At 62.8% G+C, this 57,671-nt stretch carries 46 protein-coding genes (1 of these 46 running past the window's edge); 27 read left to right on the top strand and 19 right to left on the bottom strand.

All coding sequences use genetic code 11. The features are described from left to right. On the bottom strand, nt 1-417 hold the start of the coding sequence (gene recG / locus NKH57_RS16330) for an ATP-dependent DNA helicase RecG (protein WP_352945450.1). It extends 1,692 nt beyond the left edge of the window; 417 of the gene's 2,109 nt are visible here — the first part of the coding sequence; the start codon lies at nt 415-417; its stop codon lies beyond the left edge, outside the window. Nucleotides 418-509: 92 nt separating this feature from the next. Between recG and NKH57_RS16325 the strand changes: the two genes are divergently transcribed. The 3 genes from NKH57_RS16325 to NKH57_RS16315 all read left to right on the top strand — a co-directional run bounded on the left by NKH57_RS16325 (nt 510) and on the right by NKH57_RS16315 (nt 5,956). Further along, nucleotides 510-797 carry a succinate dehydrogenase assembly factor 2 gene (locus tag NKH57_RS16325; protein WP_023757492.1) on the top strand — a complete coding sequence of 96 codons (288 nt, stop codon included), beginning with the start codon at nt 510-512 and terminating at the stop codon, nt 795-797. Nucleotides 798-868: 71 nt separating this feature from the next. Beyond that, nucleotides 869-4,369 carry a transcription-repair coupling factor gene (gene mfd / locus NKH57_RS16320; protein ID WP_352945448.1) on the top strand — a complete coding sequence of 1,167 codons (3,501 nt, stop codon included), beginning with the start codon at nt 869-871 and terminating at the stop codon, nt 4,367-4,369. Between the two features lie 213 nt (nt 4,370-4,582). Further along, nucleotides 4,583-5,956, top strand: a complete 1,374-nt coding sequence (locus NKH57_RS16315; protein ID WP_352605358.1) for a class II 3-deoxy-7-phosphoheptulonate synthase — start codon at nt 4,583-4,585, stop codon at nt 5,954-5,956. A gap of 112 nt (nt 5,957-6,068) precedes the next feature. Here NKH57_RS16315 and NKH57_RS16310 read toward each other — a convergent pair whose 3' ends face one another. Beyond that, nucleotides 6,069-7,139 (bottom strand): GGDEF domain-containing protein, encoded by a 1,071-nt coding sequence (locus NKH57_RS16310; RefSeq protein ID WP_352945446.1) that lies wholly within the window; start codon nt 7,137-7,139, stop codon nt 6,069-6,071. 343 nt (nt 7,140-7,482) lie between these two features. On the opposite strand from NKH57_RS16310, the gene NKH57_RS16305 reads away from it, so the two are divergent. Further along, nucleotides 7,483-7,899, top strand: coding sequence for a GFA family protein (locus NKH57_RS16305; RefSeq protein ID WP_352945444.1), 417 nt, complete (start codon nt 7,483-7,485; stop codon nt 7,897-7,899). Nucleotides 7,900-7,980: 81 nt separating this feature from the next. Continuing rightward, nucleotides 7,981-8,340: a diacylglycerol kinase gene (locus NKH57_RS16300; protein WP_352945442.1), complete on the top strand. Its 360-nt coding sequence runs from the start codon at nt 7,981-7,983 to the stop codon at nt 8,338-8,340. A gap of 60 nt (nt 8,341-8,400) precedes the next feature. On the opposite strand, the gene NKH57_RS16295 is transcribed toward NKH57_RS16300, so the two are convergent. Then, entirely contained in the window at nt 8,401-8,988 is a 588-nt protein-coding gene (locus NKH57_RS16295; protein WP_352945440.1) for a DedA family protein, read from the bottom strand. Further along, nucleotides 8,985-9,548, bottom strand: coding sequence for a DUF1003 domain-containing protein (locus NKH57_RS16290; protein WP_352945438.1), 564 nt, complete (start codon nt 9,546-9,548; stop codon nt 8,985-8,987). The genes NKH57_RS16295 and NKH57_RS16290 overlap by 4 nt, the downstream gene beginning before the upstream one ends. A 92-nt stretch (nt 9,549-9,640) precedes the next feature. On the opposite strand from NKH57_RS16290, the gene NKH57_RS16285 reads away from it, so the two are divergent. From NKH57_RS16285 to gltX, 5 genes are all read left to right on the top strand, one after another. Then, nucleotides 9,641-10,357 carry a DNA-3-methyladenine glycosylase I gene (locus NKH57_RS16285; RefSeq protein WP_352945436.1) on the top strand — a complete coding sequence of 239 codons (717 nt, stop codon included), beginning with the start codon at nt 9,641-9,643 and terminating at the stop codon, nt 10,355-10,357. 86 nt (nt 10,358-10,443) lie between these two features. Beyond that, nucleotides 10,444-12,120, top strand: coding sequence for an NAD+ synthase (locus NKH57_RS16280; protein WP_352945434.1), 1,677 nt, complete (start codon nt 10,444-10,446; stop codon nt 12,118-12,120). A gap of 398 nt (nt 12,121-12,518) precedes the next feature. Continuing rightward, nucleotides 12,519-14,324, top strand: coding sequence for an ABC transporter ATP-binding protein (locus NKH57_RS16275; RefSeq protein WP_352945432.1), 1,806 nt, complete (start codon nt 12,519-12,521; stop codon nt 14,322-14,324). A 234-nt stretch (nt 14,325-14,558) separates the two neighbouring features. Then, nucleotides 14,559-15,740 carry a hypothetical protein gene (locus tag NKH57_RS16270; protein WP_352945430.1) on the top strand — a complete coding sequence of 394 codons (1,182 nt, stop codon included), beginning with the start codon at nt 14,559-14,561 and terminating at the stop codon, nt 15,738-15,740. Nucleotides 15,741-15,923: 183 nt separating this feature from the next. Beyond that, nucleotides 15,924-17,297 carry a glutamate--tRNA ligase gene (gltX, locus tag NKH57_RS16265; protein WP_352945429.1) on the top strand — a complete coding sequence of 458 codons (1,374 nt, stop codon included), beginning with the start codon at nt 15,924-15,926 and terminating at the stop codon, nt 17,295-17,297. Here the strand turns inward: gltX and NKH57_RS16260 are convergent. The 3 genes from NKH57_RS16260 to NKH57_RS16250 all read right to left on the bottom strand — a co-directional run bounded on the left by NKH57_RS16260 (nt 17,215) and on the right by NKH57_RS16250 (nt 21,797). Then, the gene (locus NKH57_RS16260; RefSeq protein ID WP_352945427.1) at nt 17,215-18,426 is read right to left on the bottom strand and encodes a DUF2865 domain-containing protein; all 1,212 of its coding nucleotides are present in this window, start codon (nt 18,424-18,426) and stop codon (nt 17,215-17,217) included. The two genes, gltX and NKH57_RS16260, sit on opposite strands and share 83 nt — an antisense overlap. A 90-nt stretch (nt 18,427-18,516) precedes the next feature. Next, nucleotides 18,517-20,841 (bottom strand): NADP-dependent malic enzyme, encoded by a 2,325-nt coding sequence (locus NKH57_RS16255; protein ID WP_352945425.1) that lies wholly within the window; start codon nt 20,839-20,841, stop codon nt 18,517-18,519. Between the two features lie 176 nt (nt 20,842-21,017). Further along, nucleotides 21,018-21,797, bottom strand: a complete 780-nt coding sequence (locus NKH57_RS16250; protein WP_352726939.1) for an SDR family oxidoreductase — start codon at nt 21,795-21,797, stop codon at nt 21,018-21,020. A gap of 120 nt (nt 21,798-21,917) precedes the next feature. Here NKH57_RS16250 and NKH57_RS16245 point away from each other — a divergent pair, with 120 nt between their 5' ends. After that, nucleotides 21,918-22,733, top strand: a complete 816-nt coding sequence (locus NKH57_RS16245) for a UDP-2,3-diacylglucosamine diphosphatase (RefSeq protein ID WP_352945423.1) — start codon at nt 21,918-21,920, stop codon at nt 22,731-22,733. A gap of 125 nt (nt 22,734-22,858) precedes the next feature. Beyond that, nucleotides 22,859-24,073, top strand: coding sequence for an MFS transporter (locus NKH57_RS16240; RefSeq protein ID WP_352945421.1), 1,215 nt, complete (start codon nt 22,859-22,861; stop codon nt 24,071-24,073). On the opposite strand, the gene dgcA is transcribed toward NKH57_RS16240, so the two are convergent. Further along, nucleotides 24,044-25,027, bottom strand: a complete 984-nt coding sequence (dgcA, locus tag NKH57_RS16235) for an N-acetyl-D-Glu racemase DgcA (RefSeq protein WP_352945419.1) — start codon at nt 25,025-25,027, stop codon at nt 24,044-24,046. The genes NKH57_RS16240 and dgcA overlap by 30 nt on opposite strands. A 76-nt stretch (nt 25,028-25,103) precedes the next feature. Here dgcA and NKH57_RS16230 point away from each other — a divergent pair, with 76 nt between their 5' ends. The 4 genes from NKH57_RS16230 to NKH57_RS16215 all read left to right on the top strand — a co-directional run bounded on the left by NKH57_RS16230 (nt 25,104) and on the right by NKH57_RS16215 (nt 29,190). Further along, entirely contained in the window at nt 25,104-26,291 is a 1,188-nt protein-coding gene (locus NKH57_RS16230; RefSeq protein WP_352833497.1) for an ABC transporter permease, read from the top strand. A gap of 1 nt (nt 26,292) precedes the next feature. Beyond that, nucleotides 26,293-27,114 carry an ABC transporter ATP-binding protein gene (locus NKH57_RS16225; protein ID WP_352945417.1) on the top strand — a complete coding sequence of 274 codons (822 nt, stop codon included), beginning with the start codon at nt 26,293-26,295 and terminating at the stop codon, nt 27,112-27,114. A 14-nt stretch (nt 27,115-27,128) separates the two neighbouring features. Continuing rightward, complete coding sequence (locus tag NKH57_RS16220; protein WP_352945415.1) at nt 27,129-28,502, top strand: MlaD family protein; 1,374 nt, start codon at nt 27,129-27,131, stop codon at nt 28,500-28,502. Between the two features lie 79 nt (nt 28,503-28,581). Then, on the top strand, nt 28,582-29,190 hold the full coding sequence (locus NKH57_RS16215) for an ABC-type transport auxiliary lipoprotein family protein (protein ID WP_050589476.1): 609 nt from the start codon (nt 28,582-28,584) through the stop codon (nt 29,188-29,190). Between the two features lie 152 nt (nt 29,191-29,342). On the opposite strand, the gene NKH57_RS16210 is transcribed toward NKH57_RS16215, so the two are convergent. After that, nucleotides 29,343-35,741: a kinesin gene (locus NKH57_RS16210; RefSeq protein ID WP_352945413.1), complete on the bottom strand. Its 6,399-nt coding sequence runs from the start codon at nt 35,739-35,741 to the stop codon at nt 29,343-29,345. A gap of 273 nt (nt 35,742-36,014) precedes the next feature. Between NKH57_RS16210 and NKH57_RS16205 the strand changes: the two genes are divergently transcribed. The 3 genes from NKH57_RS16205 (at nt 36,015) to NKH57_RS16195 (ending at nt 37,934) form a co-directional block, all read left to right on the top strand. Beyond that, nucleotides 36,015-36,383 carry an Hpt domain-containing protein gene (locus tag NKH57_RS16205; protein WP_031261376.1) on the top strand — a complete coding sequence of 123 codons (369 nt, stop codon included), beginning with the start codon at nt 36,015-36,017 and terminating at the stop codon, nt 36,381-36,383. A 112-nt stretch (nt 36,384-36,495) separates the two neighbouring features. Continuing rightward, nucleotides 36,496-36,816, top strand: coding sequence for a 2Fe-2S iron-sulfur cluster-binding protein (locus NKH57_RS16200; RefSeq protein ID WP_023762917.1), 321 nt, complete (start codon nt 36,496-36,498; stop codon nt 36,814-36,816). A gap of 83 nt (nt 36,817-36,899) precedes the next feature. Next, complete coding sequence (locus NKH57_RS16195; protein ID WP_352945410.1) at nt 36,900-37,934, top strand: NAD(P)/FAD-dependent oxidoreductase; 1,035 nt, start codon at nt 36,900-36,902, stop codon at nt 37,932-37,934. A gap of 47 nt (nt 37,935-37,981) precedes the next feature. Here NKH57_RS16195 and NKH57_RS16190 read toward each other — a convergent pair whose 3' ends face one another. Both NKH57_RS16190 and NKH57_RS16185 read right to left on the bottom strand, forming a co-directional pair. Then, nucleotides 37,982-39,457, bottom strand: coding sequence for an MDR family MFS transporter (locus NKH57_RS16190; protein ID WP_352945408.1), 1,476 nt, complete (start codon nt 39,455-39,457; stop codon nt 37,982-37,984). A 214-nt stretch (nt 39,458-39,671) separates the two neighbouring features. Next, nucleotides 39,672-40,310, bottom strand: coding sequence for a DUF922 domain-containing Zn-dependent protease (locus NKH57_RS16185; protein WP_352945406.1), 639 nt, complete (start codon nt 40,308-40,310; stop codon nt 39,672-39,674). Between the two features lie 103 nt (nt 40,311-40,413). On the opposite strand from NKH57_RS16185, the gene folP reads away from it, so the two are divergent. The 3 genes from folP to folK are packed head-to-tail and all read left to right on the top strand — an operon-like array spanning nt 40,414 to nt 42,124. After that, entirely contained in the window at nt 40,414-41,265 is an 852-nt protein-coding gene (gene folP, locus NKH57_RS16180; protein ID WP_352605430.1) for a dihydropteroate synthase, read from the top strand. Nucleotides 41,266-41,268: 3 nt separating this feature from the next. Continuing rightward, nucleotides 41,269-41,628: a dihydroneopterin aldolase gene (gene folB, locus NKH57_RS16175; protein ID WP_023762922.1), complete on the top strand. Its 360-nt coding sequence runs from the start codon at nt 41,269-41,271 to the stop codon at nt 41,626-41,628. Further along, the gene (gene folK / locus NKH57_RS16170) at nt 41,612-42,124 is read left to right on the top strand and encodes a 2-amino-4-hydroxy-6-hydroxymethyldihydropteridine diphosphokinase (RefSeq protein WP_352945404.1); all 513 of its coding nucleotides are present in this window, start codon (nt 41,612-41,614) and stop codon (nt 42,122-42,124) included. The genes folB and folK overlap by 17 nt, the downstream gene beginning before the upstream one ends. Nucleotides 42,125-42,151: 27 nt before the next feature. On the opposite strand, the gene NKH57_RS16165 is transcribed toward folK, so the two are convergent. Together NKH57_RS16165 and NKH57_RS16160 are read right to left on the bottom strand one after the other, a co-directional pair. Then, nucleotides 42,152-42,697, bottom strand: a complete 546-nt coding sequence (locus NKH57_RS16165) for a DUF924 family protein (RefSeq protein WP_352945402.1) — start codon at nt 42,695-42,697, stop codon at nt 42,152-42,154. A gap of 13 nt (nt 42,698-42,710) precedes the next feature. After that, nucleotides 42,711-44,546, bottom strand: coding sequence for a monovalent cation:proton antiporter-2 (CPA2) family protein (locus NKH57_RS16160; RefSeq protein ID WP_352945400.1), 1,836 nt, complete (start codon nt 44,544-44,546; stop codon nt 42,711-42,713). Between the two features lie 161 nt (nt 44,547-44,707). On the opposite strand from NKH57_RS16160, the gene NKH57_RS16155 reads away from it, so the two are divergent. Then, the gene (locus tag NKH57_RS16155) at nt 44,708-45,694 is read left to right on the top strand and encodes an AraC family transcriptional regulator (RefSeq protein ID WP_352945476.1); all 987 of its coding nucleotides are present in this window, start codon (nt 44,708-44,710) and stop codon (nt 45,692-45,694) included. A 59-nt stretch (nt 45,695-45,753) separates the two neighbouring features. Then, a complete protein-coding gene (locus NKH57_RS16150; protein ID WP_352945398.1) occupies nt 45,754-46,962 on the top strand; it encodes an MFS transporter in 1,209 nt (402 codons plus the stop codon). 90 nt (nt 46,963-47,052) lie between these two features. Here NKH57_RS16150 and NKH57_RS16145 read toward each other — a convergent pair whose 3' ends face one another. The 4 genes from NKH57_RS16145 to NKH57_RS16130 form a co-directional block, all read right to left on the bottom strand. Next, nucleotides 47,053-47,607 (bottom strand): hypothetical protein, encoded by a 555-nt coding sequence (locus tag NKH57_RS16145; protein ID WP_352605437.1) that lies wholly within the window; start codon nt 47,605-47,607, stop codon nt 47,053-47,055. A gap of 135 nt (nt 47,608-47,742) precedes the next feature. Next, a complete protein-coding gene (locus NKH57_RS16140; protein WP_352945396.1) occupies nt 47,743-48,852 on the bottom strand; it encodes a YcjF family protein in 1,110 nt (369 codons plus the stop codon). After that, nucleotides 48,849-50,327: a YcjX family GTP-binding protein gene (locus NKH57_RS16135; RefSeq protein WP_352945394.1), complete on the bottom strand. Its 1,479-nt coding sequence runs from the start codon at nt 50,325-50,327 to the stop codon at nt 48,849-48,851. The genes NKH57_RS16140 and NKH57_RS16135 overlap by 4 nt, the downstream gene beginning before the upstream one ends. Before the next feature lie 62 nt (nt 50,328-50,389). Next, nucleotides 50,390-50,893: a SixA phosphatase family protein gene (locus tag NKH57_RS16130; protein WP_352945392.1), complete on the bottom strand. Its 504-nt coding sequence runs from the start codon at nt 50,891-50,893 to the stop codon at nt 50,390-50,392. 331 nt (nt 50,894-51,224) lie between these two features. Between NKH57_RS16130 and dksA the strand changes: the two genes are divergently transcribed. Continuing rightward, nucleotides 51,225-51,641: an RNA polymerase-binding protein DksA gene (gene dksA, locus NKH57_RS16125; protein WP_352605444.1), complete on the top strand. Its 417-nt coding sequence runs from the start codon at nt 51,225-51,227 to the stop codon at nt 51,639-51,641. Between the two features lie 202 nt (nt 51,642-51,843). Here dksA and NKH57_RS16120 read toward each other — a convergent pair whose 3' ends face one another. Further along, the gene (locus tag NKH57_RS16120; RefSeq protein WP_352945390.1) at nt 51,844-52,593 is read right to left on the bottom strand and encodes a hypothetical protein; all 750 of its coding nucleotides are present in this window, start codon (nt 52,591-52,593) and stop codon (nt 51,844-51,846) included. Nucleotides 52,594-52,816: 223 nt separating this feature from the next. On the opposite strand from NKH57_RS16120, the gene cckA reads away from it, so the two are divergent. Further along, on the top strand, nt 52,817-55,390 hold the full coding sequence (gene cckA, locus NKH57_RS16115) for a cell cycle histidine kinase CckA (RefSeq protein WP_352945388.1): 2,574 nt from the start codon (nt 52,817-52,819) through the stop codon (nt 55,388-55,390). A 65-nt stretch (nt 55,391-55,455) separates the two neighbouring features. Here the strand turns inward: cckA and NKH57_RS16110 are convergent, their stop codons facing one another. Beyond that, the gene (locus NKH57_RS16110) at nt 55,456-55,869 is read right to left on the bottom strand and encodes a hypothetical protein (protein ID WP_352945386.1); all 414 of its coding nucleotides are present in this window, start codon (nt 55,867-55,869) and stop codon (nt 55,456-55,458) included. Nucleotides 55,870-56,210: 341 nt separating this feature from the next. Here NKH57_RS16110 and urtA point away from each other — a divergent pair, with 341 nt between their 5' ends. Continuing rightward, on the top strand, nt 56,211-57,491 hold the full coding sequence (gene urtA / locus NKH57_RS16105; RefSeq protein ID WP_245266607.1) for an urea ABC transporter substrate-binding protein: 1,281 nt from the start codon (nt 56,211-56,213) through the stop codon (nt 57,489-57,491). Nucleotides 57,492-57,671: the final 180 nt, after the last annotated feature.

Below are 57,671 nucleotides of genomic sequence, written 5' to 3'. Positions count from 1 at the left end.
GGTCGGGCGGCCGTTGAACCATTCCATGCGGCCGGAGACCACCACATGCTCGCCCTCGGGCATCGCCTTTTCGAGATAGGAAGCATGCGCATGAAAGAAGGTCAGCGCGATCTCACCGGTGTCGTCATGGGCATAGACCCGGTAGGGTACCGACCTGTTGCCGCGCGGCGGCGGCTGGTGGCGGTCGATGCGCACGTCGAGCGTTACGATCTGGCCTTCAGCGGATCCTGCGATACCCGGACGGCTGCGGCGGTCGATGACGGTGTGCGGCAGCACGAACAGAAGGTCGGCGGCGCGGGCGGCGCGATCACCGAGATCGGCGGTGACGACTTTCTCGATCAGGGCGCCAACCTTCGGCCCGACGCCGGCAAGCGAAGTGATCGGGACAAACAAGGGGTCGAGGATGGTGGGGCGCATGATGTCAGCTTATGTTGCGACGGCTACAGCGCAAGGCTGACAGCACCTTCTATCCACGCTATATGCGCCGCAGCAAGCGAGGATGCGGCACAATGACCGGAACGACGAGATCAAGCGAGGGGCTGGACGCCCACCGCCGTAAGCTTCTGTTTCGCTCCTGGCATCGCGGCATGCGCGAGATGGACCTGATCCTCGGCACTTTCGCCGACGCTGAGATCGGCGCCTTGACCGACGAGGAAATCGACCAATATGAGAAGCTCCTCGACATTCCCGACACTGAATTCCTGCCCATGGTCACCGGCGAACGCCCGGTCCCGGCAGATATCGATTGTGCCGTCCTGCGAAAGATCCTGGCGTTCCGCCACTCCATGACATTCTGAACACAAGCAATTCCAGGAAAAGTGCGAAGCGGTTTTCCGTCCGGAATTGCGACAAGCAAGACAGTGATTTCATGAGCCTCATTCCCACCATCGGTCTGCCGAAAGGCCGCGCCGGCCAGTTCATCGTCGACGGCGTCGCCGACGGCTACGAAGCCTTCGCGCTGGTGCAGGCGGCACTTGAGATCGCGCCCGACAAGCCGTTGCTGTTCGTGGCGCGCGACGGTCAGCGCCTGCCGGCGATCATCGAGGCGCTGTCCTTCGCGGCGCCGGGTCTGCCGATCCTCGAACTACCGGCCTGGGATTGCCTGCCCTACGACCGCGTGTCGCCTGGTTCGGACGCCGCCGCCAAGCGCCTCGATGCGCTGACCGCCATGATCGCGCTGGCGAAAAAGCCCCACCGCGCCGTCATCCTCACCACCGCCAATGCACTGTTGCAGCGCATTCCGCCGGCTGAACTGGTCGAGGCACAGACTTTCCACGCCAGGCCCGGCAACCAGATCGACATGAACGCACTGGTGTCGCGGTTGGAAACATCCGGCTTCGAGCGGGTGCCGACGGTGCGCGGCATCGGCGAATTCGCGGTGCGCGGCGGCATTCTCGACCTGTTTGCCCCAGGCTGGACGGAGGCGCTCAGGCTCGACTTCTTCGGCGACACGCTGGAATCGATTCGTGTCTTCGATGCGGCCACCCAGCGCACCACCGGCCAACGCAAGTCGATGGCGCTGCAAGCGATGAGCGAAGTGGCGCTGACGCCGGAAACGATCAGCCGCTTCCGCCGCTCCTATATCGAAGCCTTTGGCGCGCCGCAGCGCGACGACGGGCTCTATGCGGCGGTCAGCGAAGGCAGGCGCTTCGCCGGCATGGAGCACTGGCTGCCGTTCTTCTACGAGCGGTTGGAGACGGTGTTCGACTATCTCACCGATACACCTGTCGTCTTCGACCATCTGGCGCATGAGGCGCTGGCCGAACGCCACACGCTGATCCTTGATCACTACGAGGCGCGCAAGAAGCAGGCTGACAGTGCGCTGAAGGATGCCGTGCCCTACAAGCCGGTGCCGCCGGACCTGCTCTATCTCTCGCCGGAAAACCTGATCGCCTCGCTCGGGCCGCGCGAAGCGATCGATTTCACGCCGTTCGATGCGCCCGATGCCGGCGCGAAGAAAGTCTATCACGCCGGTTCGCGGCACGGCCGCAGCTTCGTCGAGGAACGCGCCGACCCCAGCATCAATGTGTTCGACGTCGTCGTCAAACACATCGCCGACGAGCGCGCGACGCGCCGCCGCGTCGTCGTCGCCGGCTGGACCGAAGGTTCACTCGACCGGCTTGGGCAGATCCTTGGCGAGCACCACCTCGGCAACCTCAAGCAGGTCGCGACCCTGGCGGAAGCCGAAAAGCTCGAGCCGGGGCAGGCGGCGCTCGCCGTGCTGCCGCTCGAATCCGGCTTCGAGACCGAAAGACTGGTCGTCGTCGCCGAACAGGATATTCTCGGCGACCGGCTGATCCGGCGCTCGAAGCGCAAGAAGCGTCCCTCGGATTTCATTGCCGAAGCCTCGGCGCTGTCGGCGGGCGACATCGTCGTCCATGCAGACCATGGCATCGGCCGTTTCGTCGGTCTGCGTACCATCGAGGTAGTCGGCGCGCCGCATGATTGCCTGGAAATCCACTATGCCGGCGACGACCGGCTGTTCCTGCCAGTCGAAAACATCGAGCTTTTGTCGCGCTACGGTTCTGACACGACCGAGGCGACGCTGGACAAGCTCGGGGGCGGCGCCTGGCAGTCGCGCAAGGCGCGGCTGAAGAAGCGCCTGCTCGACATGGCCGGGCAATTGATCCGCATCGCCGCCGAACGGCAGATGCGCGCCGCACCGGCGCTGGTGCCGGCCGAAGGCCTCTACGGCGAGTTCTCCGCCCGCTTCCCCTACGAGGAGACCGACGACCAGCAGACGGCGATCGACTCGGTGCGCGACGACCTTGGCGCCGGCAAGCCGATGGACCGGCTGATCTGCGGCGATGTCGGCTTCGGCAAAACCGAGGTAGCGTTGCGGGCCGCCTTCATCGCGGCGATGGAAGGATTTCAGGTGGCGGTGGTGGTGCCGACGACACTGTTGTCGCGCCAGCATTTCAAGACGTTTTCGCAGCGTTTCTCAGGCCTGCCGATCCGCGTTTCCCAAGCCTCGCGTCTGGTCGGTGCCAAGGAACTGGCGGAAACGAAGAAGGGCATTGCCGAGGGCCAGGTCGACATCGTCATCGGCACCCATGCGCTGCTTGGGTCCGCGATCTCGTTCAAGAATCTTGGCCTGCTGATCATCGACGAGGAGCAGCACTTTGGCGTCAAGCACAAGGAACGGCTGAAGGACCTGAAGACCGATGTGCACGTGCTGACGCTGTCGGCGACGCCGATCCCGCGTACGCTGCAACTGGCGCTGACCGGGGTGCGCGAGCTGTCGCTGATCGCCACGCCGCCGGTCGACCGCTTGGCGGTGCGCACCTTCATCTCGCCCTTCGATCCGCTGGTGATCCGTGAGACGCTGCTGCGCGAACGCTATCGCGGCGGGCATTCCTTCTATGTCGTTCCGCGCATCAGCGATCTCTCAGAAATCCATGACTTCCTGAGAGAATCCGTACCCGAACTGAAAGTTGCGGTGGCCCATGGCCAAATGCCACCGGGCGAACTCGACGACATCATGAATGCATTCTACGACGGCCAGTACGACGTGTTGCTGTCGACCACCATCGTCGAATCCGGCCTCGACATCCCAACGGCCAACACGCTGATCATCCATCGAGCCGACATGTTCGGACTGTCGCAACTCTACCAATTGCGCGGCCGCGTCGGGCGTTCGAAGGTGCGCGCCTATGCGCTGTTCACGCTGCCGGCCAACCGCAAGCTGACCGACACCGCCGAGCGCCGGCTGAAGGTGCTGCAATCGCTCGACACGTTGGGCGCCGGCTTCCAGCTGGCCAGCCACGACCTCGACATCAGGGGCGCGGGCAATCTTCTGGGCGAAGAGCAGTCCGGCCACATCAAGGAGGTCGGCTTCGAACTCTACCAGCAGATGCTGGAAGAGGCCGTCGCCGAGGTGAAGGATTCCGGCGAGGTGCAGGATGGCGGCTGGTCGCCGCAGATTGCCGTCGGCACGGCGGTGATGATCCCGGAAGGCTATGTGCCGGACCTGCAGCTCAGGCTGGCGCTTTATCGGCGTCTCGGCGATCTCGAAAACACCGAGGAAATCGATGCTTTCGGCGCCGAACTGATCGACCGCTTCGGCCCGCTGCCCGAGGAGGTCAAGCATCTCTTGAAGATCGTCTTCATCAAGGCGCTCTGCCGCAAGGCCAATGTCGAGAAGCTCGACGCCGGACCGAAGGGCGTCGTCATCCATTTCCGCAAGCGTGAATTCTCCAACCCGGTCGGATTGGTCCGGTTCATCGGCGAGCAGGGGTCGCTGGCCAAGATCCGGCCGGACCACAGCGTCGTGTTCGTGCGCGATTGGCCAACGGCCGAGAAGCGGCTGGCGGGTTCCGCGGTCGTCATGACGCAACTGGCGCGGCTGGTGGAGAAGGCGGCGGCGTAGGGCAGGGATAGGAAACCGCCTCGCCAGACGCGCATTCGCCACGCAGCCAAATCCGGTCTAGAATAGGAAATCGGCTTCGTGTATGGAGCCGCGATCCCTTTATGGGGCGGGTTGGCGGGCGATGGCGCCCATTTGTTTGTTTGACGCAATTCCGGACGGAAAACCGCTTCACACTTTTCCTGGAATTGCTCGGAAAGAGCGTTGGGTGCAGCGATGACGAAATGGTCGCCGAATTCTTGGAGAGCAAAACCGATCAAGCAGGTTCCTGCTTATCCGGACCTTGCCGCGCTGAAGACCACGGAAGCCCAGCTCGCTACCTTTCCGCCGCTGGTTTTTGCAGGTGAGGCACGCAAGCTGAAGAAGCAGCTTGCGGCCGTCGCTGCCGGTGACGCATTTCTTCTCCAGGGTGGCGATTGCGCCGAGAGCTTCGCCGAGCATGGCGCCGACAACATCCGCGACTTCTTCCGCGTATTCCTCCAGATGTCGGTAGTGCTGACCTTCGCCGGCGCGCAGCCGGTGGTGAAGGTCGGCCGCGTAGCCGGCCAGTTCGCCAAGCCGCGTTCGTCCGACAACGAGACCAAGGGCGGGGTGACGCTGCCCAGCTACCGCGGCGACATCATCAACGGCATCGAATTCGACGCCAAGTCGCGCATTCCCGATCCTGCCCGCCAGGAGATGGCCTACCGCCAGTCCGCGGCGACGCTCAACCTTCTGCGCGCATTCGCGCAGGGCGGCTATGCCAGCCTGGAGAATGTGCATAGCTGGATGCTCGGCTTCGTGTCCGACAGTCCGCAAGGCGAGAAGTATGAATCGCTCGCCAATCGCATCACCGAGACGATGGACTTCATGAAGGCCGTCGGCATCACCTCGGAAACCAACTACGCCCTGCGCGAAACCGATTTCTACACCAGCCACGAGGCGTTGCTGCTCGGCTACGAGGAGGCACTGACACGCGTCGATTCGACCTCCGGCGACTGGTACGCCACCTCGGGCCATATGATCTGGATCGGCGACCGCACACGCCAGCCCGACCATGCGCATGTCGAATATTGCCGCGGCATCAAGAACCCGCTCGGCCTGAAATGCGGCCCGTCGCTGACGCCGGACGGGTTGCTGGAACTGATCGACCTGCTCAACCCTGAGAACGAGCCCGGCCGGCTGACCCTGATCGCGCGCTTCGGTTCCGACAAGGTCGCCGACCATCTGCCGAAGCTGGTGCGTGCCGTGCAGAAGGAAGGCCGCAGCGTGGTGTGGTCGTCCGACCCGATGCACGGCAACACGATCGAGGCCGCTGGCTACAAGACGCGGCCGTTCGACCGCATCCTGAAGGAGGTGCAGACCTTCTTCGAGGTGCACCGCGCCGAAGGCACGCATCCGGGCGGTATCCATGTCGAGATGACCGGCAAGAACGTCACCGAATGCACCGGTGGCGCGCGAGCCATCACCGCCGAGGAGTTGCAGGACCGTTACCACACCCATTGCGATCCGCGCCTCAACGCCGACCAGGCGATCGAACTGGCCTTCCTGGTCTCGGATTTGTTGAAGAAGAGCCACCCGGTGCAGCACAAGCAGGCCGTCAACGGCTGATTTTTCGGCGCGATCCGGATGAGGTCATGAAAAGGCGCCCGAGAAATCGGGCGCTTTTCAGCCCTGCGTTCGTGCTGCCGGCACAAGCCGCGAGGGGCAGGAACCGAAGGTTTCAGTCCTTCTTGTAGAGCAGCCAGCTCTTGCCGGCCCGGCCAGCCATCGTCGAGTGCCTGGTGACGCGGTTGCGGCCACTGACCTTCGAGCGATAGAGCGCCCGGTCGGCCTTGGTGTAGAGGTCCTCGGGCCCCTCGGCCTCGGATGCCATGCAGATGCCCATCGAGACGGTGACAGTGCCGTAATTGGTACCGGTCTGGCTGCTGGTGAACGGCGTCTCCTCGATCAGGGCGCGAATGCGCTCGGCTATCTCGTAGGTGGCATCCTCGCTGGCGCCCTCGATGATCAGCGCGAACTCCTCGCCGCCGGTGCGGGCGACGAACATGTCGCCGCGAATGCCTGTCTGGAAAATGTCGGCTATGATCTGGATGATCTTGTCGCCGACCGGGTGGCCGTAGCGGTCGTTGATGTCCTTGAAACGGTCGATGTCGGCAAGGATCAAGGCGTTGAACAGGATACCCTTGTTGCTGTTGTAGATCTTCGTAATTTCCTTGTCGAAGGCGCGGCGATTCCAGATATGGGTCAAGGGATCGGTATCGGCCAGCCGCTTGTATTCCTCGAGCTTCGACTTGACGCTCTCCAGTTCGGCAGTCTTGTCGCGGAGCGTCGAGGCCACCTGCCGACCGTGATCGATCGTCGAATTGGTGGCAACCGACATGGCATTGGCAATCTTCTGCAAAAGATCCTGAGACAGAAGGCTGCGGCCGCTGAGGCCACTCGATGTCTCATCGAGGATCCTGCCGTATTTCTCGATGTGGCTACGCTCGCTCCGCAACAGCGAGGCGACCTCTTCAAGCTCCCTGGCAATAACGTCCCTGGCATGCTCGACGATGCCGGGGCCATGGTTCTGGGCAAAGAAAGTGCGCCCGATCTGGTCCAGTTCATCCTGTGTCGGCCGGTTGCTGAGCGAAACGATGGCGAGGCTGAGTTCGCGATTGGTGCCGCTCAGGGCCTCGTAGAAGATCTCGTAGTTGCGCGGCAGGCCGAGCACGCCCAGCTGGCGCATTGTGGCGATGACACTGGCTGCGATGTCGGTCTTTCGTTCTGTGGGGACGGCTGCCAGCTGCATGTTCTGATCACTCTTCCCCTCGGATCCCGCCGTAGAATTTGCAGGTTCCACGTGTCGCCGTCCTGGGGAATGCCGCCCGATAGTCCACAATCTGCGACGAGACGCGTCCCCACCCACGACCGTCGCTTGCCGTGACCATAAATGCGCCGGCGCTAAAGTTTCCTTAATTTGTAAAGGCCGGACACGTTTTTCTCTATTTGCGGCTGTAGAAGCTTGAATGAAACTGAATTTCGCGTTCGCGGCGCCAGCATGTGTCGCATTTGCTGGCGCGTGGCTGCCGCAAAGCTGGAAACGTGATGGCGAAGCTCGTGCCAAGCAGAGTTTTCTCCAAGAAGGAGTCGCCATGAGTGATGGTCATCGAGGCTCGTGTCTGTGCGGAGCGGTCCGCTTCAGAACGCACGGAGCGCTGCGTGGCGTCGTCTATTGTCATTGTTCGCAATGCCGCAAGCAGAGCGGACATTTCTACGCCGCGACCAATGTTGCCAATGCCGATATCGTGATTGAGGGCAAGGAAGACATCACCTGGTACGAGGCGTCTGCCTTCGCCAGGCGTGGTTTTTGCAAGGCGTGCGGATCGGTGATGTTCTGGGAGCCGCGACACCAGGACTACATCTCAGTCATGGCAGGGTCGTTCGACAAGCCGACAGGCCTTGAGGGCGAATGCCATATTTTCGTCGGCGACAAGGGCGACTATTATTCGATCGACGACGGCCTGCCACAGTTTGAGAAATCGACACCGTCCATACCGGTCGCCGAATGATTCTTGGAAAAATCGCCTTATTTCGTTGATCTGGCCAGCAATTGCATTATCCCGTGCCGGTGATTCGGAAAGGGGTTTGGCATGCAGCGGCTGATCGGCGCTTATTTCAATTCGGTGCGGGCGTTTCGCAAGCTGGCGGCCAGCGAGAAGGCTTTCCAGCAGGAACTGGTGCTGCTTGCGCTTGCCTTGCCGCTCGGCTGGTTCGTTTCGATCTCATGGCGCGGCTATGCCTTGTTGATCGGCGCGGTGCTGCTGCTGATCCTGGTCGAAGTGCTGAACACCGGCATCGAGGCGGCATGCGATGCCTTCAGCCGCGAGTTCAATGTCGACATCCAACTGGCGAAGGACTGCGGTTCGCTGGCGGTGCTGATTTCGGTGCTCATCGTTGCCGGCGTCTGGGGCATCGCCATCGTCGAGCGGATCACGGGCCTACCGATTTAGCAGGAGGTGCTGGAATATCCAGGTGATGGCGGCGTGACCTGAATCTCAAGCACATCCAGCTCAGCTCTCCTTGGCGCGCTCCCTGTTGGCGATGTGACGGGCAACGAACCAGGCAAGGATCGCCACGGTCAGGCCGATGCCCAGCCCGACCAGCAACCGCTCGTGGCGCATCAATGCCTGGCCGATGAAGTGCTCGGCTCCCAGTCCAAAGACATAACCTATCGTGCCGAACAGCACCGCCCAGATCGCCGACGAAATAGCGTTGAGGATGACGAAGAGTGGCGCGGGGATATTGGAAAGCCCGGCCGCGATGCCGCCGACGAGGCGCATGCCGTAGATATAGCGGTTCGACAGGACGAAAATGTTCGGATGGGTGTTGAGCAGGCGAAAGGCGCGGCGAAAGCCGGGTCGCTTGCGCAATCTGACGACATAGCGATGGTCGGCAAAGCTTCGTCCAAGGATGAAGAAGAAGGTATCGCCGACGAAGGCGCCGAGGCCAGCCGCGACAAAGGCGTGCCACAGGACGAAGACCTGCTGATGCGCGAAGAAGCCGCCGAGGATGGCGGCACTTTCACCCTCGGCAACGCAGCCGAGAAATATGGCAAGCAGTCCATATTGTTCGATGAAATGATGGATGGCCTCCGTCATGAGGGCTGGGTCTGGGGGGCAAGTCGCTCGTCAATCCGCTTCACCTGTTCGGCTATCTGCGCGATCTCGTCGCGCATGCCGATGATCTGGCTGTGGCGCAGCTCGTCCAGCTTTTCGTGCAGCGCCATGATCTCGATCTCGGCTTTAAGGTTGACCTCGTAATCGTGCGCGGCGTCGATACGGTCGCGCGCCGCTTGGCGGTTCTGCGACATCATGATCACCGGCGCCTGCAAGGCGGCGATCATCGAGAGGACGAGGTTGAGGAAGATGAAAGGGTAGGGGTCGAACGATTCTCGCCCCAGCAGCCACCAATTGGCACCGATCCAGAGGATCAGGAAGGCGATGAAGGACAGGATGAACGTCCACGAGCCGCCGACGCGCGCAATGGCGTCGGCGATACGGTCGCCCATGCCCTGAAGGCCGGCAAGATTGACATTGATGTCCTGCGCTATGGGCTTGCGGTCGACGGTACTCTGCAGCACCCGCCTCTCAAGTTCGCTCAGGCTCTCCGGGGTTCGCCTCAGCCAGCGATTGGCGAGTTCCGGCACGGTCTTGTTCATGGATGTCTCCATACAAAGCATCGGCTTGGCAGCCTGATTTCCATATAGGAAGATGCCGGTCGTCAAAAGCATGACGCGAGGACGCAAGCAGAATGGCCGATTTCGCAAAAATCCGCGCACGTGCCGCAAAACGCAAGGGTGGCGAAGCGGAGCTTTCGTCACTGCTGGGCCCCGTGCCCGACAATGCCGCCGTGGCTGAGATCGCGGACGATCGCATTCTGTCTGTTATGGCCGAGCGCGTGTTTGCCGCCGGTTTCGTCTGGCGCGTCATCGAACAGAAATGGCCGGGCTTCGAAGAGGCGTTTCTCCACTTCGAGCCGAAACGGCTGTTGTTCCAGCCCGATGATTTCTGGCACGATCTGGCTTCCGACCAGCGCATCGTGCGCAATCCGCAGAAGATCAAATCCGTTCGCGACAACGCTGCCTTCGTCGAGCGCGTGTCGAAGGAGCATGGTGGCTTCGGCGAATTCCTCGCCAACTGGCCGGCCGACGACCAAGTCGGGCTGATGGCCTATCTCGGCAAACATGGCAGCCGGCTCGGCGGCAACACCGGCCAGTATTTCCTGCGCTGGCTGGGCTGGGATGCCTTCGTCATTTCGGGCGATATGGCGGCGGCATTGCGCGACTCGGGGCTCGAAATCGCCGAAAGCCCGACCTCGAAGAGAGATCTCGACAAGATCCAGGCCCAGATCAATCAGTGGGCGGCGCAGACACGTCTGCCGCGCCGCCACATATCGCGCATCCTGGCGATGTCGATCGGGGAGAACCATTCTCCGCAATCATTGCGCGAATATATGGGTGACGACTGATCGCCGGCAGTGCGGCCACGATCAGTCCGAATTGGTCCAAACGAACGCCATTGCCCGACGAAATTTGCCGCGCTAAGTCAGCAGGCATGACCAAGCCTCTCGACATCCTGCGCATCGCGATCGCCCAGCTAAACCCGACCGTCGGTGACGTCGCCGGCAATCTCGCCAAAGCCCGCGAGGCGAGAGCCGATGCTGCCCGCCAAGGCGCCGATCTCGTGCTCTATACCGAGCTTTTCCTCGCCGGCTATCCGCCGGAAGATCTGGTGCTGAAGCCGGCTTTCCTGAAGGCCTGCGAAAAAGCGGCACAGGACTTTGCCGCCGATACCGCCGACGGCGGTCCGGGCGTCATCATCGGCACGCCACTGAAGCGCAAGAGCGGCACGCACAATTCGATTGTCTTCGCCGATGGCGGCAAGATCATCGCCGAGCGCTACAAGCTCGATCTGCCGAATTACGGCGAATTCGACGAAAAGCGCGTTTTCCAGGCCGGGCCCGAAATTCAGGGGCCGGTCAATTTCCGCGGCGTGCGGATCGGAATTCCGATCTGCGAGGACATCTGGGGCGATGTCGACATTTGCGAGACGCTGGCCGAAAGCGGGGCGGAAATCCTGCTGGTGCCGAACGGCTCGCCCTATTATCGCGCCAAGATCGATGTTCGCCACCAGGTCGTCATCCGCCAGGTCATCGAATGCGGGCTGCCGATGATCTATGCCAACCAGCTTGGCGGCCAGGACGAGCTGATCTTTGACGGAGCCTCGTTTGCCATAGGTTCTAACAAGACACTGGCCTTCCAGATGAGCCAGTTCGAGGAAGCAATCGACGTCACCACCTGGAAACGGCAAGGCGAAGGATGGGTCTGCTCGGAAGGGCCGATGTCGAAAATCCCGGATAGGGAAGAGGCCGATTATCGCGCCTGCATGCTCGGCCTGCGCGACTACGTCAACAAGAACGGTTTCAAGAATGTCGTGCTTGGTCTCTCGGGCGGCATCGATTCGGCGATCTGCGCGGCCCTTGCCGTCGATGCACTCGGCGAGGAGCGCCTGCGCGCGGTGATGATGCCTTACCGCTATACCTCGAAGGACTCGCTGAAGGACGCCGAGGACTGCGCCCGCGCGCTCGGCTGCCGCTATGACATCGTGCCGATCTTCGAGCCGGTCGAAGGCTTCCTGCACGCTTTGACGCAGATGTTCGAAGGAACCAAGGAAGGCATCACCGAGGAGAATTTACAGAGCCGCGCGCGCGGCACCATCCTGATGGCGATCTCCAACAAGTTCGGCTCGATGGTCGTCACCACCGGCAACAAGAGCGAGATGTCGGTCGGCTATGCCACACTCTATGGCGACATGAATGGCGGCTTCAATCCGATCAAGGACCTCTACAAGATGCAGGTCTATGCGCTGTCGCGCTGGCGCAACAGCCATGTGCCGCCGGGCGCGCTCGGGCCTTCTGGCGAGGTGATCCCGAAGAACATCATCGACAAGGCGCCGTCGGCGGAATTGCGCGAGAACCAGACCGACCAGGACTCGCTGCCGCCCTATCCGGTGCTGGACGACATCCTCGAATGCCTGGTCGAGAACGAAATGGGCGTCGACGACATCGTTGCGCGCGGCCATGACCGGGCGACGGTGACGCGCATCGAGCACTTGCTCTACATCGCCGAATACAAGCGCCGGCAGGCGGCTCCGGGGGTGAAGATCACAAAGAAGAATTTCGGCCGCGACCGCCGCTACCCCATTACCAATCGTTTCAGGGATGGAGGCTAGACGCTGAAAGCCCGCGGCTGGCTTACATCAGCCATTGTTGCAAAATAATCGCAGTGGTTGGGCCAGATACACTTTTGGCGTGCGCTGATCTTGGCGATGCATCAGGGCGTCTCTATAAGGGGCCTCTCCGCGATTCATTTGCGGGAGGTCTGAATGGCAGTATTTCAAATGGTAATGCGAGGCCGCGAAGCTTAGGTCTCACCCGGCGCTCCGCGAAGGTTTGCCCTTCGAGCCGATGCCGGATTGAGCACAGGCTTATGCCGATGCCGGTCGCCGCCCGATTACGGGCGAGACGCCAAATATGCCGCTCCGCTTTCCGGGCACTCGTTGGCCCCTTGCGCGGCTACTTCAATTTTCGACCTTACTGGGATCGGGCTCGTTTGCGCCCGAATGACATCATGGCTCGTTTTCGAATCGATTTGCGCGCGGGCGCGTTTCGCGGCGTTCTTGGCTTCACGCTCACCCATTGGCGGCGCCAGCCGTGGCGGCTTTCGCTCATCATGGGCGGCTTCCTGCTGTCGACGCTGGCCGACGTCCTGACGCCGCTCTATTCCGGCCGGCTGGTCGACGCCGTCGCCAGCAGCGCCGGTGCCGACGCGATTGCCTGGAATGCCGCGATGACTGCGTTTTCGATGCTGATGACCCTTGCATTGACCGGCGTTGTTTTGCGCAACCTTGCCTTCATGGGCATCGTCGAATTGACGCTGAAAATGATGGCGGATATCGCTGCCGACGCGTTCCATCGCGTCCAGCGCTTTTCCACCGACTGGCATGCCAACAGCTTTGCCGGCTCGACCGTGCGCAAGGTGACACGCGGCATGTGGGCACTCGACCTGCTCAACGACACGATCCTCATCGCGCTGCTGCCGTCCGTCGTCATGCTGGTCGGCTCGACGCTGCTGCTCGGCTGGTTCTGGCCGCTGATGGGCGCGGTCGTTGCCGCCGGTTCGGTGCTGTTCATCATGGTCACGACGATGCTGTCGCTTGGCTATGTCGCCCCGGCGGCAAGGCTCGCGAACACCTGGGACACGCGCCTCGGCGGCTCGCTGGCCGACGCGGTGAGTTGCAACGCCGTGGTCAAGGGCTTTGGCGCCGAGGAGCGCGAGGAGCGACGCCTCGCCAGGGTCGTCGCCAAATGGCGTGCGCGCACGCGGCGCACCTGGGTGCGCGGCACCATCAACGGCACCACGCAAGGGGCGCTGCTGGTGGCCATGCGCGCCGCGGTGATCGGCCTGGCGCTGATGCTGTGGTCGTGGGGTCAGGCGAGCGCCGGTGACGTCGCCTTCGTTCTGACCTCGTTCTTCGTGCTGCAGGGCTATCTCAGGGATATCGGCACGCATATCCGCAATCTGCAGCGCTCGATCAACGATATGGAGGAGCTGGTCGATTTCCAGTCCGAACCGCTCGGTATCGAGGACCGGCGCGGCGCCAAGCCGATGCGGATCACTGAAGGACGGATCGGTTTCGATAACGTCACCTTTCACTACGGCAGTCACCGATCGGCGCTCTATCGTGATTTTTCGGTCGACATCGCGCCGGGTGAACGTGTCGGGCTGGTCGGCCATTCGGGTTCGGGCAAGACGACTTTCGTCAAGCTGATCCAGCGCCTCTATGACGTGAATGCGGGAAAAATCCTGGTCGACGGCAAGGACATCTCGCAGGTGGCGCAAGCGTCGCTGCGCGGGCAGATCGCCATCGTCCAGCAAGAGCCGATCCTGTTCCACCGGTCGCTGGCCGAAAACATCGCCTATAGCAGGCCGAGCGCGACGCAGGATGAGATCGAGCATGCCGCAAAGCTGGCGAGCGCGCATGACTTCATCACCAACCTGCCGAAGGGCTACGGCACTCTGGTCGGCGAACGCGGTGTGAAACTGTCGGGCGGCGAGCGTCAGCGTGTGGCGATCGCGCGAGCCTTTCTTGCCGATGCGCGCATCCTGATCCTGGACGAGGCGACATCGAGCCTCGATTCCGAATCGGAAGTGCTGATCCAGCAGGCGATGGAGCGGCTGATGGTCGGTCGCACCACGTTGGTCATCGCGCACCGGCTTTCGACGGTGCGGGCGCTCGACAGGCTGCTGGTCTTCGACCGCGGCAAGATCGTCGAGGAAGGTTCGCATGACGAGCTGATCCGGCTGAAAGGCGGCATCTATCGCCGCCTGTTCGAGCGCCAGGCGCTGGAACTGACCAAGGGTCTGGTGACCTGACACTGAGGTGGCCGCCGGCTTCGGCCGACGGCCACCTCGATTAGGCACTATCAGCCAGCGGGAGTGGCGCAGCGCAAATCTGTCACCCAGCGTATACCGGCCAAGCAAATCCGACTGTGGAGTGCCTTTCCAGCTCCTGGGTGAGACGTCTGTTTACGCTACCCATCGAAGATGCGTTGTTTCGATCATTGGCTAATATATCCATACGCAAGCAACCAGGAGGCGGTCCTTACGATGCATCTTGTTTCCGCAAATGGCGGTCCCGAAAAGCTTGCTGCGCCGTCGGTGCTGGAATCTCGGCACGGCTCGGTTCGGCCGCTCGCTGCCTCAGATCTCGAGGGCGTCGCCACACTCTTCCTGACCAAGTTTCGCCGGCGGCGGCGTCGTCTCCTCGAACGCGCGATCGCGGAGACGGCCGATTATATGAGAGAGATTTATCTTGACCCTGCCAGCCAGACCGGCGTGAGCAGCGCTCTCGTCCAGATCAACCGGCAGGGTCGTCTGGGTGGTTTCCTCGGCGTCCTGAAAGCTCGCTACGAGCTCAAGGGAGCGGCATTGAACGCGGCGATCATCGGTCCACTCATGGCCGACCCCGGCACTGATGACGGTACGGCCGGACCGCAATTGCTGCGTGCCTTGCACCAGGGCGAATTCGATCTGCAGCTAACCGATTCGGCCAACCGGACATCTTTGGCCTTCGCGCGCCCGATGAAATATCAGCTTCTGCCGGTGCATTGTCTCGGATGGACCTATGTTTTCCGGCCGGCCGCGATGGCCGCCGCCACGCTGCACCGTAAATGGCCCGGCCTGCCTCGCTTGGCGCTCGATCCCTGCGCACGAGCACTGGATAGCCTTGCGAAAAGACGGTTCGAGCCCCCCGTCCAGGCTTTGCCGTCGCAACGCGTCCACTGCAAGCCGATCGATGCCGCACAATTTGCCGAGCGGCTGCCGACCCTCCTGTCCGATTACTCCCTTCGTCCAAGTTGGAAGAATGGCGAGTTGCCACGGCTGCTCGCACTGGCGGCCGAGAAGCGGGCCGACGGCCCACTTCATTTTGGTGGAAGCTACGACGAAACGGGCAAAATGCTCGGTTGTTATGCCTTCTACGGTCAAGCCGGCGACATCGCGAGCCTGTTGCAAATCCAGGCGTCCGGATCGCACTGGCGCGCGACGCTGGATGGGCTCATCGCGGCCGCGTGGGAAATGGGCTGCGTGGGTATCACCGGGCAGACACAGAGCAGATTCATGCCCCAACTCTTCGGCTATAAGAATCTCTTCTTCCGCTATGCCGGGGGGACGATGGTCCGCTCGCGAATCGCCGAGGTTGCGGAAGCGGTCCGCTCCGGCGATGTCTTTATCGGTGGGGTGATGGGCGACCGCTGGACCCGCCTCAGTTCCGATGACTTCGGCCGCTGATCGCCTTCAACGATCCGTTCGGCGGCGCCACCGGCTGGCTGCGGTCGGAAGCTGGCCGCCGCCTAAGCGCCGACTGAGGCGCACGCCGGCCGGTCTTTTCATTCCAGCCGCCATGTTCTATGTCTGCCGGGCAACGCGGGGGCGCGTCTTGTCAACCGCAAAAGCATCCGGTACGCCCCGCTTATGACAGTTACCGTTCGTTTCGCCCCGTCGCCAACCGGCCGCATCCATATCGGCAATGCGCGCACGGCCTTGTTCAACTGGCTGTTTGCCATGAACAACAAGGGCCGCTTCATCCAGCGCTTCGACGACACTGACATTGCCCGCTCGAAGCAGGAATTTTCCGACGCCATCCTCTACGATCTGCATTGGCTGGGCATTTTCCCGGACGCCACCGAGTACCAGTCGCGGCGTTTCGAAATCTATGACGCGGCGGTTGAGAGGCTGAAGGCATCAGGTGTTCTTTATGCTTGCTACGAAACGCCGGAGGAGCTCGATCTCCGCCGCAAGGTGCGCCGAACGCGCGGCCTGCCGCCGGTCTATGGCCGCGAGGCGCTGGCCCTGACGCACGAGCAGATTGCCGAATACCAGGCCGATGGCCGCCGGCCGCACTGGCGTTTTCTCCTCCCAAATTTCTCGGTCGATCCGCAACAGCCGGAACGCACCGAAATCCAGTGGAACGATCTGGTGCGCGGCGAGGAAACGGTCGACCTTGCCTCGCTTTCCGATCCAGTGCTGGTTCGCGAGGACGGTACTTACCTCTATACGCTTCCCTCCGTGGTCGACGACATCGAGATGGGCATCAGTCATATCATCCGTGGCGACGACCACGTCACCAACACCGGCGTGCAGATTGCGCTGTTCAAGGCGCTGGCGGCCGAGCCGCCAGTATTCGGCCACCACAATCTGCTGACCACCGCATCGGGCGAGGGACTGTCGAAGCGTACCGGCGCGCTCTCCATCGAAAGCCTGCGCGAGGACGGCATCGAGCCTATGGCGGTCGCTTCGCTGGCCGTGCTGGTCGGCACGTCGGAGAACGTTGCGGCGATGCCGACGATGAGTGAACTCGCCGAACATTTCGATCCTTCGGCGACATCGAAATCCGCGGCCAAATTCGATCCGGACGAGCTGTTCGTGCTCAACCGGACACTGCTGCACCACATGCCATTCGCCGAGGCGCAAGACCGGCTGATCGTGCTCGGCGTCTCGGGCGAAGAGGCCGAACGGTTCTGGCTGGCAGTGCGTGGCAATCTCGACAGGCTGGCCGATGCGGCCAACTGGTGGCGTATCCTGCGCGAAGGACCGCAGGAGAAGCCGGAATTTTCCGATGACGACCGCAATTTCCTTCAAAAGGCGTTCGATCTGCTGCCGGAGGAACCCTGGACCGCGACGATCTGGAAGGATTGGACGGGCAAGATCAGGGAAGCGACCGAGCGCAAGGGCAAGGCCTTGTTCATGCCGCTCAGGCTTGCGCTTACCGGGCTGCCTTCGGGGCCGGAGCTTGCAGATCTATTGCCGCTGATGGGTCGGGAAGGAACGTTGGCCCGACGACCCTGATTTTGCGCTGGTCCGGCGGCAAGGCTGATACCGGCGACGTCACCGGTTTGGCGGAAAGCCTCTTGATCGCCTCGCGGTCGAGCCCACCTTGCAGATTGGCCAAGGTTTCCGGATCGGAACCCGGGTCCGGCTTGGAAACCGGGACCGGGATGATCGGTGCAGCATTCGTTTCGGGCTGGGATCGTTCCGGATTCGGCGGGTTGCCGGCGATGATCTGGAAATTCTGCGCGGCGTTGCAGCCGCAAGCCGGCGGCCGCGACATGTCTGGCTGCTTGTAGAGATAGGCGGTCGGCAATTCGCTATAGGGCCGGCCGGTGACCGATGATGTCATCGAGGCCGAATCGTCGTCCATGCCGCGCGAATAGAAAACCTGCATCTCGGTGCCGGGGCAGCTCGATTCGCAATTCTTCTGGTCACGTTCGAAATCGCCTGCCGAGGCCGAGTTCGACATCGGGAAGAAGTAGCCGTCGCAGGTGCGCACACAGGAGGTGTGGAATTCGCCGCCGACGCTCGGAAAGTCCGGTATGCCGGGCCGGTTGAGCACCCGGCGGACGCTGCGCTCCTCGCCGGGATCGTCAAGCTGATCAAGCGTATCCGATGTATCGAGCTGCTGGCTGTTGCCGCCGAAAAGCTGATCGAACAGATTTGTGCTGCCGCCTTCGCGGTTGGCTTCCTGCAGCGGCGCGCGCCTTGGCGCAACTGTGTCGTCGCGGCAGCCATTGGCATCAAGCGCCGCCAGGATGCGTCCACGGTCACGGCGCGAGCCGCCGTCGACCAGCCGCTCGCGCTTGCTCTGCAGCGCATCGAGATTGGCATTCATACGGTCGATGGTGGCGTTGAGCCCGGCACATTGATCGAGGTTGCGGCCAAACAGCGAAAAACCGCACCCAGCCCGGCTCGCTTGGCTGCGAGCCTTCGAAATCTGCTCGCGTTGCCGGGCAATTGCGGACTCGTATTTCCGGATCAGCGCCGGACCGCCACCGCCACCGCGAGAGGCTGCGGCAAGGTCGTTTTCCAACTGGCGGCAGATTCGGGAGGCGGCCTGTGGCTCGGCTACCCCCCATGTTGCGGACAATAGGAGGCCAAGCAGCACGGCAGCATGCGCCTGCTTCCACCCTCCGCTTGGCATCCACCCAAACTCCGCCTGCCCAAATCCCGCCCGCTGGCCTGCAAGGCTACCGTGTTCGCGGTTAACTGCAGTTTACCGCGAAATCCGCGTTCAGCCCAGATTGACGACCGCCTGCGCCTTATGGGCGGCTTCGACCACGGCCAGTGCCGTCATGTTGACCACGCCGCGTGACGTGACCGAAGGCGTCAATATGTGCGCCGGCATGTCGGTGCCGAGCAGGATCGGCCCGACATGCAGTGCATCCATCATGGTCCTGAGCGCGGTCAGCGTGATGTTGGCCGAATCGAGGTTGGGAAACACCAGCAGATTGGCTTCGCCCTTCAGCCTGGAGTGGGGATAGACGCGTTGACGCAGATGCTCCGACAACGCAGTATCGGCATGCATCTCGCCGTCGCACTCCAGCTCGGGCGCGATACGCGCCAGGATCGCCGCCGCTTGCCGCATCTTGATCGCGCTCGGCGAATCGCGCGAGCCGAAATCGGAATGCGACAGGAGTGCTGCCTTCGGCTCGATGCCGAAACGCTGGATTTCTTCTGCTGCCAGCACCGTCATCTCGGCGATCTCCTCGGCCGTCGGGTCGACGGAGACGTGCGTGTCGGTAAGGAAGATGATGCCGCGCTGCGAGATCAGCATCGAGAGCGTGGAGAGGTCGCGATCCCTGACGCCGGTGCGCGGGCCTATGATCAGCGTGACATTGCGCAGATGCCGCTCGAAGCGGCCTTCGAGGCCGCAGACCATGGCGTCGGCATCGCCGCGCTTCAGCGCAAGTGCTGCGATCACCGTGTTGTCGGTGCGCACCATGGTGCGCGCGGCCTCCGTCGTCACGCCGCGGCGGCCGGCGAGTTCGATCAGCAGGTCGACATAGTGGCGATAGCGCGGATCGTCCTCGGGATTGATCAGGCCGAAATCGACGCCGGGCTTGATGCGCAGCCCATAACGCTTCAGGCGCACTTCGATAACATGCGGGCGGCCGATCAGAATCGGTTCGGCGATGCCCTCCTCGAGCACCACCTGGGCGGCGCGCAGCACGCGCTCGTCCTCGCCGTCGGCGTAGATGACGCGCTTGGCGGTCGATGCCTTGGCCGACGAGAACACCGGCTTCATCACCAGGCCGGAGCGGAAGACGAAGCGGTTGAGCTTGTCGATATAGGCGGCGAAGTCGGTGATCGGCCTGGTCGCGACACCGGTATCACAGGCAGCCTTGGCGACCGCCGGGGCGATGCGCAGGATCAGGCGCGGATCGAAGGGCGAGGGGATCAGGAACTCGGGGCCGAAGATTGGCGTCTCGCCGGAATAGGCACGGGCGGCGACATCGGAAGGTTCTTCACGGGCGAGTGCTGCGATCGCCCGCACCGCTGCCATCTTCATCTCCTCGTTGATGGCGCTGGCGCCGCAGTCGAGTGCGCCGCGAAAGATGTAAGGAAAGCACAGTACATTGTTGACTTGATTGGGAAAATCGGAACGGCCGGTGCAGATCATCGCATCGGGGCGCGCGGCGCGCGCCACCTCCGGCATGATCTCGGGATTCGGGTTGGCCAGCGCCAGGATCAGCGGCTTCGGCGCCATATGCTGGAGCAGTTCCGGCTTCAGCACGCCTGCCGCCGACAGGCCGAGAAAGACGTCGGCGCCTGATATGACATCGGCCAGCGTGCGTGCGTCCGTGTCCTTCACATAAGGATCTTTCCAGCGGTCCATCTCGTCGGTGCGGCCCTTATAGGCGACGCCGAAACGGTCGGTGACCCAGATGTTTTCCACCCGCGCACCAAGCGAAACCAACAGGTTGAGGCAGGCAAGGGCGGCAGCGCCGGCGCCAGAGCTGACGATCTTGATGTCCGTTATGGTCTTGCCGGCGAATTCCAGTCCGTTGAGCACGGCGGCGGCGACGATGATGGCGGTGCCGTGCTGGTCGTCGTGGAAGACCGGAATGCCCATGCGGGCCTTCAACTGCTCCTCGACCTCGAAGCACTCCGGCGCCTTGATGTCTTCGAGGTTGATGCCGCCGAAGGTCGGCTCCAGCGCCGAGATCGTCTCGACCATGCGCTCTATCCCCGGCGCGTCGATCTCGATGTCGAAGACGTCGATGCCGGCGAACTTCTTGAACAGGACGGCCTTGCCTTCCATGACCGGCTTGGAGGCCAGCGGGCCAATATTGCCGAGGCCGAGCACGGCCGACCCGTTGGAGACGACGCCGACCAGATTGGCACGCGCGGTGTAGTCGGCGGCGCTCGCCGGATCGTCGCGGATTTCCAGGCAAGGGGCGGCGACGCCTGGCGAATAGGCGAGCGCGAGGTCACGCTGGTTACCGAGCGGCTTGGTCGCCTGGATCTCGAGCTTTCCCGGCCTTGGGTGCTTGTGGAAGTAGAGGGCGGCTTCGTCGAGGTCCGAACGTGCCGTCTTTTTGCTCTCGCCTTCCATGCGGCTGCTCCCTCGGAATCTGCGTGAAGACCCCTTTTAGCATGCAGCCGAGGTTTTTCGCGACGCTAAATGACGCGCCGGCAGCTTTACCCGGCGGTGCGTCTAAAACGGTTAACTATCAATGACTTATGCCGATTCGATAGCAAATGAGTCCTGCTGGTTGGCAGGCGCTTCGATCAGAAGGCGCTGACGTAGAGACCGCCATCGACCGGTATGTTCTGCCCCGTCAGATAGCCGGCATGGACCGAGCACAGGAAGGCGCAGATCTGGCCGAATTCCTCCGGCGTGCCGAGCCGCTTGGCCGGAACATCGGCGCTGATGCGGGTCTTGCGTGCGGCAGCTGCGGCAGGATCTTCTGATGTGCCGGCCTCGTGCGGTCCGCGCAGCCGGTCGGTGTCGAGCTTGCCCGGCAAAAGACTGTTGATGGTCACGTTGCGATCCACCACCGTCCGCGCCACGCCGGCCAGGAACGATGTCAGGCCGGCGCGCGCGCCGGACGACAGGTCGAGGCCGGGAATGGGCACGTAGACCGATAGTGAAGTGATGTTGACGATACGGCCGAAGCCGCGCGCTGCCATGCCGTCGAGGACAGCCTGGACCAGCTCGATCGGCGTCACCATGTTCTGGGTGACGCCTTCGAGGATCTTTTCGCGGTCGAGCGTGCGAAAATCGCGAAGCGGCGGTCCACCATTGTTGTTGACGAGGATATCCGGTTCCGGGCAGGCCGCGAGCAGCGCCTTTTGCACCTCGGGCTTGGAAACGTCACCAACGACTTCCGTTACCGTGACGCCGTAACGCTGGCGCAACTCCGCGGCGGTTTTCGCCACCAGATCTGCATTGCGCCCGTTGACGACGATGTCGCATCCGGCTTCCGCCAGCGCCATCGCGCAACCGCGTCCAAGTCCCTTGCTCGAAGCGCAGACGATGGCCTTTTTCCCGCTGATGCCGAGATCCATGATGATTTCTCCTTGTGATCCGGCGGCAAGCTAGTCCTTCGGCAGGACCAATCGCAACCGTCATACGGTTGTTGCATGAATCGGGGCATAGGCTGTCGCGAAGCAACGGTGAAAATCGCGATGTCCGGCCAAGAGCCCCGCACTTTCCGCAGCATGTTCATTTCCGATGTCCATTTGGGCTCGAAGGCGGCGAGGGCCGAATTCCTGATCGATTTCCTGCGCCATCATGACGCTGACATCATCTATCTGGTCGGGGACATCGTCGACGGCTGGCGGCTGCGGCGGAACTGGCACTGGCCGCAAAGCCACAATGATGTCGTGCAGAAATTGCTGCGCAAGGCGCGCAAGGGCGCCAACATCACCTACATCGCCGGCAACCATGACGAATTCGCCCGCCAGTTCCAGGGTGTGCATTTCGGCGGCATCGTCGTCGCCGACCGCGCCATCCACGAGACTGCCGACGGCAAGCGCCTGCTCGTCATCCACGGCGACCAGTTCGACACCGTCGTCCATAATGCGCGCTGGCTGGCCTATCTCGGCGACCACGCCTATGACGCGGCTATGCTGGTCAACCGCGTGGTGACGCGGCTGCGCCAGCTACTCGGACTGCCATACTGGTCGTTCTCCTCCTGGGCCAAGGTCAACGTCAAGAAGGCGGTGAATTTCATCGGCTCGTTCCAAACCATGCTTGCGGACGAGGCGCGCCGCTCGCATGTCGACGGCGTCATCTGCGGCCACATCCATCATGCCGTCATCGAGAATTTCGGCGATGTCCAGTACATCAACACCGGCGACTGGGTGGAAAGCTGCACGGCCGTGGTCGAACATTTTGACGGTCGGATGCAAATCCTAACCTGGGCACAGGTGCTGCCCGAGGCACCGGACGAGCCCTTTATCCCGCTGCTCATCGAAGAACGGGTAGGGCAGGCGGCATAGCGCCGGCGGTCGTCCCGGGTCCGGGATCAATCGATTGGTCCAAGCGGTTCCGCCGGGTTTTTGCCCATGTTAAGGGATCGATACACGTTGCCGTCAGGTCGAGTGCAGCGTGGTTGGATCGATTCATGTCCCTGCCGCCGCTTTCGCCCGAACAACTCGTCAAGCCACGCCATTTCGAACTGCGCATGAGCATGATCTTCGCGACGCTGTTCGTGCCGCTCGGAACACATCTGCCATATTTTCCGCTGTGGCTGCAGGCCAAGGGTTTTCATGCCGAGCAGATCGCCGTCATCCTGGCGGCGCCCATGTTCCTGCGCGTGGTGACGACGCCGTTGCTGACCGCGCTCGCCGACCGTGCCAGGGATCGCGCCGATGTCTATGTCGCGCTGGTGGCTGCGTCGCTGCTCTTGTCGGCCGGTTATTTCCTGGTGCCGACCTATGCGACGGTGCTGGCGGTGTCGTTGGCGCTGACAATCGTGTGGACGCCGCATTCGCCGATCGCCGATTCGCTGGCGCTTTCAGGCGTGCGCCGCTTCGGCTCGAACTATGCCAGCATGCGCAAATGGGGCTCGATCTCCTATCTGTTCGCCAATGTCGCGGGTGGCTTCATTCTGGCGGCGACAGGCTCTCGGGCCGTTCCGGTGATCATTCTCGTGGCGTTTGTCGCCGCCCTTGCCGCCGGCCTGCTGGCGCCGCGTCTTGGCCGTCCGCGGCGCGCCTCGCCGCTGTCGGCCACCGATATCCAGCACGCCGCGCCGAAGCTTCTCAACCCATATTTCCTGTATTTTTCGATCGGTGTCGGCGTCATCACCGCCAGCCACGCATTCCTCTACGGCTTCGTCTCCATCTACTGGAAATCGATCGGTATCAGCGATTCGGTTGTTGGCCTTTTGTGGGCGTCGGGCGTAGTTTCGGAAGTCTGCATGTTCATGATGTTCACCCGCTTTTTCGACCGGTTTTCCGTCGTGTCGATCATCGCGATGGCGGGGATCGGCGCGATCGTGCGCTGGATCGCCTTTCCGCTGATCTGGCCGCTCGGCCTCGGCATTGCAGGATTTTTCGGCGTCCAGACGCTGCACTCGGTCTCGGTGGCGCTGGTGCTGATCGGCCTGCAGAAGATGATCGGCGAAACGGTCTCCGAGGAAAGAACCGGTGCCGCGCAAGGCATCGCCTATTTCTCCAACGGCTTCTTCATGGCGGTAATGACGCTGGCATCCGGCCCGCTTTACGAGCGGTTCGGTGTCGACGGCTTTTTTGCCATGGTCCCGATCGCCTTGATCGGCCTGGTACTGATCGGGCTTGCGGCGCGCTCAGCCCCACAGCGCCTTCTCAGGCGGTGACACCAGCGATCCCTGATAGACAAGGCCGGGAACACGGTCGCGAGCCAGCAGCAGCGGACCGTCGAGGTCGACGAAATCGGCATCCTGAGCGAGCAGCACCGCCGGCGCCATCGCCAGCGACGTACCCACCATGCAGCCGACCATCACGCCGAAACCGAGTTCGCGGGCGCGATCGCGCAACACAAGGGCGGCTGTCAGGCCGCCCGACTTGTCGAGCTTGATGTTTACGGCGTCGTAGAGGCCGATAAGATCTCCGAGGTTCTTCACCTCGTGCACGCTTTCATCGGCGCAGATCGGCACCGGATGTGCAATATGGCGCAGGATCTCGTCATGGCCGGCCGGCAACGGCTGTTCGATCAGCGCAATGCCCTGCTCAGCGGCAAAAGCGAGGTTCGCAACGACATTCTCGTCGGTCCAGCCCTCATTGGCATCGAGGATGATGCGGCTGTCAGGCGCTGCTTGCCTCACCGCGCGAATGCGAGCGATATCGTTGTCGCCACCGATCTTGACCTTGAGCAGGGGCCGCGCCGCATTGGCGCGGGCCTGTGCCGCCATCGCCTCCGGTTCGCCGAGCGACAGCGTGTAGGCGGTTTCGAGCGTCCGTAAGGGAGCAGCACCTATGGCATCGGCTACCGGTATTCCGCTGACCTTTGCTTCCAGATCCCACAGCGCGCAGTCGATAGCGTTGCGGGCAGCTCCGGCCGGCATGGCCGTGAGCAAGGCGGTTCGGCTGATGCCGCCGGCGATCCGGTCGCGCATGGCCTCGATCGCCTCGCGCACGCCGTCCATCGTCTCGCCATAGCGCTTGTAGGGAACGCATTCGCCGCGGCCGGCGTGGCTGCCCTCGATGATCGTGCAGGAGATCACTTCGGCTTCGGTCTTGGAACCGCGCGAAATCGTAAAGGTTCCTGCGATTGGAAAACGCTCGGCCTCGACCGAAATGACACGCGCCATATTTTTCTGCTCCTGCTGTGCGACAAGCGTTGTCGGCAAATCGACAGGTCAGACCCGTCAAGCTAAACAGGATGCCATGTTCAACATCGGCAAGCGCGACGCAAGCGGCACGACCGCAGGGAAGGCTGACCACGAACCGCGCGTGGCGATCGGCGAGGAGGACGGCGTTCTCGGCTGCGCCTTCTCCGGAACCTGGACGACACGGACCGTGGCGTTGATCGACGCCGACCTGCGCAGAATAGAGAAACGCAGCGGTTTCAAGATTTTGGCGCTCGATCTTTCCAAGATCGAGAAGATGGACACCGCCGGCGCCTGGCTGATCGACCGGCTGGTCAGCGCCTTCGAGAAGAAGGGCGTCAAGATCCAGTTGCAAGGCCAGAGCGAGATCGCGTCGATCCTGCTCGACGCGGTGGGCGAGGCTGTGCGGCGCGACCGCGAATCCGGCCCGGCGCGACCGCCCAACATCGTCATTCGCGCGCTGGAGGCGGTCGGCCGGCGCGTCTACGAGATGCGCGACGACTTTCTTTCCTCGATGAACATACTTGGCGCCACCATCCGCGGCGCGCAGATGAAGCTCGGCCGTGGTCATGCCGTCAACCCGGCGGCGATCTTCAACCAGATCGACCGCATGGGTGTCGGCGCCATTCCGGTGGTGGTGCTAATGTCGGCGATCGTCGGCGCCATCGTTGCCCAGCAAGGCGCCTATCAGCTCAGCTATTTCGGCGCCGATATTTTCGTCGTCGATCTGGTCGGCGTGCTGATCCTGCGCGAGCTCGGTGTGCTGATGACGGCGATCATGATCGCCGGCCGCTCGGGCAGCGCGATCACCGCCGAGATCGGCTCGATGAAAATGCGCGAAGAGGTGGATGCGCTGAAGGTCATCGGGCTCAACCCGATCGGCGTGCTGGTGTTTCCACGGCTGGTGGCGCTGGTGATCGCCTTGCCGTGCCTGACCATCATAGCCAATTTCGCGGCACTTGGTGGCGGCATCGTCGCCGCTTGGCTCTATTCCGACATCCCGCCCGCCGCCTTCCTCGACCGGTTGCGCGTCGCTATCGATCTAAGCACCATCTTTGCCGGCCTGATCAAGGCGCCGTTCATGGCGATGATCATCGGCACGATTGCCTCGGTGGAGGGCATGAAAGTCGGCGGCAGCGCGGAATCGCTTGGCCAGCACGTGACCGCTTCGGTGGTGAAGTCGATCTTCGTCGTCATCATCCTCGATGGACTTTTCGCCATCTTCTACGCAGCGATCGAGTTCTGAGATGAAGCTGCGAAACCGGAAAAAGGCAGGTGCGGTGGCGGACCACACGGGCGAGGGCGACGTCGTGCTTTCCGCCCATGACATCACCGTGTCCTTCGCTGACAAGGTCATCCTCGACAAGCTGTCGCTCGATATCAGGCGCGGCGAGATTCTCGGCTTTGTCGGTGCCTCGGGTGCTGGCAAATCCGTTCTGTTGCGCACCATTCTCGGCTTGACGCGCAAACAGTCGGGCACGATCAAGCTGTTCGGCCTCGACATCGAGAAGGCGAGCGAGGTTGAGCGCCTGCGCGTCGATATGCGGCTGGGCGTGCTGTTCCAGCACGGTGCGCTGTTTTCAGCCCTGACGGTGCTGGAGAACGTCCAGGTGCCGATGCGCGAATATCTCGACCTGCCGAAAAAGCTGATGGACGAACTGGCGATGCTCAAGGTCGAGCTGGTCGGATTGCCGCCGGACGCGGCGCATAAGTTTCCATCGGAACTTTCCGGAGGCATGATCAAGCGAGCGGCGCTGGCGCGGGCATTGGCGCTCGACCCTGATATCGTCTTCCTCGACGAGCCGACATCCGGCCTCGATCCGATCAGTGCGGCGGAATTCGACGAACTGGTCGTCAAGCTGCGCGATACGATGGACCTGACCGTCTATATGGTGACACATGATCTCGACACGCTTTTTACCGCCTGCGACCGCGTGGCCGTGCTCGGCAACAAGAAAGTGCTGGTCGAAGGTACCATCGACGACATGCTGAAGAGCGAGGAGCCGTGGGTAAAGTCCTATTTCCGCGGAAAACGCGCCCGGCAACTTGATCTTGCGGCGCGCGCATAGCCATAAGTGGGACAATGGAAACCAGAGCCAACTACGTCATCGTCGGCATTTTCACGCTGGCCGCGATCCTGGCGGCGTTCGCCTTCGTCTACTGGACGGCGGCGATCGGCGAAAAGGGCGAGACGACGGTGCTGCGCGTGCGCATCCCGGGTTCGGCGTCCGGGCTTGGCCGCGGCAGTTTCGTGCTGTTCAACGGCGTCAAGGTCGGCGATGTCAGGCGCGTCTATATCGACGTCGACAATCCGACAGTCGCCATCGCCGACACCGAGATCGATCGCCTGACGCCGATCACCAAGTCGACGCAGGCCGATATCGGTCTTGCGGGCCTCACCGGACAGGCCAATATCGAGCTCAAGGGCGCCGACCCCAAGGAAGTAAAACTCCTCGACCAGGCGGAAAAGGAAGGCAAGGTCGCCGAGATCGTCGCCAATCCCTCTGCCGTGACCAACCTTTTGCAGACAGCGCAGAACATCTTCACCCGCGCCGACAAGGTGCTCACGGAGCTGGAAGGCTTCACCAGGGACGTTCGCGGACCACTGACCCAGACCGTGCACAACGTGCAGACCTTCTCCGATGCGCTGGCCAAGAATTCGGACGGCATCGACAAGTTCCTGTCCGCCGCCAGTGCGCTGGCCGATGAGCTGAAAGGCGTTTCCGGCAAGCTCGACGGCACGCTGAAGGCAGCCGAGGGCCTGCTCAATGCCGTCGACAAGGACAAGATCAAGAGCATTGTCGCCAACGTCGACACGGTGACGGGCAACCTCAAGGAAACGTCGCGGCAGCTCGACGGCGTGATCAAGAACGTCGACACGGCGGTCGGGTCGGTCAACGATTTTGCCAAGCAGACGCAAGGCACGCTGGCAAAGGTCGACGGCGTGCTCGACGGCATCGATCCGGCGCAGGTGCGCACAGCGCTTGCCAACATCCAGAAGGCCAGCGAAAGCGCCAACAAGGCAGCCGCCGACATCGCAGAGGTGACTGACAAGTTCGCCAACCGGGCCGACGACATCAACCAGACGATCAAGGATGCCAAGCAACTGGCGCAGCGGCTCAACGACGCCTCGGTGCGTGTCGATGGCATCCTCGCCAGGGTCGACCACTTGCTCGGTTCCGGGCAGGCCGATGGCGTGATGGCCGACGCCAGGGCCACACTGAAATCGTTCAAGCAAGTTGCCGACACGCTGAATGCCCGCCTTGGCGTCATAACCGACAATCTGACACGTTTCTCGGGCCAGGGGCTGTCGAATGTCGAGGCGCTGGTGCAGGACAGCCGCCGCTCGATCAGCCGCATTGAGGAGGCGGTGACCGATCTCAGCCGCAATCCGCAGCGCATCCTTTCGGGTGGCGAAGGCGAGGTAAGGCAGTTCGATGGCAGGGCGCGGCGTTGACTTCGGAGTTGGTGCGCCCCAATAACATGAGCCGCAAAAGCGGGTTGATCTTACGATCCGGGGACAACGGGGATCGCGCGTGAAGTCTGTGTGGTTGAGAACGGGCGGGTTGACATCGGCTGCGGCACTGCTTGCCCTGACGCTGGCCGGCTGCGCGGTGTTTGGAGGCAAGCCTGCGCCACTCGACACCTTTGAGCTGTCGGCGCCTTCGGTTGCTGCGCGCGGCCACAGCCGTCGCCAGATCCTGATCGCGCAGCCGTCGGCGCTCAAGGCACTGGACAGCCAGAACATCGTCATCAAGCCATCGGATCGCTCGCTCCAGTATCTCAAGGGAGCGCAGTGGGCCGACCGGCTGCCGCTGATCGTGCAGGCGCGGCTGGCCGAGACGTTCCAGCGTTCGGGCAGTTTTGCCGGCGTCGGCAAGCCGGGCGAGGGCCTGGCCATCGATTATCAGGTGATCGTCGAGATCCGTTCGTTCGAGGTGAGCGTCGACGGCGGCGAGCATGCCGAGGTCGATCTGTTCGTGCGCATCCTCAACGACCGCAATGGCGAGGTGCGTGCCTCCAAGAGCTTCACCGCCTCAGCGCCTGTTTCAGGCAGCGGCAATCCAGCCTATGTCAGCGCACTCGACAACGCGTTCGGCGATGCGGCCAGGCAGATCGTGCACTGGACGGATTCGGTGATCTGATTTCCGTAAGGCTTGATCCATAACACTTCTGCCAACGCTGTAGTCAGTGACGCTGCAACAGCCGCAGCGCCGTAGATGCGCCAACAATGCAAATAGGTCGAGATGAAAAAGGCGGGAAATTTCCCGCCTTTTGTTTGTTGCAGCAGCCGTCCCTAGTGCAGGCGGCCGCTGGCGTGGGCCAGCATGGTGTAGACCTTGCCAGTGTCCGACGTCAGGTAGGTCTGCGCCATGATGTTGTCGCGGTCGTTGCGCGAGACATCCTTGAGCAGCTTCTCGAAATCGTCGCAGTAACGGTCGACGGCGGCGCGGAACTCGGCCTCCGCCTGGTACTTGCGACGGATGTCGTCGAACGTCTGCTGACCCTTCAGCGTGTAGAGCCGCCGCGTGAACACGTCACGCTCGCCGCGCCGGTAGCGGTTCCACAACTCGATCGATGCGTCGTGGTCGATGGCCCGCGCGATATCCACGGACAGCGAGTTCAGAGATTCCACGACATGCAGGGGCGAGCGCTGGGCAGGCGCCGCGCGCGGCGCGTCCGCCGGCCCCGAGGGTGCAGCCGGCCTCAGATCCTCGTCATTCGACGCCGCGGTCAGCAGATCGCGCACCCAGCCGCCCTGAGGCGTGCGGGCATTGGCGTCCGGGCGCGGACGCGGTGCCGCGTCGGCCGGACGCTCAAGGTCGAGCGTGCCGCGCAATGCAGGGCCGCCCAAGGGCGCCTGAGGTGAGCGCAGCTCCGGCTGCGGCGCTTCCGGTGCGCGACGCGGCGGCTCGGCGGCGCGTGCGGCAGGCGCTTGCGGCGCCGGGCGCAGATTGCGTGGCTCGGATCCCTCACCATTGCGGGCAGATTTCGCAACGATCTCGGACAGCTCTTTCAGCGCATTGATCTGCTCGGAAACGGCGCGGCGGATGGCCGAGGTCGATTCCTTGGCCTCCTCGGGCATTTCGATGACGCCCTTCTTGAGCTCGGCGCGGGTCAAGTCGAGTTCGCTCTTGATCGAGCCCGCGGTTCGCCGCATCTCCTCGGTCGCATCGGCGAAGCGCTTGGTGGCCGAGTCGACGACGTCGGTGATGGCGTTGCGGATCTTGTCGGCCGACTCCATCGTCTTGCCTTCGGCGTTCTGCAGCGTCTGGCCGACGAGATTTTCGAACGAGCGCATGACCCTTTCGAGATCTTCCGACTTCTTGACCAGGCCGACGGCGAGGTCTTCGAGCGACGACTGCCTTTCGAGCGTGTGTTCCAAATTGCTCTGGGCCGAGCTCAACAGGTCCGAAGCACTGGAGAGCAGGCGGCTATGTTCGTCGAACTTGGTGGCGATCGACGCGACCTCGCGCAAGGTGGACGACGACAGTTCCGTCAGCCTTGTCGTGTTCGAATCGACCAGACGCGCTGAGCTGGCAAAGGTCTGCGCGGCCTTCTCGGTGGTGGCGGCGAAACTTTGCGTGCTGCCGCTGAGGCGTTCATCGACCTGGCCGAGATTGACCGCGGCCTGTTCGATCAGCTGACCGAGCTGCGAGCTTGACTTGGTCATGCGGCCGATGAGGTCGGCGACGCTGTCGGACAGCGACGAGCGGGCGCCTTCGACCGCCGACAAGGTCTCGGCGGTACGGCTGGCGAGTGCGTCGACAAGTGCGGCATTCTCGCTGCGCAGCTTCTCGGTGGCGCGTTCGGTGACCGCTTCCATGCTCTTTTGCAGTTCCGAGCCGCCTTGCGCGAAGCGCTCGACCAAAGGCCGTGCCGTTTCGTCGAGGATCTTCGACATTTCGGCCGAACGTGCCGCGAGCATGGTGTTGAGTTCGCGGGTGTTGGCGCCGATCGTCTTGGCGGCATCGTTGGTGCTCTGGCCGATATGCTGGCCAACCGCGGTGAACGTTTCCGCGATGACATTGGCGCGCGAGACGAGTTGCGCCTCGGCATTCGACACCTGCTCGTTGAGCTTCTGGCCCATCGTTTCGGCCGTGTGGGCGAGACGGTTCTCGACGCCAGAGACCTGCTCTTCGACACGGGCGGCCGTAGCCGCAGCGCTCGACGCAAGCCGCTCGTCGGCACCGGCCAGCGCCTGCTCGATTTCACGCGCATGCACGGCCATTTCCTGGCCGGTCCGCCTTGCGCGTTCGGCGACCCGTTGCTCGGTATCGGCAAAGGCACCGACGATGGTCTCGGCGTGCTCGCCGATCGTGGCGGTGCTGTTGGCGATGCGCGACACCAGGCGCTGATCCGCGTCGTCGAAGATGCGGCCGATTTCCGAGGCACGGCTCGACAATGCTTCCGACCCTTCGGCGATGCGCGAGACCAATTGCTGGTCGGCGGCATCGAAGATGCGGCCTAGGTCCGATGCACGGGCGGCAAGCGCTTCGGCCGACTCGCCGATGCGCATGCCGAGCTGCTGGTCGGCGCCTTCGAAATTGCGCAAGATGTCGCCGGCGCGCGCGGCCAGCGACTGGGCCGTTTCGATGGCACGGGCGACCAGCTTTTGGTCGGCTGCATCGAACGTGCCGGCGATCTCGCTTGCACGGGCGGCCAGATGGTCTGCGGTGTCCTGGGCCCGGGCGGTCAGTTGGTCGGCGGTTTCCTGGGCGCGGGCGGCGAGCTTCTGGTCCGCCACGTCGAAGGCGCCGGCGATCTGGCTTGCTCGAGCGGCCAGCTGGTCGGCGGTTTCATGGGCGCGTGCCAGCAGCGAGCTGGACGTGTCGTCGGCGCGGGCGAGCAAGGCGTTCGACGTATCTTCAGCGCGGGCGTGCAGGCGACGGTCGGCGTCCTCGAAGGTGCGGGCGATGTCTTCGGCCCGTGCCAGCAGGGCGGCGGAGGTCTGCTCGGCGCGCTCGGCGATCTTGCGGTCGGCATCACTGAACGCGGCACCGGCCTGCTCATGCAGCGTGCTGGTGACTTCCAGCACCTTCTCACGCAGGGCGCCGGCGACAAATACGGCGCTCTTCTCAAGTACGCCGCGGATATTGTCGACGCCTGTCGAGAGGGCACGCTCCATGGTGCCCGCGCGTTCTTCGATGATACCGGTCTGACGGTTGAACGCCTGCTCGATCTTCTCGACGTCGCCGGCGATTGCTGCTGAGATATCGGTGCTCCTCGCGGCGATCTGGTCGATGTGGCCCGACAGCGAGCGATCGACGTCCTTGCGGGTCTCGGCGAGCTTGCCAAGATCGTCTTCCAGCGCGCGGGTCAGCATGTTGCGGCCTTCAGAAAGCTTGCCGACATGCCCGGCGATTACGTCATCGATGTCGCTGCGGCTTTCGGCCAGCCTCTGCAGGTCCGCTTCGAGGGCTCGTTTGAGGATGTCGCGGCCCTCGGCCAGCTTTTCCACCTGACCAGCGACCAAACCGTCGATGCTGGAGCGGCTTTCGGCCAGCTTGGCCAGATCGGCTTCCAGCGCGCGCTTGAGAATATCGCGGCCTTCCGCGAGTTTCTCGACCTGGCCGGCGACCAGGCCATCGATGCTGGAGCGGCTCTCGGCCAGCTTGGCGAGGTCGTCTTCAAGCGCCTTCGACAGGGTCGACCGCTCCTGGACAAGCCTTTCCGCGTGGCTGTTGACGAGGCCACCGACGTTTTCGAGATCCGCCTCAAGCGACCTCGACAGGGTCGAACGATCCTGGGCGAGCCGTTCGGAATGACTGTTGACCAGGCCGTTGACCCTGTCGAGATCAGCCTCGAGCGACTTCGACAGGGTCGAGCGATCCTGGGCGAGCCGTTCGGAATGGCTGTTGACCAAGCCGTTGACGCTTTCGAGATCAGCCTCGAGTGCCTGGGCGAACTGTGCCCGGTCGTCGACCAGTTTCTGCGACTGGTCGGCAATGGTGCCCTTGATCGCATTAAGGTCGGCTTCCAGGGCGCGCCGCAGGATGTCGCGGCCTTCGGCCAGCTTCTCGACCTGGCCGGCGACCAGCCCGTCGATGCTGGAGCGGCTATCCGCCAGCTTGGCGAGGTCGTCCTCAAGGGCCTTGGACAGGGTCGAACGATCCTGCACCAGCCTGTTCATGTGGTCGGCGATGACGCTGTTCACATTCTGCAGGTCGGTTTCCAGCACCCGCGAAAGCTGGCCGCGATCCTCGGCCAGCTTTTCCGACTGGCTCGATATGACGCCCTTGATCGTGTTCAGATCGGATTCCAGCGCGCGTTTGAGAATGTCGCGGCCTTCGGCCAGCTTCTCGACCTGGCCGGCGACCAGCCCGTCGATGCTGGAGCGGCTCTCCGCCAGCTTGGCAAGGTCGGCTTCGAGGGTCTGCGACAGCAGGCTGCGGTCCTCGGCCAGCCGTCCCGAATGGCCTTCGATCAGGCCGCGTATGCCGGACAGATCGCTCTCCAGCGATTGGGAAAGCTGCGTGCGGTCTTCCGCCAGTTTGGCGGAATGGGTTTCGATGAGGCTCTTGATGCCGACGATGTCGTTCTCCAACGCCTTGGCGAGCACGGCACGGCCCTCGGCGATCTTTTCCACCTGACCGGCGACCAGGCCGTCGATATCGGCGCGGCTGTCGGACAGTTTGCCGAGGTCGGCTTCCAGGGCGCGCGATAGGATGTTGCGGCCTTCGGCGAGCTTTCCGACATGACCGGCAACCATTTCATCAATGATCGTACGGGCTTGCACCAATTTCCCTGAGTCTTCATTCAGGGCAGCGGAGAGCCTGTTGCGGCCTTCTTCCAACCTTTCGAGATGGCTACCGAGCGACGCGTCGATAGCCGCCCGCGATTCATTGACCTTGCGCAGATCCTCTTCGAGCGCACGCGAGATCAGGCTGCGGCCTTCGGCCAGCTTCTGCACCTGGTTCGTCACCGCCGCATCGATGCCGGCGCGGCTTTCGTCGAACTTCGCCAGATCGGCCTGCATGGCCTCGGCCATGCGCTCGCGGCTTTCGGACAGCTTTCTGCTGTGGTTCTCGACGGCTTCCTCGATGCCGACACGGGCGTCGGCGAGGCGCTGGATGTCGCTGTCGAACGAACGCGAAACGACGTGACGGGCGGCTTCCATGCGCCCGGCGAAGTCGCTGGCGCGGGCTTCGAGCATGGAGGAGGTCGAGGTGACGATGTCGGCCATATCGGCGCCGATCTGGGTCTTGCCCTGGTCGATCATCGCCGACAGCGTGTCCTTGCTCTCGGCAAAGGTGTGGGCGATTTCGCGGGCGCGCTCGACCAGTGTCTCGTTGATCTGACGGGCGCGGGCCTCGAGGGCCGCATTGAGCTTCTGCGTTCCGGTATCCAGCGCCTCGGCGCGGGTCTGGAACTCGCTGATCAGCGCCTGGCCGCGTTCGGCGAGCGTGCGTTCGATGCCGTTGAGGCTGGCCTCGAATTCAGAATTGAGGGTGCGCGCGGCGCCGCCAAGCAGCGACACCATGCCAGTGGTGCGATCGTCGAGCAGATCGGTCAACGACCGCGTCAGGCCGTCCGTGGTGTCCGTCAGCTTGGCAATGCGGGTGTCGAGAAGGCTGGCGAAAGCCTCGCCGGAGGTCGACAGGCGGTCGGTGATCGAATCGAGCCGGCCTTCCACCGAATCAAAGATCGACATCGAGCTTTCGTTGATGCGGTCGATGAGCGTGTCGCCAGAATTGGTGATGGTCATCGACAATTTGGTCGACGCATTGAGGATGCTGTCGCGAATGATGTCGGAGGCGGCGCCGATCTCGTCCTTCAGCGTCTCATGCGCGCCGCTGATCGAGGCGCGGACGCGCTCGGCATGGGTGACGACGGCTTCGCGTTCGCTGCCGAGCCCGTCGACCAGCGAACGGATGCGGGATTCATTCTCGGAATAGGAGCGTTCGATCTGGTTGACTTCGCTGTGCACCAGCGTTTCCAGTTCGACGGCGCGGGCAAGCGTGCGTTCGATGCCTTCGCCCATGGCCGCGACCTCGCGGCGAACAGCCTGGCCGATCATCATGACGCGATCCTGGGCAAGGTTTTCCGGCTCGGTCAGGCGGAAGGCCACTTCCGTCATCGACTGGGCGGCCATGCGCATTTCCTGAGCGCGGCGAATCATGGCCGCGAAGGCCCAAAACAGGATGACGGGCACAATCGCCGCAACCGCCAGACCGATCAGCTCCGGACGGGCAAGGAACTGGTCGAGCGTGCGGATCGTCCAGATGCTCGGTCCAAAAAGGACATTGGCCAAGCCGCCGGCGCCGGCGAACCAGGCGAGCGAAACGAAGGCGACAACCCAGTAAATGGTGTTCGAGGCACGCCTGTTGAGGCTGTGCAGGAGCGTTTTGTAGTCCTTCTGCCGATCGTCATTGGCCGGCGAGAAGCCCCCGGGCTGGGCACCATTACGTGTTTCAACGGGGCGCAACTCGGCAGGCTTGGCCTTTGGCGCGGGTTTTGCGGCCTGGCTCTGGGCCTGGCTCTGATTGACGACGGACTCAGATTTCTGATTGCGTCCCTCACGTGCCAACTCGTCGGCGGCCTGGGAAATCTGCGCTTCCAGATCCTCCATCGAAGCCGCGATGTCGAGGTCGCCACTGCCGACATCATTGCTGAGGTCGATATCAAGCGCCTTCTCCAGTTCCCTGGCCACGTCGCTGTCGAGAGTTCTCGTCGTCGTTGGTTTCTTTGCCATGCCTTCGCTACCCTGTACTAGCTGCCGCGGGCCTTATATTTCTGTTTGTCGTACCACGCGCAGGAGGCTGAAAATGGACCCGTCGTATCGTAATGACACAGGGGGGTAAAGAAAACATGCATTCCGCGGGATACGTAAAACTTTAAATATAAGGTTAACGCAACCGTGATTTGGGCGCCGTTTTCGCAACATTTTTCGCGGCCATCCATTAACCCGTTGTCCACTGGATTCGCCTAGGTTTTTGGGGCGATCGAAGAAACGGAGTTCGAGTTCATGCGTGGCGAAAGCGGCATTGCCTTCTCAATGCCCGGGGGCGACGTATCCGGATCGAGGCGGTCACGACCGGTCGATTTGGCACACCTTGCCCGACAGACGATGGGCGACCGCAGCCTCGAACAGGAGGTGCTGGCGCTCTTTGTACAACAGGCGCTGTCGGTGCGCGATAGAATAGTCGATGCCGACATCAAGGACCGGCTTCTGCTCGCCCATGGGCTCAAGGGCTCGGCTCGGGGCGTGGGTGCCTTTGCCATCGCCGATTGCGTCACCGAGATCGAGCGCCGGCCGGAAGACAACCAGACGCTCAAGCAGCTCGGCACCCTGATCGACGAAGTGCGCGATTTCATCGCCGCCATCAGTCGCTGAATCCGACGCCAAACCCGGTTTGCGGAAAAACGTCGCGGGGCGGCGCTTTCGCGCGGCAGTTGACTTGCTCGCCGGAGTGATTATCTCGGCTGCAACTCCCTTCAGGTGACAAATGACCAAGCTGACTTTCATCGCCCATGACGGCACGCAGTTCGACGTGGACGCCGAAAACGGCTCGACGGTCATGGAGAACGCGATCCGCAACGCTGTGCCCGGGATCGAGGCGGAATGCGGCGGCGCCTGCGCCTGTGCAACCTGTCACGTCTATGTCGATGAAGCATGGACGGCTGAGGTCGGCGAGCCGGAAGCGATGGAAGAGGACATGCTGGACTTCGCCTACGACGTCCAGCCGAACTCACGCCTGTCCTGCCAGATCAAGGTGCGCGACGCGCTTGACGGCCTGGTTGTCCGTGTGCCCGCCCGCCAGGGCTGAGACTTTGGTTTTTTGCCGGCTGCTGCTTGGCAGCGGCGGCTTGCTCATGCAGTGTCTCGACAACACGCAGCGGGGCACATCGCATGACCGGCACCATCACCACAGACGTCCTCATTGTCGGGGCAGGGCCCATCGGCCTCTTCGCCGTGTTCGAACTCGGCCTGTTCGACATGAAGTGCCACCTGATCGACATTCTCGACCGGCCGGGCGGCCAATGCGCGGAACTCTATCCGGAAAAGCCGATCTACGACATTCCCGGCTGGCCTTCGATCTCGGCGCAAGGACTGGTCGACAAACTGCTCGAGCAGATCGCGCCGTTCAAGCCTGACTTCACTTACAACCGCATGGTTTCCAGCCTCGAAAAGTTGGAGGACGGCAGCTTTCGCGTCATCACCGACGAGAACGAGGTGTTCGAGGCCAAGGTGGTTGTGATTGCCGCGGGCGGCGGCTCCTTTCAACCCAAGCGGCCGCCGATCCCCGGGATCGAGCCCTATGAGGGCAAGAGTGTCTTCTATTCGGTGCGCCGGATGGAGGATTTTCGCGGCCACGACCTCGTCATTGTCGGTGGCGGCGACTCGGCGCTCGACTGGACACTGAACCTGCAGCCGGTGGCAAAGAGCGTGACGCTGGTGCACCGGCGGCCTGAGTTCCGTGCCGCGCCCGACAGCGTCAACAAGATGTATGCCATGCAGGAGATGAAGCAGCTGCATTTCCAAGTCGGGCAAGTGACCGGATTGACCGGCACCGAGGGCCATCTGTCATCGGCCACCATCAAGGGGCCGGACGGCGATGTTGAGGTGCCGTGTACGCGCATGCTGCCGTTCTTCGGCCTGACCATGAAGCTCGGACCTATCGCGGAGTGGGGCCTCAATCTTCACGAGAACCTCATTCCGGTGGATACTGAGAAGTTCCAGACATCGGTGCCCGGCATCTTCGCGGTCGGCGACATCAACTGGTATCCGGGCAAGCTGAAGCTGATCCTGTCGGGCTTCCACGAGGTGGCGCTGATGGCGCAGGCCGCCAAGCGCATCATCAGCCCCGGCGAGCGTATCGTGTTCCAGTACACGACCTCGTCGACCAGCCTGCAGAAGAAGCTCGGCGTGGTGGAAGCTTCCTGAACGCGTCGCTTTGATTCAAATGCAGCCGACGCGCTTCACGTCTTTTGTCAGTCGGCCAGCACCGGAGCCTCGGGATGGCCGCGCAGCGTCTTCTCCGGCATCAGCATCAGCGCGACGAGCGCCATGACCAGCATCGCTGCCGCGGTGATGAAGATCATCACGAATGCCTGTGCCTCGACGGCGGTGCTGGCCGCCTGGGCGCTTTCTCCGGCAAGCGGCAGGCCGTAGCCGAGCGCGACCGCACCAAGGATGGCGACGCCAAGCGCGCTGCCTAAAGAGCGAAGGAAGGTCAGTACGCCGGTGGCGACGCCGAGATGGGCCCGATCGACGGCATTCTGAACCGACACGGTGGCAACCGGAAATGTCGTGCCGCTGCCCAAGCCGATGCACGTCGTCAGAATCTCGACGATCAGCAGGGAAACATGCCCCGCCACAAGGCTGAGTATGCCGAGGCACAGGATGGCGAAGGCCACCCCCATCATCGCGATCCGCTTGTAATGAACGAACCGGGGAATCGTGCGGCCGCTGAATGTCGCACCCGCAACGGTGCCGAGCATGAGCCCAAGCATGGCGGTTCCCGATTCACTGGCCGAAAGCCCGAGGATGGACTGCAAATAGACCGGCAGGTAGACCGCGAGCCCGATATTGGCGGCCTGCAGCAGGAACAATGACAACGTGCCGGCAAGGACGATCGGGTTGCCAAGCACTTCGAGCGAGATCAGCGGTTCGGCTGCACGCAGCAGCCGCAACGCAAACGCGCTCCAGATGACAGCCGAACAGGCGAGCAGCCCGAAGATTTCACGCGACAGCCATGGATATTCGCTGCCACCCCAGTTCAACGCCAGCAACAGCAAGGCGGTGGCCGCGACGAGCAACAACGCGCCGAGGCCATCGATGCGATGGTGCTTTGCCGCGATCGGCAGCTTTCTCAGCGGCTTGTTGATGATGGCCATGGCGATGAGACCAAGCGGCATGTTGATCCAGAAGATCAGCGACCAGTGGAGATGCTCGGCGAAGGTGCCGCCCAAAAGCGGGCCTGCGATGCTGGCGACCGCCCAGGTCCCCGCGATCCAGGCCGAGTAGCGCGCGCGCTCGCGCGGCGGCACAAGGTCACCGATCACGGTCTGCGCCAGCGCAAACAGGCCGCCGCCGCCGGCGCCCTGGATCGCGCGACCGACGATCAGGACCAGCATGTTAGGCGCCATAGCGCTAACCAGTGATCCGGCAAGGAAGATGAGGATTGCCGCGTAAATCGTTGGCCGGCGACCATAAACGTCCGATATCTTGCCATAGAGCGGCGCCATCGCTGTGGCGGTCAACAGGTAACCGGTCACGATCCAGGGCAGATATTCGGCATGGCCGAGCAGGCGCGCCATGGTCGGCATCGCAGGTGCGACGATGGTCTGGTCAAGCGCTGCCAGAAGCATCGACAGGAGTACGCCACCGATGATGGCGTTCTTTTCGCTTTCGCTGAGAGGCGAGTCGGTCTTCACCACCGTCTGCCTGTCGACAGTCTGGTCCATGTCCATTCATCCGTATGCTTGCGACTGGCCGCCATTCAGCCCTTCCGGCGTGTTGACCGCGTTAGCCGCATTGATCCTTCGAAGGTCGCCCTGGCGAACATGACATATGTCGTCCCGTATAGGCCGATTTCGACCGGTGCCCGAAAATTTTTCGAAGCTGGCACTACGCTTCAGTGCAATTGGCCTGCGTCGCCATTCAACGCCTGGGCACGATTCACGTCGGCGGCAGTTTGCCGTTCCCGATGCGCTCCATCCGGTAGTGCAGCAGCCTGAGGATGCGGCTTTCGAAATTGACGCTTTCGACACGGTCGAACTGGACCTGGGCACGGTCATGCTTGGCCAGAACGGCCGCCGTGATTGCGGCGGCCTTGGCCTTTGCGGCGTCGCAGGTTCTTTGCGGGTAGGTGGCTTCCAGCGCCTCTTCGAGTTCGCGGCCATAGTTCTTCGCGATCTCGACGTGGCGCTCCTCATGTCGCTTGATGTCGGCCGACAAGGTGTCCCAAAACAGCCTTACATCGGCATCGGCCTTGCGTGTCCGGCGCCATTCGGGAAGGATCACCTTCACCTTGACGGTCACCACGGCATCGGCGATCCGGCAGGAGCTCGATGTCCGCGCATAGCTGATGCGGGTGGTGAAGGCCATTTGCGTGGCGCCCGGGTGGCGCGTGCCCGTGCTTTTCACCTCCGGCCCGCGTTTGAAGAGCTGTGCCTCGATTTCGTCGAGCGTGCTGCCGCCGACGGCGAAGTAGCTATACGTCTTGACGAGATTGGCCGCACCCGCCGGGATCGGTGTCATGGCGAGCAGCAGCGCGCCAAGCAGGAGTTGTTTCATGCCAAGCATGGATCGTTTCATTATGTTGCCTCTTCGACCACCTTGCTTTACGGCCGTTGCTGGCGCAACGGAATTGATCCGCTGGGGATCACACATGATTGATGAACTCCATGGTTGATGAGCAATGACGGCCAGGCGGTGGCAGTTGGCGCATGGGCGCCATCTCGAGCTTGGCGGCAAGGCCGTGGTCGTCGGCATCCTCAATGTCACGCCCGACAGCTTTTCCGACGGCGGTCTGTTCGAGGCCCCCGAAAAGGCATTGACCCAGGCACGGCGCATCGTCAGGGAAGGGGCATTGGTCGTCGACATCGGCGGAGAATCGACCCGCCCCGGTGCCGCCGCGGTATCGGCAAGCGAGGAACAGGCCCGCATCCTGCCGGTGATCGAAGCGCTGGCGAGCACCGGCGAGGTGCTGATTTCGGTCGATACCTATCGCGCCGACACCGCGCGGCTTGCGGTTGCCGCAGGTGCGCATATCGTCAACGATGTCTGGGGTTTGCAGCGTGAGCCCGACATTGCGCGTGTTGCCGCCGACACCGGCGCCGGGCTTGTCATCATGCATACCGGACGAGATCGCCAGAAGCTGCCGGACGTGATTGCCGATCAATTGGCGTTCCTGCAGAAATCGCTGGAGATCGCCCGCCAGAACGGTATTTCCGACGATCATATCGTGCTCGATCCCGGATTCGGCTTCGCCAAGGAGACGGCGGAGGAAAACCTCGACCTGATGGCTCGCTTTTCCGAGTTGCATACATTGGGCTTGCCGCTGATGGCCGGTACGTCTCGAAAACGCTTCATCGGCACGGTTACCGGCCGTGATGCGGCCGACAGGGGGGTTGGAACTGCGGCGACCAGCGTCATCTTGCGGCTCAAGGGCGCCGATCTGTTTCGCGTCCATGATGTCGCATTCAACGTGGACGCGTTGGCGCTCGCAGATGCTATGCTGGCGCGTCAAACCGACCGGGCGAGAAACTGAGCGATGTATGTCATCCGCATGAAGAACTGCGCTTTCTTTGCCCGGCACGGTGTGCTGGACGAGGAGGAGAGGCTCGGCCAGCGCTTCTATGTCGATGCCGCTCTCACCGTCGATCCCGGCCGGGCGCTTGTCGAGGATTCCATTGAGGACACCGTCAACTACGGCATTGCGTTCACGGTGATCGAAAGGATCATCACCGGGCAGCGTCGCTTTCTGATCGAGTCGCTGGCGCTCGAAGTGGCCCGTGCGCTGACGGCGCGTTTTCCGCAGATCAAGAAAGCCGAAATCACGGTGCGCAAACCGAACGCTCCGGTGCCCGGCGTGATCGATTACGTCGAGGTGACCGTTGTCTGGCCCGAATAGTACTGTCTATCTCAGCCTCGGCGGCAATCTTGGCGACCCGGCAAAATCAATGGGCGCGGCATTGCGCATGCTGGATGCCGATGCAGACACGCGTGTCACCGGCGTCTCCTCGCTTTATCGCACACCGCCCTGGGGCAAGCTCGATCAACCCGACTTTCTCAACGCGGCCGCGGCAATTTCCACCTGGCTTGCTCCGCGTGCCTTGCTCGACCTCTGCCTTGATGCGGAGCGCAAGCTGAAGCGCGTACGCGAGGAGCGCTGGGGGCCGCGGCTGATCGACATCGACATTCTGGTTTTCGGCGATCGCGTCATTCACGAGACCGGGCTGGAGGTGCCGCATCCGCGCATGCTGGAGCGCGCATTCGTGCTGGCGCCGCTGGCGGAGATCGCGCCCGGCCTGGTGGTCAGCGGTCGCAGCATCGCGGACCGGCTGGTCGCCGTCGACACCTCTGGCATCGAGCGATTGTCGTCCGGCCGCGATTGGTGGTTGGCCTGACATCCAAACGAGGTGGCAGCCGAACTTTCAGCCCGAGAATCCGCCGCCGTCCAGGAACGACTGCTCCCGCGGGGTGGTTTCGCGGCCAAGCATCCTGTTTCGATGCGGAAAACGGCCGAAGTTCCGAATGATATCGCGGTGTTCGACGGCATAGCTGAGATAGGGTTCGGCCCGGGCCTGGGTCAGATCGACCGATATGTGCTGGTCGGCGAGCAGTTCCGAATGCTCGTACGGCAGATAGAGGAAAACGCGGACTTCTACTTCGAGCGCCAGATCATGACCGGCCGCGATCGCCTTTGCGGCAAAATACCTGGCGAGCGGGTCGGTCGCGTACATATGGCCGGTGCCGCGAAAGCAGTTCCGCGGAAACTGGTCGAGCAGGATCATCAGCGCCAGCGAGCCTTCGGCATGCTCCAGCCAGCCGTCGCATTCACGCCGCGCTGCCGCGTAATGCAGATCGAGAAAGCGGTCGCGGAGGTCGGCATCGAAGGCCTCGTTCTTCTCGAACCACGCGTCCTCGCCGGCATCGCGCCAGAACTTGGTGACCGACAGGGCTCTGCTGTCCAATTCCATGCCTATTCCTTGCTCAGTCGGCGGGTTCGGATTTGTGCAGCACGCCAGCCGTCTCTTCGTTGAGCGCCTGGCCAGCGCGGCGCGGCGTGGAGAGCGGCGTCGGAATCGGCGTACCGATATTGCCTTTCAGGAAGCGCTGTCCGGCGCGGACGCCTTCAGCCAGTTGCGTCTCGAAACGGGCGGTGTCGCGGCGCCGCACGTCCTCGATCACTTCGGCGACGTCTTCGGGATCGACGCCAAGCGATTCCAACGCCGAACCGCCAAAGACCAGCGCCGACTCGAAGGTTTCACGCAGCTGGTAGTCGACGCCGGCGCGAATGAGCTGCAGCGCCGTGCCGCGGTCGAAGGCCCGCGCCAGCACCGTCAGAAGAGGAAACTCGGCCTTGACCAGCTGTGCGATGCGGACGGCGGCATCCGGCTTGTCGACGCAGATCAGTACGGCGCGCGCCCGACCGGCGCCGGCGGCATGCAGGATGTCGAGCCGGGTGCCGTCGCCATAGTAGACCTTGAAGCCGAAATCGGCCGCCGCCTGGATCATCTCAACCTCATTGTCGATGATCGAGACGTCGATGCCGCGCAGCAGCAGCGGCTGGCTGGCGATTTGCCCGAAGCGGCCGAAACCGATGATCAGCACGCTGCCGGTCAGGCCATCGGCGACATCGACGCCGTCGAGCGATTGTTCGTCGCGCGGCGTCAGATAGCGCAGCGCAATGATCGCCAGCGGTGTCAGCACCATGGAGATGATGACGATCGCCGTGAGCGTCGCGTTGGCGTTGCCGTCGATGATGCCGACGGCCGCCGCCGACGAGTAAAGGACAAAGGCGAATTCGCCGCCTTGCGCCATGAAGACCGCCCGCTCCAAGGCTTCGCGATGACCTGACTTCAGGACGCGGGCGACGATGTAGATGCCGAACGCCTTCATCACCATGTAGGCGACGACATAGATGGCGATCAGCCGCCAGTTCGTGGCGACCACATGCAGGTCGAGTGACATGCCGACCGCGAGAAAGAACAGGCCGAGCAGGATGCCGCGGAACGGTTCGATGTCGGCTTCGAGCTGATGGCGGAAGGTCGATTCGGACAGCAGCACGCCGGCCAGGAAGGCGCCCATCGCCATCGACAGGCCGCTGAGCTGCATCGCGAGCGCGGACCCGAGAACGACCAGAAGTGCTGCCGCCGTCATCACCTCGCGGGCACGGGCATCCGCCAGGATGCGGAAGAACGGATTGAGCAGATAGCGGCCAGCCACTACCAGGCCGACGATCGCGGCGAGGCCGATGCCGACCTCCGTCAGCCGCTCCGACAGGCTGGTGTCGGCCCCACCGGGCGCCAGGAATGCGATCAGGGCCAGCAGCGGCACAATGGCCAAATCCTCGAGCAGCAGGACCGATACGATGCGTTGGCCTTTCGGGGAGGCGATTTCGCCGCGCTCCTCGAGAAGCTGCATGACGATCGCAGTCGAGGTCAGCACGAAGCCGGCGCCGGCGACGAAGGATTGCGCGATCGGAAACCCTCCCGCCACGCCGACACCGGTCAGCAGAAGCGCGCAGACGCCGACCTGCAGGGCGCCGAGGCCGAAGATCTCGCGGCGCAGGCCCCACAGCCGCGACGGCTGCATTTCCAGCCCGATGATGAACAGGAACATCACCACGCCGAGTTCGGCGACATGAAGAATGGCTTCCGATTCCGAAAAGACGCCGAGGCCGAACGGGCCGATGACCACGCCTGCGGCGAGATAGCCGAGAATCGAGCCGAGGCCCATGCGCTTGAAGATCGGAACGGCGACGACGCCGGCCGCAAGCAGCGCCACAACCTGGACCAGATCGCTGCTCGATGTCTCTACCGCCATGCCTCTTTTCCCTGTGTCTGACAGCACTCCTTGCATGCACTGGGAGCGGGAGGCAAGGGCACAAGGCTTGACAGGAAGGGTAGGGTGCCGTTGACGCGATTTCCTTGCTGGAACAACGTTCTCCGCTTGCCTGCCGGACGTTCGGCATCTATATCAGCCAAATGCCTGACTATTCGTCCCGCCCATCGTTGCCGCGCATCCCGATGGACGCGCTTAGCGAAGTTCTGCAAGACTTTCGCTTGAGTGGTGTCAACTATGGCCGCTGCGAGCTCCGGCATCCATGGAGCATAGACTTTCCGCAACAAAAGCTGCTTCGTTTCCATTTTGTCGGCCAGGGTCCATGCTGGATTCATACCGAAGCGCAAGGCTGGCAGGAGTTGCGCAATGGCGATCTGGTGCTGCTGCCGCAAGGCATCGCCCATCGGTTGGCGAGTGCGCCGGATGTTGCAGGCGACTCGCTCCAGGGTTGCCAGGTGATCAAGTTGGGGGGCAACGTCTGCGAGGTGGTGCGGGAAGGAACGGGCGCGACGAGCACCCTTTTCTGCGGCTCCATGACCTTGGGCTCCTGTGCGCTTAACCCGTTGATCTCGTTGATGCCGCCTATCATCAAGGGTTGCGACGTGGCTGGCAATGACCCGGTCGTTGGTCCTTTGCTGGCGGCCATGACGGCGGAGGCCGCTCATCCGCAGATGGGCAGCGCCACCATCTTGTCGCGTATGGCGGACTTGCTGACAGCCCGGCTCATCCGCTGCTGGGTCAATTGCTCGGGAGCGTCGACCACGGGTTGGCTCGCAGCCATCCGCGATCCCCATATTGGCCGCGCGCTGGCAGCAATGCACCGAGACCCCGGCCGTAACTGGACGCTGGAAAGCCTCGCCGGCGTGGCAGGCCAATCGCGCTCGATTTTCGCCGAGCGCTTCAGCGCTGTATTGGGGGAGGGTGCTGCACGCTACCTCGCTCGCCTGCGTATGCAGCTTGCCCGCGAGTTGCTGGAGCAAAACGGCTTGTCGGTTGCCGAAGTCGCTACCCGTTTGGGCTATGATTCCGAGGCATCCTTCGCTCGCGCGTTCAAGCGCATCACCAATGTCTCGCCGGGCGTTGTGCGCCGCACAATTCCCGGACGAATAGACATGAATTTCGGATTTTGAGATACATATCATCCGGAAGGACTCGTCTATGAAGATCTCTAAACCTTGGAGATCCTTCAGTGACTGACACAACATTACAGCTTGAAGACGCCGCGATTGGCCTTGATGCCGATGCGCCGGTCGCGTGGAGCGCGGCCACCTGGTTCGCGGTCCTTTCATTGGCGGCCACCAGCTTTGCCCTTGTATCAGCCGAATTCCTGCCGGCAGGTCTGTTGACGCCAATGGCGCGTGATCTCGGCATCAGCGAGGGGACGGCTGGACAGCTCGTCACCGCCACCGCCTCCGTCGGCGCCGTGACGGCCATGTTGAGCAATGTTCTCATCGGCCGATTGAACCGCAAGACGGTGCTGGTTGGCCTCATGGCCTTGGCGGTCGGTTCCAATATTCTTGCAGCGTTGGCGCCCAATTTTTGGCTGTTGTTGCTAGGCAGGGCCGGACTGGGGATTGCTCTCAGCGCTTTCTGGGCACTTTCGGTTGCTGTCGTTGCAAGGCTGGTCGGCGCCAATGCGACAGGTCGAGGCATGGCTATCGTCACCCTCGGGGTCTCGCTCGCCACCATTGCCGCGCCCTCGATGGGTGCGTTGATTAGCGACTGGCTGGGATGGCGCAGCGCCATGGCCATGACGGCGGGGCTGGCCGTGATTGCCATGCTTTTGCAGTTGCTTAGCCTGCCGACCTTGCCTGCAGCAGCAAGCAACAGTCTTGCAGACGTATTTCGGCTGACTCGGCGGCGTGGTATTCAACTCGGCATGCTTGCCATTGTCTTGCTGATGACAGGGCATTTTGCTGGCTCTGTCTATGTGCGTCCCTTCCTCGAACAGGTGACGCTCCTTGCAACCGGGCCAATTGCCCTGGCTCTGCTCGGATTTGGCATCGCCGCCGTGATTGGCAATATTGCCGGCGGCCGCATGGCCGACGCCAATATCCGCATTGCTCTCGTGGTGACCGCCGCGTTGATGGCGTTTGCGGCGCTGGCATTGGTGCTTTGGGGCGTGCACATCGGCGTTGCCTTCGGGTTCGTTACACTTTGGGGCCTCGCCTTCGGCATGGGGCCGGTGGTGCTGCCGACCAATCTGTCGCGTGCGGCGCCTGATGCGCTGGAAGCGGCGGGTAGCCTGATGGTCGTCTCTTTCCAGGTTGCCATCACGATCGGCGCGGTTGTCGGTGGTTATGTCGTGGACACCTATGGTGCCACGGCGCCCTTGACTCTGACCGCTGTCCTTGCGGCGGCGACGGCCCTGCTGGCGCTGCTACAGCCTCGCGGCTGAACCTTGCTCTAGCTGACCTAAACTAGCTGTTAAAATGAGGCGGTGACCATGGGATCGCCGCCTTTTTTGCCTTCAGCGATCGATGATTTATCAGTTCGGCGCGATGGAGCCGACTTCGACGGCGTCGACGCGCTTCAGGCTCATGCCGATCACCGGCACCAGTTGGTCGTCGACGCGCACCGCAATGGTCACCGTCATCGAATTGTCGTCGGGGATGCGGGCCTGCATGACGCCGCGCAACTGATTGCGGTTGATGGTGAAGACTACCTTGCGGGGATCGACCACATTGCCGCCGATTATGTCGAGCCCGGAGCCGCTCGCGCCGCCCATGAAGCTGCCCTTGTAGCCTTCGCGGCCCTTGCGCTCGATCTTGGCCGACATCTGCTGGGTGAACATGCCGACACGGCAGCCGCCGTCGAGCGACATTCCGACCTTGCCGTCCGGCGTAGAGCCGGTGAAACTGCAGTTGAACTTGGTGCCCTTGTATTTGCCGGCGACGATTTCGCCGGGGCCGATCCATTTGCCTTCGGCCGACTGGAAGAATTGCTTGTCCGGCTCCGCCGAGGCGGCCGCTCCGGCAATGCCGACGACTGTAGTGATCACGGTTGCCAGGGGCAGGAGGCTGGACAGAATTACACTTTTCATCGACGACACCCGGCAACAAAGAGGCTGTTTGGAACCCTTCTGACCATGAACAAGATTGGTTAATGCTTCGTCACTACGGTGCCGACACAAAGCAGTCCGGTAACAATTCCGAAGGTCCAAACGCTCCGCCCCGGCTCACTTGCCAGGCGGGGCTGTTTCACCGTCTTTCCTAGTGGCAAACGATGTCAGCGCGGAGAGGAAATCGCCCAGTCCGGGACGCTTCGCGGCGCTGAAGGGCAGAGGGCGCGCCGTCTCCATCGCCGCGATGCCGATGCGCGCCGTCATCATGCCGTTGACGACGCCCTCGCCAAGCTTGGCCGAAAGGCGCGCCGCCAGGCCGTGGCCGACGATTTGCTGGACGAAACTGTCGCCGACCGCGATCGAGCCGGTAACCGCCAGATGCGCCAGGACGCTGCGCGCCAGGCGGAAGAAACCCAGCGTTCCCGGCCGTCCGCCATAGAGTTCCGACAGGCGGCGAATGAGCCGCCCGGCCTCGAACACGACATAGGCGACGTCGACGAGTGCGCGCGGGCTGACCGCCGTCACCAGCGAGACGCGTTTTGCGGCCTCGAGAATCATTACCTTCGCCCTGGCATCGAGGGGGCCGAGAATTTCGGCTTCGGCCAGGCGCACCAGATTGCCGCCGTCGATGATTTCGCCGCGCAGTTCGGCCAGCGCGCGCCGGCCGGCCGCGGTCTCGGGTTTGGCCGCGACAAAGGCCGACAATTCGTCGACGACCGATCGTGCTGCCTTGGGATCGTCACGCGCGATCGCGTCGAGCGCCCGCTTCTGCAGTTTTTCGACCTCGGCGAGGCGGGCGATCGCCAGGAATTCGCGAATCAGGATCACCACAAGCGCCAGCACGGCGATGGCAGCCATGCCCGCGGCCAGCCAGCCCAGCCACTCGGCGCGCGCGAAGAGGTCGCGTATGAGCTGGTCGGTCCACAGGCCGACAGCCAGCGAGACCAGGACGCCAAAAGCGCCGAAGAAGATGCTGCCGAGCAGTGAGCGTTTTCTGGGGGCGATCGCTGGTGGCGGCTCTGCGGCAATGATGTCGGGCTCGTCGAAGACATCGACTTCCGCCGGTATGACCATCGCGACATCGGTTTTTATCGCGCGGGCTTTGCGCTGGGTGTCGGTCTGGGCACGAGTTTCGGCTTGGGCGTTGCGCGCCTCTGGCGCCGCTTGTCTCGATGTGGCTTCCGGCTCGATGCGGAATGCTGCCGGCTTGCGGGGCGCGGTCATGCCAGATGATCTCCGATCAGGAACTGCAAGGCACGGTCGAGCCTGATATGCGGCAGCGACAGCGTGACACCTTCGGCCGTGCGTTCGAGCTTTGGTGGACGGAAACGGACGAAGCGGATTGCCGGGTCCGCAGGGTCCTGCTTGTGATCGGGGCCCGAAACATCGAACACCGCATCAATTTTCTCCGGTAAGTCACCAGGAAATATGGCTGTTTCCGTCTTTCCATCAAAGGTTTCGCCATTGATCCTCTCGTCGGCGATCGGCGTGCCGATGATGACCGGCAACGTCTCTCGACCTTGCTTGACCGTGCCTTCGCGTGTCGCGCGCATCGCGGCCATGGCGACGACATCGACATCGGCGCCGGTGAAATTCGCGCGCGCCACGGCGCGGTCGGCAAGCCGCCGCACGATCGCCTGCAGGCGGTCATGGCTTTCGTGGTGCAGGTGATCGGCCTTCGTCGCGGCAACCAATATGCGGTCGATGCGCCGCGAGAACAGGTCGGTGAGGAAGCTGCCCCGGCCGGGACGGAAACAGCTGAGAATCTCGGTCACCGCGCGCTCCAGGTCGGCCATGGCGCCGGGACCGGCGTTCAGCGCCTGCAAGGCGTCGATCAGCACGATCTGGCGATCGAGGCGGGTGATGTGTTCGCGGAAGAACGGTTTGACGACATGCGTCTTGTAGGCCTCGTAACGCCTGTCCATCATGGCGTGCAGCGACCCGGGTCGCGGACGCTTGTCGCCAATCCCTGCCAGGGGCGCGAAGGTTAGTGCTGGCGAGCCTTCGAGATCGCCGGGCATCAGGAAGCGGCCGGGCGGCAAGGTCGAAAGCGCCCGTTCGTCGAGCTTGCACGCCTTCAGATAGGCGGCGAAGCTTTCAGCCAGGCGGCGCGCCGCCATCTCGTCGGCATCGGCATTCGGATCGATCTCCGCCGACAGCGCCCGCCACGTCCGCGACAGGTCCTCGCGCACCGGCAGGACGGCCATTTCGAAGGCTTCGTGCGAAAAATCGGCGAAGGATTTGCCCAGCAGCGGCAGATCGAGCAACCATTCGCCGGGATAGTCGACGATGTCGATCGACAGTCTGCCGGAGGAGAACAAACGGCTCCAGCCGGAGGCCGATTCATATTCGATGGTCAGCCGCAGTTCCGAAATGGCGCGCGTCGAATCGGGCCAGGCGCGGTCGTTGACCAGGGCGGCGATGTGATCCTCGTACTGGAAGCGCGGCACGGCGTCGTCCGGCTGCTGCTCGAGGAAGGCGCGAGCGATACGTCCTGATTTCTGCGCCGCAAACAGCGGCAGGCGCCCGCCATGGATCAAATTGTGGACAAGGGCCGATATGAACACAGTCTTGCCCGCGCGGGACAATCCGGTCACGCCGAGGCGCAGCGATGGAGAAAAAAGCCCGGTGGCGCGTCCCGACAGCGTGTCGAGGGCAATCCTCGCCTCGTCGGTGAAGGTGGTCAGCGATGATGCCAAAATGTGATCTCTCGGGCTTGCCTATGTCCGATATAGGCCCTGCAAACAGGCTTTGAAATGGCTCAGAGATCGGCCGGAGTCAGGAACGCTTCGAGATAGCCGGTGCCCTGGGCGGCCTTGGCAAGATCGCCGTCAAAGCGGACGACCGCCAGGCCCGAGGTCGGGAACCCATGGTTGAGCGTTGCCCGTGCCGTCTCGTCGCCGTCGCCCGAAACCGCCATGGCGAGATCCTCCGTCATCGGATTGTGGCCGATGACCAGCAACGAACCCGATCCGCCATTGTCGCGGATGAGATGGAGGTAGCCGGTGGCGTCCGCGCTATAGAGCGTGTCGAAGAACAAGACCCGGCCGGTGTCGGTCTGGCCGGCCAGGCCTTCCAGCGTCTCCTTGGCGCGTTTGGCGTTGGAGCACAGCGTCAGGTCCGGAACATAGGAGCGGGCGCGCATGGCGGCACCCATCGTTTCGGCGTCGCTGCGGCCCGATGCATCGAGCGGGCGATCGAAATCGCGCATGCCGGGCAGTGCCCAGCCAGCCTTCGCATGTCGCAACAGATACAGCCTGCTCACCCAACCTCCGAATGCCGAAGCCTTCCAGGATTAGCCACGAGAACGGCATTGCGCACAATGGCCCGTGTTCGTCGACTACGGCGAATCACCATGCTGTGGCGCAGCAAAAGGTGTTGGCCTGGGCCGAAAAGCACAGGCGATATTGCGACAGCATGTTTCACCGGATCCAAAGTGTCACAGCGAAGTTTGGTGTCAAAACGAGCGTATGCCCCCGCAAAGGCGCGCGCCGGCGCACATTAACAATTGCGTGAGACAGCGGCCGATTGCGCTTGTGCAGGCGTCGGACGGCGAATATATAGGCGCCAAATTTGGGGCAGTTTGGGTGAGTCGAATGAACGACATCGTTACCGCCGATTACATACCCTCCGAAGACGAGCCGTTCATGAACGAGCGGCAGAAATCCTACTTCCGCTCAAAGCTCGTCACCTGGAAAAACGACATATTGCGCGAAGCGCGCGAAACACTGGAAATCCTGCAACAAGAAAACGCCAACCACCCCGATCTAGCCGATCGTGCATCTTCGGAAACGGACCGCGCCATCGAACTCAGGGCCCGCGATCGTCAGCGCAAGCTCATTGCAAAGATCGATTCGGCCTTGCAGCGCATCGACGAAGGCACTTATGGCTATTGCGAAGAGACCGGCGAGCCGATCGCGCTGAAGCGGCTCGATGCACGTCCGATCGCGACGTTGTCGATCGAAGCGCAGGAGCGGCATGAGCGCCGCGAAAAAGTCTACCGCGACGACTGAGGGTCAAGGCCGGCGGCGCACGACGAGCCGTCATGATTGACGTTGATTTTGAAATGGTCGGCTTTCCGGCCATTTTTGTTGGCACGTTCAAGGCGGACGAAATCTACCGCTGAAGCGCGGGCCCTGATTCATGAGCCCCGAAAAGGGGTCCGGCAGTCGAACCGGCTACGATTTTCGCGCGGGATGGCTACTCAGCGGCGGCTCATCGCTTCTGGCTGGAGAGTTCGCCGAGAAGCTTGGTCATTTCATCATCGAGCGACTGCGGTTCCTTTGCCGCCGGTTTGCCGGCCGGGCCGGCCGAACGGGGCTGATCGAGCGATACTTCGAGTTCCCTCATCAGCGTGTCGTCGATGCTGTCCTGCGCAGGTGGCGGCGGTGGTGCATTCCGGGCGACATTGGCAGGCGCGGATCCGTAGGCGGGCAGCGGCGTGATATTGGTCGGCTGGTAGCTTTGCGCCGCCGGCCTCGGCGCAGGTGCCGGTGCCGGTGCTGTTTGGCGTGGGCGGGCCGGCGGCACCGCATTCACCGGCTGCGGAGCGGGTGCCTGTCTCGCCGGCGATGGAGCGGGTTGCGGCGGACGCGGCCTTGCCGCCGGGGCCGCGGCGGCCGGGACCGGCTGCAAGCCGCTGTCTCCGGTCAAGGCCGGACGGCGCGGCGCCGAGAGACGGATATCGCGCTCGACGACGAGGTCGGTCGGGCCGCCGATCAAAAGCAGGTGCTCGATGTCATCCCGGCGCACCAGCACCAGCCGACGATGGCTGTCGACGGCGGTGGCGTCCATGACGGCCAGCCGTGTCTTGCGGTTCCGGCCACCGGCAACGAAGGTTCCGAACGTCAGATTACGCACCAGCTTGACGATGACGAGAACGATGACCAGCAGGACAAGTGCTGCAAACGTCCACAACAATGCTGCGGCATAACCAGGGCCCGCCACGCTATCCAGCCATTGCATCCGTTTCCCCTGATTGCCCTTGGAAGAGACGTGACACTAGACCGTTGCGGCGGGCCACCGCAAGTTACGTTTCACGCTGGTGAACAGCTTGAAAACTCCAAGGGCCGGAAGACATCATTTTTATCGGACATTTGCCGCCCAGGCCTTTTCGGGACTAGGAGAATGTGATTCAACCCGCTAGGGGCGGGTGGTCGGAACACCGGAATTCACGAGCAGGGGGCACATGGCCAAGGAAGCGCGCGGCGATTTCTATCCGGTACCGATCGTCGACCAGAATACGCGACCAGGCGCGGTCACCCGGCTCATCATTTTCATCGTCGTTCTGACGGGGGCGGCGATCGTCTTCGGCCTTTTCCGCGAGCGCCTTGGCGATCCTTTCCTGCTCGGTATGCTCGGCGTGCTGGCGATGATCGGCGTCGGCTTCCTGTTTGCCACGGCGATCGGCTTCGTGCAGGTGACACCGCGCTCGACAGGCGACGAACTGTCGAAATCCTTCGTCGATTCGATGTCGCAGGGCCTTCTCGTCACCGACACCAAGGGCCGTGTCGTCTATGCCAATCGCGCCTATGCCGACATGACCGGAGCGTCGTCGGCGGCCGACCTGAAGACAGTCGAGGGATTGCTCTCGGATGTCCCCGAAGCTTCGGTGACGATTTATCGCCTGGCGTCCGGCCTGCGCGACGGCCAGCCGGGCGACGGCGAGTTTCGGCTCGCGCAATCCATTCGGCCCGGAGCCGATCCGGGCGCCCGCTGGTACCGGGCGCGCGCCCGCACCTTCAGTGTTCCAGGCCAGCGGCTGCCGATGCTGGCCTGGCAGCTTGCCGACATCTCCCAGGAACGGGCCGAGCAGGAGCGGTTCTTTCTCGACTTGCAGCAGGCGATCGATCATCTCGACCACGCGCCGGCCGGCTTCTTTTCTGCCGACCAGGAGGGTCGCGTCACCTACATCAACGCCACGCTGGCCGAATGGCTGGGCATCGACCTCACCAGCTTCACGCCCGGTGCGGTCTCCTTGGCCGAGATCGTGGCCGGCGACGGCATGGCGCTGGTCCGTTCGGTCAAGGCCGATCCCGGCACAACGCGCAACGCGGTCATCGATCTCGACCTGACGACGATGACGGGCGAGGCGCTTCCGGTGCGCTTCATGCATCGCGTTTCGGCCAGCCGCGAAGGCCTCAACGGGCCGACACGCACGATCGTGCTCAACCGTACGCAAGGCGAGGACTCGTCTGCCGATTTGCGGGCCTCGGAAGTGCGCTTCACCCGCTTCTTCAACTCGACACCGATGGCGATAGCCGGCGTCGATCACAACGGGCGCATCCTGCGCACCAATGCGCCGTTCCTGTCGCTGTTCTCGACCGTCGTCGATCGCGACGCCGTCGATCGCCGTGTGCGGCTCGACACGGTGATCCATGAACGCGACCGGCCGGCCTTCGCGGCTGCTTTCGAAAAGGCGCAGCAGCGGCAGGCGGACATCGAGCCGATCGACACGCTGCTGCCCGGCAATGACGAGCGGCACATTCGTTTCTACGTCAACGCTGTCGCCGACGGGACTGGCGGCGAGGGCGCCGAGGAGTCGGCCATCGTCTATGCCGTCGAGACGACGGAGCAGAAGGCACTCGAAGGGCAGATGGCGCAAAGCCAGAAGATGCAGGCGGTGGGCCAGCTTGCCGGCGGCATCGCGCATGATTTCAACAATGTGCTGACCGCCATCATCATGGCGTCCGACCTTTTGTTGACCAACCACCGTCCGTCGGACCCGTCCTTCCCGGACATCATGAACATCAAGCAGAATGCCAACCGGGCGGCCTCGCTGGTGCGGCAGTTGTTGGCCTTCTCGCGCAAGCAGACGTTGCGGCCGGAAGTGCTCAACCTGACCGACGTGCTCGCCGATCTCAGGATGCTGCTGGCCCGCCTGGTCGGCAACGACATCAAGCTGAAGGTCGACCATGGCCGCGACCTGTGGCCGGTCAAGGTCGATATCGGCCAGTTCGAGCAGGTGGTGGTCAACCTTGCGGTCAATGCGCGCGACGCCATGCCGGCGGGTGGTGATCTCACCGTGCGCACCCGCAATGTGACTGCCGAGGAGTGCAAGGCCTTTTCTTACCGCGACCTCACCCCGGCCGACTATGTCGTGGTCGAAGTCGAGGACACCGGCAGCGGCATCGCGCCCGACGTGCTGAAGAAGATTTTCGAGCCCTTCTTCACCACCAAGGAAGTCGGCAAGGGCACCGGCCTTGGCCTGTCGATGGTCTACGGCATCATCAAGCAGACCGGCGGCTTCATCTACTGCGATTCCGAGGTCGGCAAAGGGTCGACTTTCCGCATTTTCCTGCCGCGTCATGTTGCGGAACTGAAAAGGGCGGGCGAGCCCGACGATGTACCGGCAGTACCGGCGAAGATTGCCGATACGGCGAAGGATCTATCGGGCTCGGCCACTGTGCTGCTCGTCGAAGACGAGGATGCCGTGCGCATGGGTGGTATGCGGGCGCTGACCTCGCGCGGCTACACCGTGCATGAGGCGTCTTCGGGCGTCGAGGCGCTGGAAGTGTTCGAGGCGCTGGGCGGCAAGGTCGACATCGTCGTTTCCGACGTGGTGATGCCGGAAATGGATGGACCGACGCTGCTTGGCGAACTGCGCAAGCGCCAGCCGGACATCAAGTTTGTCTTCGTGTCCGGTTATGCGGAGGACGCATTCGCCAGAAACCTGCCGGCCGACGCGCATTTCGGCTTCCTGCCAAAGCCGTTTTCGCTCAAGCAATTGGCGACGATCGTCAAGGACATGCTGGAGGCTTAGCACTTCCCTGTGCGCAACCCGGCCCTCTGCGTCGAGCACCACGGGGTTCCGCGCTTTTTGGCATCTCAGTCCTTCGTACAGGTCGAGGCGGTGAAGGCGCCGTCGGGCTGCTTCATGATGATGTCAAAGGAGGGTGTGCTCTGGCCATCCAGCGTTGCCTGGGTCAGCGACAGCGAGTTGCCGCCGGCGGTATAGCCGCCCAACGGCCCAAGCCAGGAGATCACGCCGTTTGCATCCATTTGATAGTTGTAACCCTGCCGCGCGGTCCCGAAGGAGCCGAGGCCGGTGTAGACTGGGCCACTGTAGACAGTCCCCTTGATGGTGATGTCGCCAAGGTTGAGGAACATGCCAAGCAGGTACACTTCGCAGCGATAGGTGCCGTCTGGCAGCTTGCCGTCGCTGAAGTCGGCTCGCGCGGCTCCGATCGCTGCCGCCAGAAGCAATATGCCGATAAAAATGCGTGAAATACCTGAAACCATGACGTCGCTCGTTTGCGGAGCGAGCTTGCCCTATTTTTGCACGGCGCCGCAACATCGGTCGTTTGCGATGCCCCTATGAAGATCAAAATCTAGGCAGTTGAGAAAATTGATCGAAAATTGGGCAGATAGTCGCGGGTCTGCGCAAATTTCTCTCAATCAATTTTGAGCGGCTCTCTTCGTCTTTGTAAGCCTAAAATCCCAACGCGCTGGCAATGCTCGATTATTCGTCCCCATCGGCGCCGCCACAGCGATTGGCATGGGGGTTGCTTTGTAGTGTTGCGGTGCAATCAACCAGCTTGGGAGTCTGTAATATGAGGGGTAATTTCTCGACAATAACAAAAATGTTTTCGGCGAGCGTGGTTGCCGCCGGCCTGTTGATCTCCGCGCCTGCCAAGGCGGCTGACGACACCATCAAGGTCGGCATTCTCCATTCGCTGTCGGGGACCATGGCGATTTCGGAAACGACGCTGAAGGACGCCATGCTGATGCTCATCGACGAGCAGAACGCCAAGGGTGGCCTGCTCGGCAAGAAGCTGGAGGCGGTCGTCGTCGATCCTGCTTCCAACTGGCCGCTGTTCGCCGAAAAGGCACGCGAGCTGATTTCGAAGGATAAGGTTGCGGCGGTGTTCGGTTGCTGGACCTCGGTGTCGCGCAAATCGGTGCTGCCGGTATTCAGCGAACTCGACAACATCCTCTTCTACCCCGTCCAGTATGAGGGCGAGGAAAGCGAGCGCAACGTGTTCTACACGGGTGCGGCGCCGAACCAGCAGGCCATTCCGGCGGTCGACTATCTGATGAGCGAGGACGGCGGTTCGGTGAAGCGCTGGGTGCTCGAAGGTACCGACTACGTCTATCCGCGCACCACCAACAAGATCCTCGAAGCCTATCTGAAGGCCAAGGGCGTCGCAGCGGAAGACATCATGGTCAACTACACGCCATTCGGCTTCTCCGACTGGCAGACCGAGGTTTCGGCGATCAAGAAGTTCGGATCGGCCGGCAAGAAGACCGCCGTCGTCTCGACCGTCAACGGTGATGCCAACGTGCCGTTCTACAAGGAACTCGGCAACCAGGGCGTCAAGGCCGAAGATATCCCGGTCATGGCCTTTTCGGTCGGCGAGGAAGAGCTTGCCGGTCTCGACACTGCGCCGCTGGTCGGCCATCTCGCCGCCTGGAACTACTTTGAAAGCATCGACACGCCTGAGAACAAGAAGTTCATCGCCGACTGGCACAAGTTCATCAAAAACGACAAGCGCACCACCAACGACCCGATGGAGGCCCATTACATCGGCTTCAACATGTGGGTGAAGGCGGTCGAAAAGGCCGGCACCACTGATCCGGACAAAGTCATCGACGCCATGGTTGGCGTTTCGGTGCCGAACCTGACCGGCGGCTATTCGACGATGATGCCGAACCACCACATCACCAAGCCGGTGCTGATCGGTGAAATCCAGGCCGATGGCCAGTTCGAAACCGTCTCCCGCACGCCAGGCCTAGTGATGGGCGACGAATGGTCCGACTATTTGCCTGACTCCAAGGACCTGATCTCCGATTGGCGCGCGCCTCTGTCCTGCGGCAACTTCAACGTTGCCACCGGGAAGTGCGGCGGCAAAGGAACGAACTGATCCTCCCCGGGCTGGACCGTAGGTCCATGACCCAGGCTGATCTAGTCAGACCGCGCGCGTGCCGGCCGGGGGCGACCCCCGCCCGGCGGCCCCATGACCCCCCCCAGGGGGGAGACCACAGCCCAGACCCTTGAGCCCCCGGGGCAGCGGCCGGTGGTATACGCGGGCGAGGAGGTCGGG

The sequence above is a fragment of the Mesorhizobium sp. M1050 genome (assembly GCF_040318715.1).
In the GTDB taxonomy this organism is placed as follows: Bacteria; Pseudomonadota; Alphaproteobacteria; order Rhizobiales; family Rhizobiaceae; genus Mesorhizobium.
This window is presented reverse-complemented; position numbering and strand designations above follow the sequence as displayed.

Bases quoted from the DNA above. Each gene is read 5' to 3' on its own strand.
- NKH57_RS16325 (WP_023757492.1), top strand. From the start codon at position 510: ATGACCGGAACGACGAGATCAAGCGAGGGGCTGGACGCCCACCGCCGT.
- mfd (WP_352945448.1), top strand. From the start codon at position 869: ATGAGCCTCATTCCCACCATCGGTCTGCCGAAAGGCCGCGCCGGCCAG.
- NKH57_RS16315 (WP_352605358.1), top strand. From the start codon at position 4,583: ATGACGAAATGGTCGCCGAATTCTTGGAGAGCAAAACCGATCAAGCAG.
- NKH57_RS16310 (WP_352945446.1), bottom strand. From the start codon at position 7,139: ATGCAGCTGGCAGCCGTCCCCACAGAACGAAAGACCGACATCGCAGCC.
- NKH57_RS16305 (WP_352945444.1), top strand. From the start codon at position 7,483: ATGAGTGATGGTCATCGAGGCTCGTGTCTGTGCGGAGCGGTCCGCTTC.
- NKH57_RS16300 (WP_352945442.1), top strand. From the start codon at position 7,981: ATGCAGCGGCTGATCGGCGCTTATTTCAATTCGGTGCGGGCGTTTCGC.
- NKH57_RS16295 (WP_352945440.1), bottom strand. From the start codon at position 8,988: ATGACGGAGGCCATCCATCATTTCATCGAACAATATGGACTGCTTGCC.
- NKH57_RS16290 (WP_352945438.1), bottom strand. From the start codon at position 9,548: ATGAACAAGACCGTGCCGGAACTCGCCAATCGCTGGCTGAGGCGAACC.
- NKH57_RS16285 (WP_352945436.1), top strand. From the start codon at position 9,641: ATGGCCGATTTCGCAAAAATCCGCGCACGTGCCGCAAAACGCAAGGGT.
- NKH57_RS16280 (WP_352945434.1), top strand. From the start codon at position 10,444: ATGACCAAGCCTCTCGACATCCTGCGCATCGCGATCGCCCAGCTAAAC.
- NKH57_RS16275 (WP_352945432.1), top strand. From the start codon at position 12,519: ATGGCTCGTTTTCGAATCGATTTGCGCGCGGGCGCGTTTCGCGGCGTT.
- NKH57_RS16270 (WP_352945430.1), top strand. From the start codon at position 14,559: ATGCATCTTGTTTCCGCAAATGGCGGTCCCGAAAAGCTTGCTGCGCCG.
- gltX (WP_352945429.1), top strand. From the start codon at position 15,924: ATGACAGTTACCGTTCGTTTCGCCCCGTCGCCAACCGGCCGCATCCAT.
- NKH57_RS16260 (WP_352945427.1), bottom strand. From the start codon at position 18,426: ATGCCAAGCGGAGGGTGGAAGCAGGCGCATGCTGCCGTGCTGCTTGGC.
- NKH57_RS16255 (WP_352945425.1), bottom strand. From the start codon at position 20,841: ATGGAAGGCGAGAGCAAAAAGACGGCACGTTCGGACCTCGACGAAGCC.
- NKH57_RS16250 (WP_352726939.1), bottom strand. From the start codon at position 21,797: ATGGATCTCGGCATCAGCGGGAAAAAGGCCATCGTCTGCGCTTCGAGC.
- NKH57_RS16245 (WP_352945423.1), top strand. From the start codon at position 21,918: ATGTCCGGCCAAGAGCCCCGCACTTTCCGCAGCATGTTCATTTCCGAT.
- NKH57_RS16240 (WP_352945421.1), top strand. From the start codon at position 22,859: ATGTCCCTGCCGCCGCTTTCGCCCGAACAACTCGTCAAGCCACGCCAT.
- dgcA (WP_352945419.1), bottom strand. From the start codon at position 25,027: ATGGCGCGTGTCATTTCGGTCGAGGCCGAGCGTTTTCCAATCGCAGGA.
- NKH57_RS16230 (WP_352833497.1), top strand. From the start codon at position 25,104: ATGTTCAACATCGGCAAGCGCGACGCAAGCGGCACGACCGCAGGGAAG.
- NKH57_RS16225 (WP_352945417.1), top strand. From the start codon at position 26,293: ATGAAGCTGCGAAACCGGAAAAAGGCAGGTGCGGTGGCGGACCACACG.
- NKH57_RS16220 (WP_352945415.1), top strand. From the start codon at position 27,129: ATGGAAACCAGAGCCAACTACGTCATCGTCGGCATTTTCACGCTGGCC.
- NKH57_RS16210 (WP_352945413.1), bottom strand. From the start codon at position 35,741: ATGGCAAAGAAACCAACGACGACGAGAACTCTCGACAGCGACGTGGCC.
- NKH57_RS16205 (WP_031261376.1), top strand. From the start codon at position 36,015: ATGCGTGGCGAAAGCGGCATTGCCTTCTCAATGCCCGGGGGCGACGTA.
- NKH57_RS16200 (WP_023762917.1), top strand. From the start codon at position 36,496: ATGACCAAGCTGACTTTCATCGCCCATGACGGCACGCAGTTCGACGTG.
- NKH57_RS16195 (WP_352945410.1), top strand. From the start codon at position 36,900: ATGACCGGCACCATCACCACAGACGTCCTCATTGTCGGGGCAGGGCCC.
- NKH57_RS16190 (WP_352945408.1), bottom strand. From the start codon at position 39,457: ATGGACCAGACTGTCGACAGGCAGACGGTGGTGAAGACCGACTCGCCT.
- NKH57_RS16185 (WP_352945406.1), bottom strand. From the start codon at position 40,310: ATGAAACGATCCATGCTTGGCATGAAACAACTCCTGCTTGGCGCGCTG.
- folP (WP_352605430.1), top strand. From the start codon at position 40,414: ATGACGGCCAGGCGGTGGCAGTTGGCGCATGGGCGCCATCTCGAGCTT.
- folB (WP_023762922.1), top strand. From the start codon at position 41,269: ATGTATGTCATCCGCATGAAGAACTGCGCTTTCTTTGCCCGGCACGGT.
- NKH57_RS16165 (WP_352945402.1), bottom strand. From the start codon at position 42,697: ATGGAATTGGACAGCAGAGCCCTGTCGGTCACCAAGTTCTGGCGCGAT.
- NKH57_RS16160 (WP_352945400.1), bottom strand. From the start codon at position 44,546: ATGGCGGTAGAGACATCGAGCAGCGATCTGGTCCAGGTTGTGGCGCTG.
- NKH57_RS16155 (WP_352945476.1), top strand. From the start codon at position 44,708: ATGCCTGACTATTCGTCCCGCCCATCGTTGCCGCGCATCCCGATGGAC.
- NKH57_RS16145 (WP_352605437.1), bottom strand. From the start codon at position 47,607: ATGAAAAGTGTAATTCTGTCCAGCCTCCTGCCCCTGGCAACCGTGATC.
- NKH57_RS16140 (WP_352945396.1), bottom strand. From the start codon at position 48,852: ATGACCGCGCCCCGCAAGCCGGCAGCATTCCGCATCGAGCCGGAAGCC.
- dksA (WP_352605444.1), top strand. From the start codon at position 51,225: ATGAACGACATCGTTACCGCCGATTACATACCCTCCGAAGACGAGCCG.
- NKH57_RS16120 (WP_352945390.1), bottom strand. From the start codon at position 52,593: ATGCAATGGCTGGATAGCGTGGCGGGCCCTGGTTATGCCGCAGCATTG.
- cckA (WP_352945388.1), top strand. From the start codon at position 52,817: ATGGCCAAGGAAGCGCGCGGCGATTTCTATCCGGTACCGATCGTCGAC.
- NKH57_RS16110 (WP_352945386.1), bottom strand. From the start codon at position 55,869: ATGGTTTCAGGTATTTCACGCATTTTTATCGGCATATTGCTTCTGGCG.
- urtA (WP_245266607.1), top strand. From the start codon at position 56,211: ATGTTTTCGGCGAGCGTGGTTGCCGCCGGCCTGTTGATCTCCGCGCCT.